Origin of the sequence: Eubacterium sp. ER2, from assembly GCF_000765215.1 — a bacterium.
Taxonomy (GTDB): domain Bacteria; phylum Bacillota; class Clostridia; order Lachnospirales; family Lachnospiraceae; genus Claveliimonas; species Claveliimonas intestinigallinarum.
Map to the genome: position 1 here is coordinate 57,672 of NZ_JPJE01000005.1, position 57,671 is coordinate 115,342.

At 53.7% G+C, this 57,671-nt stretch carries 52 protein-coding genes and 1 riboswitch (2 of these 53 cut by a window edge); of the genes, 47 read left to right on the forward strand and 5 right to left on the reverse strand.

All coding sequences use genetic code 11. The annotated features are described in order from the left end of the window. The 8 genes from NI21_RS0101715 to NI21_RS0101750 all read left to right on the forward strand — a co-directional run. Window positions 1-410, forward strand: the end of a protein-coding gene (locus NI21_RS0101715) for an ATP-binding cassette domain-containing protein (RefSeq protein ID WP_205148479.1). The gene continues 1,009 nt to the left of window position 1, outside the view; the window shows 410 of its 1,419 coding nt (coding positions 1,010-1,419); its start codon lies beyond the left edge, outside the window; it ends in the stop codon at window positions 408-410. A gap of 111 nt (window positions 411-521) precedes the next feature. Then, window positions 522-1,523 (forward strand): substrate-binding domain-containing protein, encoded by a 1,002-nt coding sequence (locus NI21_RS0101720; protein WP_033124515.1) that lies wholly within the window; start codon window positions 522-524, stop codon window positions 1,521-1,523. A gap of 100 nt (window positions 1,524-1,623) precedes the next feature. Next, on the forward strand, window positions 1,624-3,105 hold the full coding sequence (locus NI21_RS0101725) for a sugar ABC transporter ATP-binding protein (RefSeq protein WP_033124516.1): 1,482 nt from the start codon (window positions 1,624-1,626) through the stop codon (window positions 3,103-3,105). Between the two features lie 17 nt (window positions 3,106-3,122). Further along, entirely contained in the window at window positions 3,123-4,130 is a 1,008-nt protein-coding gene (locus NI21_RS0101730) for an ABC transporter permease (protein WP_033124517.1), read from the forward strand. A gap of 39 nt (window positions 4,131-4,169) precedes the next feature. Continuing rightward, window positions 4,170-5,057, forward strand: coding sequence for a sugar phosphate isomerase/epimerase (locus NI21_RS0101735; RefSeq protein WP_033124518.1), 888 nt, complete (start codon window positions 4,170-4,172; stop codon window positions 5,055-5,057). Between the two features lie 16 nt (window positions 5,058-5,073). Continuing rightward, a complete protein-coding gene (locus tag NI21_RS0101740; RefSeq protein ID WP_033124519.1) occupies window positions 5,074-5,637 on the forward strand; it encodes an SIS domain-containing protein in 564 nt (187 codons plus the stop codon). 13 nt (window positions 5,638-5,650) lie between these two features. Next, window positions 5,651-7,405, forward strand: a complete 1,755-nt coding sequence (gene dhaL, locus NI21_RS0101745; RefSeq protein ID WP_033124520.1) for a dihydroxyacetone kinase subunit DhaL — start codon at window positions 5,651-5,653, stop codon at window positions 7,403-7,405. A gap of 13 nt (window positions 7,406-7,418) precedes the next feature. Continuing rightward, a complete protein-coding gene (locus tag NI21_RS0101750) occupies window positions 7,419-8,420 on the forward strand; it encodes a Gfo/Idh/MocA family protein (RefSeq protein WP_033124521.1) in 1,002 nt (333 codons plus the stop codon). A gap of 77 nt (window positions 8,421-8,497) precedes the next feature. Here the strand turns inward: NI21_RS0101750 and NI21_RS0101755 are convergent, their stop codons facing one another. Further along, window positions 8,498-9,598, reverse strand: coding sequence for a histidinol-phosphate transaminase (locus NI21_RS0101755; RefSeq protein WP_033124522.1), 1,101 nt, complete (start codon window positions 9,596-9,598; stop codon window positions 8,498-8,500). A gap of 140 nt (window positions 9,599-9,738) precedes the next feature. Here NI21_RS0101755 and NI21_RS0101760 point away from each other — a divergent pair, with 140 nt between their 5' ends. The 21 genes from NI21_RS0101760 to NI21_RS0101870 all read left to right on the forward strand — a co-directional run bounded on the left by NI21_RS0101760 (window position 9,739) and on the right by NI21_RS0101870 (window position 34,952). Continuing rightward, window positions 9,739-13,041, forward strand: coding sequence for a DUF5717 family protein (locus NI21_RS0101760; RefSeq protein ID WP_369792754.1), 3,303 nt, complete (start codon window positions 9,739-9,741; stop codon window positions 13,039-13,041). Between the two features lie 14 nt (window positions 13,042-13,055). Continuing rightward, on the forward strand, window positions 13,056-14,339 hold the full coding sequence (locus tag NI21_RS0101765; RefSeq protein WP_033124524.1) for a DUF5716 family protein: 1,284 nt from the start codon (window positions 13,056-13,058) through the stop codon (window positions 14,337-14,339). After that, a complete protein-coding gene (locus NI21_RS0101770; protein ID WP_033124525.1) occupies window positions 14,314-15,081 on the forward strand; it encodes a hypothetical protein in 768 nt (255 codons plus the stop codon). The genes NI21_RS0101765 and NI21_RS0101770 overlap by 26 nt, the downstream gene beginning before the upstream one ends. Window positions 15,082-15,228: 147 nt before the next feature. Further along, the gene (locus NI21_RS0101775) at window positions 15,229-16,071 is read left to right on the forward strand and encodes an amino acid ABC transporter substrate-binding protein (RefSeq protein WP_033124526.1); all 843 of its coding nucleotides are present in this window, start codon (window positions 15,229-15,231) and stop codon (window positions 16,069-16,071) included. A gap of 76 nt (window positions 16,072-16,147) precedes the next feature. Then, window positions 16,148-16,798 carry an amino acid ABC transporter permease gene (locus NI21_RS0101780; RefSeq protein ID WP_033124527.1) on the forward strand — a complete coding sequence of 217 codons (651 nt, stop codon included), beginning with the start codon at window positions 16,148-16,150 and terminating at the stop codon, window positions 16,796-16,798. Between the two features lie 16 nt (window positions 16,799-16,814). Then, a complete protein-coding gene (locus NI21_RS0101785) occupies window positions 16,815-17,504 on the forward strand; it encodes an amino acid ABC transporter ATP-binding protein (RefSeq protein WP_033124528.1) in 690 nt (229 codons plus the stop codon). Between the two features lie 218 nt (window positions 17,505-17,722). Continuing rightward, window positions 17,723-19,150 carry an amidophosphoribosyltransferase gene (gene purF / locus NI21_RS0101790; RefSeq protein ID WP_033124529.1) on the forward strand — a complete coding sequence of 476 codons (1,428 nt, stop codon included), beginning with the start codon at window positions 17,723-17,725 and terminating at the stop codon, window positions 19,148-19,150. Window positions 19,151-19,216: 66 nt separating this feature from the next. Next, on the forward strand, window positions 19,217-20,650 hold the full coding sequence (purB, locus tag NI21_RS0101795) for an adenylosuccinate lyase (RefSeq protein ID WP_033124530.1): 1,434 nt from the start codon (window positions 19,217-19,219) through the stop codon (window positions 20,648-20,650). A 285-nt stretch (window positions 20,651-20,935) separates the two neighbouring features. Continuing rightward, window positions 20,936-21,047, forward strand: a riboswitch (glycine riboswitch). Between the two features lie 154 nt (window positions 21,048-21,201). Continuing rightward, complete coding sequence (locus tag NI21_RS0101800; RefSeq protein WP_033124633.1) at window positions 21,202-21,582, forward strand: GrdX family protein; 381 nt, start codon at window positions 21,202-21,204, stop codon at window positions 21,580-21,582. Between the two features lie 82 nt (window positions 21,583-21,664). Beyond that, window positions 21,665-22,945, forward strand: a complete 1,281-nt coding sequence (locus tag NI21_RS0101805; protein ID WP_242842794.1) for a glycine/sarcosine/betaine reductase component B subunit — start codon at window positions 21,665-21,667, stop codon at window positions 22,943-22,945. A 19-nt stretch (window positions 22,946-22,964) separates the two neighbouring features. Next, window positions 22,965-24,275, forward strand: a complete 1,311-nt coding sequence (gene grdB, locus NI21_RS0101810; RefSeq protein ID WP_081957933.1) for a glycine reductase complex selenoprotein B — start codon at window positions 22,965-22,967, stop codon at window positions 24,273-24,275. A gap of 32 nt (window positions 24,276-24,307) precedes the next feature. Beyond that, the gene (gene trxB, locus NI21_RS0101820; protein WP_033124534.1) at window positions 24,308-25,252 is read left to right on the forward strand and encodes a thioredoxin-disulfide reductase; all 945 of its coding nucleotides are present in this window, start codon (window positions 24,308-24,310) and stop codon (window positions 25,250-25,252) included. Between the two features lie 43 nt (window positions 25,253-25,295). Further along, complete coding sequence (locus NI21_RS0101825; RefSeq protein WP_033124535.1) at window positions 25,296-25,613, forward strand: co-chaperone YbbN; 318 nt, start codon at window positions 25,296-25,298, stop codon at window positions 25,611-25,613. A 54-nt stretch (window positions 25,614-25,667) separates the two neighbouring features. Continuing rightward, entirely contained in the window at window positions 25,668-26,138 is a 471-nt protein-coding gene (grdA, locus tag NI21_RS0101835; RefSeq protein WP_081957934.1) for a glycine/sarcosine/betaine reductase complex selenoprotein A, read from the forward strand. 68 nt (window positions 26,139-26,206) lie between these two features. After that, window positions 26,207-27,745 (forward strand): glycine/sarcosine/betaine reductase complex component C subunit beta, encoded by a 1,539-nt coding sequence (gene grdC, locus NI21_RS0101840; protein ID WP_033124538.1) that lies wholly within the window; start codon window positions 26,207-26,209, stop codon window positions 27,743-27,745. Between the two features lie 13 nt (window positions 27,746-27,758). Continuing rightward, window positions 27,759-28,910, forward strand: a complete 1,152-nt coding sequence (gene grdD, locus NI21_RS0101845) for a glycine/sarcosine/betaine reductase complex component C subunit alpha (protein ID WP_033124539.1) — start codon at window positions 27,759-27,761, stop codon at window positions 28,908-28,910. A 165-nt stretch (window positions 28,911-29,075) separates the two neighbouring features. Next, a complete protein-coding gene (locus NI21_RS0101850) occupies window positions 29,076-30,308 on the forward strand; it encodes a GNAT family N-acetyltransferase (protein ID WP_033124540.1) in 1,233 nt (410 codons plus the stop codon). Next, entirely contained in the window at window positions 30,305-30,790 is a 486-nt protein-coding gene (locus NI21_RS0101855; protein WP_242842795.1) for a threonine/serine exporter family protein, read from the forward strand. Before NI21_RS0101850 ends, NI21_RS0101855 begins: the two co-directional genes overlap by 4 nt. An 87-nt stretch (window positions 30,791-30,877) precedes the next feature. Further along, the gene (locus tag NI21_RS0101860; RefSeq protein WP_033124541.1) at window positions 30,878-31,633 is read left to right on the forward strand and encodes a Sir2 family NAD-dependent protein deacetylase; all 756 of its coding nucleotides are present in this window, start codon (window positions 30,878-30,880) and stop codon (window positions 31,631-31,633) included. Beyond that, window positions 31,626-33,086, forward strand: a complete 1,461-nt coding sequence (gene gltX / locus NI21_RS0101865) for a glutamate--tRNA ligase (protein ID WP_033124542.1) — start codon at window positions 31,626-31,628, stop codon at window positions 33,084-33,086. Before NI21_RS0101860 ends, gltX begins: the two co-directional genes overlap by 8 nt. Before the next feature lie 3 nt (window positions 33,087-33,089). Then, on the forward strand, window positions 33,090-34,952 hold the full coding sequence (locus tag NI21_RS0101870) for an ATP-dependent helicase (RefSeq protein WP_033124543.1): 1,863 nt from the start codon (window positions 33,090-33,092) through the stop codon (window positions 34,950-34,952). On the opposite strand, the gene NI21_RS0101875 is transcribed toward NI21_RS0101870, so the two are convergent. Then, the gene (locus NI21_RS0101875) at window positions 34,949-35,248 is read right to left on the reverse strand and encodes a DUF1292 domain-containing protein (protein ID WP_226394164.1); all 300 of its coding nucleotides are present in this window, start codon (window positions 35,246-35,248) and stop codon (window positions 34,949-34,951) included. The genes NI21_RS0101870 and NI21_RS0101875 overlap by 4 nt on opposite strands. Window positions 35,249-35,440: 192 nt before the next feature. On the opposite strand from NI21_RS0101875, the gene NI21_RS0101880 reads away from it, so the two are divergent. The 4 genes from NI21_RS0101880 (at window position 35,441) to NI21_RS0101895 (ending at window position 39,574) form a co-directional block, all read left to right on the forward strand. Next, window positions 35,441-36,460: a sugar ABC transporter substrate-binding protein gene (locus NI21_RS0101880; RefSeq protein ID WP_033124545.1), complete on the forward strand. Its 1,020-nt coding sequence runs from the start codon at window positions 35,441-35,443 to the stop codon at window positions 36,458-36,460. 21 nt (window positions 36,461-36,481) lie between these two features. Next, on the forward strand, window positions 36,482-38,185 hold the full coding sequence (locus NI21_RS0101885) for an alpha-amylase family glycosyl hydrolase (RefSeq protein ID WP_033124546.1): 1,704 nt from the start codon (window positions 36,482-36,484) through the stop codon (window positions 38,183-38,185). 3 nt (window positions 38,186-38,188) lie between these two features. Further along, window positions 38,189-38,878 (forward strand): TraX family protein, encoded by a 690-nt coding sequence (locus NI21_RS0101890; RefSeq protein ID WP_081957935.1) that lies wholly within the window; start codon window positions 38,189-38,191, stop codon window positions 38,876-38,878. Between the two features lie 72 nt (window positions 38,879-38,950). Continuing rightward, a complete protein-coding gene (locus tag NI21_RS0101895; protein ID WP_242842796.1) occupies window positions 38,951-39,574 on the forward strand; it encodes a DUF5662 family protein in 624 nt (207 codons plus the stop codon). Window positions 39,575-39,665: 91 nt separating this feature from the next. Here NI21_RS0101895 and NI21_RS0101900 read toward each other — a convergent pair whose 3' ends face one another. Further along, complete coding sequence (locus NI21_RS0101900; RefSeq protein WP_033124547.1) at window positions 39,666-40,145, reverse strand: S-ribosylhomocysteine lyase; 480 nt, start codon at window positions 40,143-40,145, stop codon at window positions 39,666-39,668. Window positions 40,146-40,601: 456 nt separating this feature from the next. Between NI21_RS0101900 and NI21_RS0101905 the strand changes: the two genes are divergently transcribed. From NI21_RS0101905 to NI21_RS0101915, 3 genes are read left to right on the forward strand one after another with little or no spacing between them, the layout of a single operon-like run. Continuing rightward, a complete protein-coding gene (locus NI21_RS0101905) occupies window positions 40,602-41,237 on the forward strand; it encodes a histidine phosphatase family protein (RefSeq protein ID WP_033124548.1) in 636 nt (211 codons plus the stop codon). 40 nt (window positions 41,238-41,277) lie between these two features. Beyond that, on the forward strand, window positions 41,278-42,282 hold the full coding sequence (gene trpS / locus NI21_RS0101910; RefSeq protein WP_033124549.1) for a tryptophan--tRNA ligase: 1,005 nt from the start codon (window positions 41,278-41,280) through the stop codon (window positions 42,280-42,282). 47 nt (window positions 42,283-42,329) lie between these two features. Further along, window positions 42,330-42,854, forward strand: a complete 525-nt coding sequence (locus tag NI21_RS0101915; RefSeq protein WP_033124550.1) for a hypothetical protein — start codon at window positions 42,330-42,332, stop codon at window positions 42,852-42,854. A gap of 79 nt (window positions 42,855-42,933) precedes the next feature. On the opposite strand, the gene NI21_RS0101920 is transcribed toward NI21_RS0101915, so the two are convergent. Then, window positions 42,934-44,121, reverse strand: coding sequence for a ribose-phosphate pyrophosphokinase (locus NI21_RS0101920; protein ID WP_033124551.1), 1,188 nt, complete (start codon window positions 44,119-44,121; stop codon window positions 42,934-42,936). A 122-nt stretch (window positions 44,122-44,243) separates the two neighbouring features. Between NI21_RS0101920 and NI21_RS0101925 the strand changes: the two genes are divergently transcribed. From NI21_RS0101925 to NI21_RS0101940, 4 genes are read left to right on the forward strand one after another with little or no spacing between them, the layout of a single operon-like run. Further along, complete coding sequence (locus NI21_RS0101925; protein WP_033124552.1) at window positions 44,244-45,557, forward strand: radical SAM protein; 1,314 nt, start codon at window positions 44,244-44,246, stop codon at window positions 45,555-45,557. A gap of 60 nt (window positions 45,558-45,617) precedes the next feature. Then, a complete protein-coding gene (der, locus tag NI21_RS0101930) occupies window positions 45,618-46,946 on the forward strand; it encodes a ribosome biogenesis GTPase Der (protein ID WP_033124553.1) in 1,329 nt (442 codons plus the stop codon). 2 nt (window positions 46,947-46,948) lie between these two features. Beyond that, complete coding sequence (gene plsY / locus NI21_RS0101935; RefSeq protein WP_369792755.1) at window positions 46,949-47,599, forward strand: glycerol-3-phosphate 1-O-acyltransferase PlsY; 651 nt, start codon at window positions 46,949-46,951, stop codon at window positions 47,597-47,599. A gap of 53 nt (window positions 47,600-47,652) precedes the next feature. Beyond that, window positions 47,653-48,708: an NAD(P)H-dependent glycerol-3-phosphate dehydrogenase gene (locus NI21_RS0101940; protein WP_255349843.1), complete on the forward strand. Its 1,056-nt coding sequence runs from the start codon at window positions 47,653-47,655 to the stop codon at window positions 48,706-48,708. Window positions 48,709-49,009: 301 nt separating this feature from the next. Here NI21_RS0101940 and NI21_RS0101945 read toward each other — a convergent pair whose 3' ends face one another. Continuing rightward, window positions 49,010-49,897 carry a LysR family transcriptional regulator gene (locus NI21_RS0101945; RefSeq protein WP_033124555.1) on the reverse strand — a complete coding sequence of 296 codons (888 nt, stop codon included), beginning with the start codon at window positions 49,895-49,897 and terminating at the stop codon, window positions 49,010-49,012. Between the two features lie 197 nt (window positions 49,898-50,094). On the opposite strand from NI21_RS0101945, the gene NI21_RS0101950 reads away from it, so the two are divergent. From NI21_RS0101950 to NI21_RS0101980, 7 genes are all read left to right on the forward strand, one after another. Continuing rightward, a complete protein-coding gene (locus NI21_RS0101950; protein ID WP_033124556.1) occupies window positions 50,095-50,934 on the forward strand; it encodes a sugar phosphate isomerase/epimerase in 840 nt (279 codons plus the stop codon). A 197-nt stretch (window positions 50,935-51,131) separates the two neighbouring features. Next, window positions 51,132-53,057, forward strand: a complete 1,926-nt coding sequence (locus tag NI21_RS0101955) for an FAD-dependent oxidoreductase (RefSeq protein ID WP_033124557.1) — start codon at window positions 51,132-51,134, stop codon at window positions 53,055-53,057. 52 nt (window positions 53,058-53,109) lie between these two features. Then, window positions 53,110-53,985 carry a shikimate dehydrogenase gene (locus NI21_RS0101960; RefSeq protein WP_033124638.1) on the forward strand — a complete coding sequence of 292 codons (876 nt, stop codon included), beginning with the start codon at window positions 53,110-53,112 and terminating at the stop codon, window positions 53,983-53,985. Between the two features lie 31 nt (window positions 53,986-54,016). Beyond that, a complete protein-coding gene (locus tag NI21_RS0101965; RefSeq protein ID WP_033124558.1) occupies window positions 54,017-55,294 on the forward strand; it encodes an MFS transporter in 1,278 nt (425 codons plus the stop codon). A gap of 201 nt (window positions 55,295-55,495) precedes the next feature. Next, window positions 55,496-56,170, forward strand: coding sequence for a response regulator transcription factor (locus NI21_RS0101970; protein ID WP_033124559.1), 675 nt, complete (start codon window positions 55,496-55,498; stop codon window positions 56,168-56,170). Beyond that, on the forward strand, window positions 56,167-57,519 hold the full coding sequence (locus NI21_RS0101975; protein ID WP_369792756.1) for a sensor histidine kinase: 1,353 nt from the start codon (window positions 56,167-56,169) through the stop codon (window positions 57,517-57,519). The genes NI21_RS0101970 and NI21_RS0101975 overlap by 4 nt, the downstream gene beginning before the upstream one ends. A 108-nt stretch (window positions 57,520-57,627) precedes the next feature. Next, window positions 57,628-57,671: the 5' portion of a hypothetical protein gene (locus NI21_RS0101980; RefSeq protein WP_033124561.1), read on the forward strand. Its footprint extends 328 nt past the window's final position; the window shows 44 of its 372 coding nt (coding positions 1-44); its start codon is at window positions 57,628-57,630; the stop codon falls past the right edge of the window.

A 57,671-nucleotide genomic window follows, 5' to 3' on the forward strand; every position in this document is an offset into this window, starting at 1 on the left:
CTGTTAAATCCATGGGCGGACAGGATGAGATTTTCACAAAGATGTCTGTGGAGGAAAACCTGCTGCTTCCGTCCCTTTACAAGATTTCCTCTCTGGAATATATTTCTTACGCCGGTGGTATGGCAAGGATGGCAGGAGAGAACATGGAAAAAGAAGAGACAGACCAGACAGCAATGGCCGGGAGTCTGGAAATCAACGATGTGATCAGCATGACTTTGGAACGATGGTATATTTACAACCCCAAGGTCCTCATCCTTTTTGAACCTTTTATTCTGTGCGATGCATATGGGGTGTCGATCGTGAAATCATATATAAAGAAATTTGCGGCCAGAGGTACATCTGTTGTGATCATAAAATCCAGGGAAGAGTATGTGGAGGATATCTCGGATGAGATTATTAACCTGCGATAATGTCTAAAATTAGTCTCACTTATTCTAAATTTTGTCTCGTTGGAAAAGAAAAAAACGTGATATATAATAAAACCATCAAAAAGAGAGAAAATTCAGAAAAGGAGGAGTAAAATGAAAAAGAAAGTTTTAGCGGTATTGCTGACAGCAGCTATGACTGCCACACTGGCAGCCGGGTGTTCAGGAGGATCATCTGACGGAGGAGGATCCAGCGAAGGCGGCGGTGGAGCGGCAGAGGACATGACCTTTGTTGTTGTACCCAAAACCGTGCATGCATGGTTCGATGAGGTAAACAAGGGAGCTCAGAAAGAGGCTGATCTTCTCTCCGAGCAGCTTGGAGTGGAAGTGAAGATTGATTACAGAGCTCCGGAGTCAGCAGAGGTTTCTGAACAGAACTCGGTACTGGAGCAGGCAGCAGCCACAGAACCGACAGCGATCCTGATCGACCCTGTAGATTATGACGGAAGCGCGGATATTATTTCTGAGATCCAGGACAGAGGTATTCCGGTAATCCTGTTTGACGCGCCCTCACCTGAAGGTAGCGGGCTGACATCCGTAGGTAATGATTTCGCGGAGCAGGCAGAGATTGCTGTGGATATGCTGATCGAGAACATGGGCACATCCGGAAAAGTGGCAGTTATGCAGGGCGCGCCTACCGCTCCCAACCATGCAGAGAGATATCAGGCTCATCTTGATGCTCTGGCACAGTATCCGGATATTGAAGTGATTGACGGCGGTATCGACAATGACAACGTTGAGACGGCTCAGTCCCAGGCAGCGGCGGTTCTGGCGGCTAACCCGGATCTGACCGGATACCTGAACTGTGACGCTTGTGGCGCTGGCGTAGCAGCAGCCATTGAGGAAAAAGGCATGCAGGATCAGGTGACATTCGTTGCCATGGATAATCTGATCGAGATCCTTGATTACGTGAAGTCAGGAACGATCACAGCCACATCCTCCACACTTCCCCAGGAGCAGGGAATGTACGCGGTTCTTATGGCATACCAGGCAGCCCAGGGGATGGATCTTCCGGCAATGGTTGACACGGGAATCGGACAGATCACACAGGACAATGTAGATGAGTGGATTGAGATTGTTAGCGCTCAGTCAGAGTAGGAGCGATCAGTAAATAGTTTTTTTAACGACTAGTAAGCGGGGGCTTGTAACTCGATTTAATCAAGTTGCTCGCCCCCGCTTTAGTGTGAGGAGCATGTCTATGAAAATATTAGAGGCGAAAAATATTACAAAGATGTTTCCGGGCGTTGTCGCCCTGGATTCTGTAGATGTGGCCTTTGAACCGGGAGAGATACATGCGATTATCGGAGAGAACGGTGCGGGTAAAAGTACATTGATCAAATGTCTCACCGGCGTCTATGAGCCGGAGGAAGGAGAGGTGCTGATCGGCGGGGAAAACGCAGTGAAGAATAAGGCGCTTTTCGGAAAAATCGCGTATGTGCCCCAGGAAATCGACCTGTTCGGATATATGTCCGTTGCGGAAAATCTGTTCATGCCGTATGAGAAATCCGGTATCAAAGGTACAGTTAATCAAAAAGAGCTGGAAAAAAGGGCGGTCCCTATTTTGGAGAAGTTTTCCATTCCCATTAAACCAAGTGATCTGGTAAAGGATATTTCCGTATCATCTCAGCAGCTTCTTCAGATCGCACGTGCAACAGTACATGAGGATTACGATGTTCTGATGCTGGATGAGCCCACTACCAGTTTGACAAGCAGGGATACAGAAATCCTGTTTGATGTGGTGAGAAAGATAAAAGAAGAAAACAAAGCGATTATCTTTATATCGCATAAATTGGAGGAAATATTCCTGCTGTCGGACGTGATTACTGTTTTCAGGAATGGGAAAAAGGTGGCTTTTTCCAAAACAGAAGATGTTGACACCGACTGGGTCATCAGGCAGATGACGGGACATGAAGTGGATCAGAATGAACGCTTTTACTCCACGAAAGTATCTGATGAGATTTTGATGGAGGTGAACCACCTCACAGGAGAGAAATTTACAGATATTAGCTTTAAACTGCGAAAAGGAGAAATCCTTGGTTTTTCCGGCCTTGTTGGCGCGGGACGGAGTGAACTCATGCAGGCAGTGTTCGGCTACCTTCCCGTTTACGCCGGATCGGTGAAGATTGACGGGAAAGAATGGAAACTGGGAGACACGAATTATTCTGTAAGGAACGGACTCATTTATCTGCCGGAGGAAAGAAAGAAGCAGGGTATACTCCCGGTGCTGTCTATCAGGGAAAATATTTCCATCTCTGTACTTGATAATCTGAGAAGCGGATTAAATATATCCAGAAAGAAGGAAGAAGAACTGGCTCAGGATGTGATAGATACATACGATGTGAAGACACCTGGATCAGATAAGGAAATCCAGTTCTTATCCGGAGGAAATCAGCAGAAAGTTATCATTGGTCGGGCAATGGCCAGCAAACCAAAGCTTTTGATTTTTGATGAGCCCACCAAAGGTATCGATGTAGGAACAAAAACGGAGATATACCGCCTTATGAAAAAGCTTGCGGAGGACGAAGGTATCGGTATTGTGATGATATCATCTGAGATGGAGGAAGTGAAAAAATGCTCCAACAGGATCATTGCAATGTACGAGGGAAGGATAGCAGGCGAATTTGATGAATATGCCGGGCAGCAGGATATTCTAGGGGCGATCATCGGAGTGAATTCTTAGGTAAAGAGGAGTTTGTTATGAATAAAGAAAACACAAAACAGAAAACAGGAAATGCATTTGTCAATGCATTGAAAAAAAGTAATATGACTGCAATGGCGGCCATCCTGGTTGTCATGATCATCATTGCGAGTGTTGTATCCCCTTACTTTCTGAATATTTATAATCTGCAGTCAGTGCTGAGGGATCTCGCGTTCATTGGAATGATCGGTATTGCACAGTCGTTGCTCCTTCTTGTAGGAGAACTGGATCTGTCAGTAGGAAAGATCGCATGTCTGTGCGGTATCCTTTCCGGTATGCTGATGGTAAATGCGGGAATTAACCCGTGGCTGGCATTGGTAGTAGGGCTGATACTTGGTGTTATATTTGGTTTTGTCAACGGGATCATCATCACTCGTCTTCGGCTGAATTCCATGGTCGCCACGATCGGTATGCAGGGCGTGTATGGAGGAGTAAACCTCGTTATTACAAAAGGAAAAGCCGTAACGGGTATCCCGGCTGATGTACAGTTCCTTGGGAAAAATTCCATAGGTCTCGTTCCTATTCCGTTTATCATCTGCATTATTGTCCTTATCATTATTTTATTTTTGGTAAAGAAAACAAAGACCGGGCGCTATATTTATGCCATTGGTAACAGCAAGGAAGCCGCAAAGATCCTGGGTATCAAAGTGGACCGCATCCGCGTGATGATCTACTCCATCGTCGGCCTGATCTCCTCCCTGGCAGGGCTTTTGTATGTTTGTCGTCTGGGATCAGCCCAGACAGCCATAGGTGAAGACTGGCCCATGAACTCCATCGCCGCATCTGTTATCGGAGGCCTCTCCCTGACAGGAGGAGTTGGAAATCCGGCAGGAGCACTGATCGGAGCAGCGGTTATCACCATTATCCAGAACATTATCGTACTGTTCGGTGTTAACTCTTACTGGCAGTCGGCAGTCAGCGGCATCGTCGTTGTACTTGCTATTTCCTTCAGTTCTATTTCTGACATCGTACGTGAGAAACGGCAGAGAAGGATCAAACTTAACTAAATAGACGCAACAGGATCTTATACACAGGAGGTTTAATCTATGAAACTTGGTTTAAATTTGTCTTTTGCTGTAAAGCGCTGGCTGGATCCGGTTCAGCTGGCCAGGATGATCAAACAGGATTTTGGCACGGACCATGTCCAGTTCACCTGGGATCTGATCGATCCCTGGTGGCCGGAGGAATACAGAGATGTCATGGTGGATCAGTATAAAAAAGCATTTGCGGACGAGGGTGTGGAGATTGACGGAACATTCGGTGGCCTTGCTTCCTATTCTTATGCGCATCTGCTGGCACCGGCCAGGGAACAGCGGGAGGCGGCGCTTGTCTTCTTTAAAAGAGCGATCGATCTGACAGTGAGAATGGGATGTCCTGTCATGGGAACGCCTGTAGGCGGCATGACCTATGATGACGCTAGAGATCCGAAGAAGAGGGAAGAGTTATACCAGGATATGCTGGAGTCCCTCAGAAAGCTGGCGGCTTACGGCAAAGAAAAAGGCTTGAAGGAGATCCATATTGAAGCGACTCCTCTGATCACGGAATTTCCTCACAGCCCGGAGGTGTCCGTCAAGATGATGCAGGATCTTGAGGGAAGCAAGATCCCGATTAAGTTGCTTGTAGACTGGGGACACGCCCTGTTCAAACCTCTCCTTAAAGAAGAGGCGGACATTGAGCTGTGGTTTAATAAATGTGCTCCATACATCGGTTCCATCCATCTCCAGCAGACGGATGGACTGTGGGACAGGCACTGGGATTTCACTCATGAAGGAGGAATTGTCACACCGGAGCTGATCAGGCGGGCGACGGAAAATGCGCATCTGGATGATATTCCTCAGTATCTGGAAGTGGTCACTATATTTGAGGATGATGACGACCATGTATACGAGGGGATGAAAAAAACGATGGATTACCTGCACAGAGAGCTCGGTTAAAGGAGGGGGAGATGGTATGGATTACAGGGAAATGTATGAGAAAATACTGGATGAGCACAGGCAGGTATATGAGAAGACTGATCAGGCGGGACTGAGAGACTTTATAGAGGAAGTAAAAAAACATGACCGTATTTTCCTTATAGGCGTTGGAAGGGAAGGCATGGCGACAAGAGCTTTTGCCATGAGGCTGATGCATATGGGGAAGGAGATCCACTGGATCTGGGACGATACCACTCCCGCGATCGGGGAAGGCGACATGCTGATCGCGACTCTGGGAGACGGGCGTATCGGGCATATTAATTATGTATGTGAACGGGCGAAAGAGGCCGGGGCCATGATCTATGTGGTGACCGGTTCGCCGAGTGGAGATACGGCTAAAAATCTGGCAGACAAAGTCTTTTTTGTCCCGGCAGCAGTGTACAGAGGGACTGATGAGGTGGTTCCCTCCTTCCAGCCTATGGGAAACCTGTTCGAGCAGTGCCTGTTCATTCTGTTTGATATGATCGTTATGATGATAGTGGATGAGACGGAGGGACTGTCGTTCGAAAAAATGGCTAAACGCCACAGAAATATAGAGTAAGGAGGCGCCTTGGATGAGTACTAAAAAAATCCTGAACAAGGATGTATCAAACGTAGTGGAGGAGAGTCTTACAGGTTATTTGATGGCCTATAAGAAATATTATAAAAAAATCGGTGAGTACAATGCATTTCAATATAGAGGGCACAGAAAAGACAAGGTCGCTCTGGTCATCGGCGGCGGGAGTGGACACGAGCCCCTGTTTACAGGGTACTGCGGCGCCGGACTTGCAGATGCCGTGGCATGCGGAAATATCTGTGCTTCCCCCAACCCGGAGCTGATCACGATGGCTGCGAAAGCAGTGGATCAGGGGAAAGGTGTACTCTTTGTATATGGAAACTACGCGGGAGACAATCTGAACTTTGATATGGCGGAGGAGATGTGCAGGGCGGAAGGTATGAAGACAGCACACGTCCGCGAGTGGGATGATTTCGCATCGGCTCCCAAAGAGAGGATAACGGACCGTCGTGGCATCGCGGGAGATGTTTATACTATTAAGATTGCGGGAGCGGCCTGCGATGCGGGCCTGGATCTGGATGAGGTTGTGCGGATCACGGAGAAGGCCAGAGATAATACCAATACGATCGGGCTTGCCACTTCCCCCGGAACTCTGCCGGGCAATGATAAACCTACTTTTGAGATCGCGGATGACGAGATGGAGTTCGGTATGGGGCTTCACGGAGAGCCGGGGATCGAGAGGACAAAGATGATGCCCTGCTGTGATATGGTGGAGAGAATGTACAATGAGCTTATGGCTGAAATGGGACTGAAATCGGGAGACGAGATCGCTGTCCTTGTCAACGGGCTTGGCTCCACCCCTCTGCTGGAACTGAATCTTGTCTATTATGAGCTGTATAAGCGCATGCACAGAGACGGGCTGAAGGTGTACGACGCAGAGGTCAAGACATACTGCACCTGCATGGAGATGGGAGGATTTTCCATCACTTTCCTGAAGCTTGACGATGAACTGAAAAAGTATTACGATGCGCCCTGCTATTCTCCCTATTACGCCAAAGGATCATTTTCAGGAGTGGTGGAGGACGCCTCTTCAGACGCGGACGAGGAAGAGCCGGAATTCGACGAGACCGATGTGGAGCCGGCTGTGATCACCAGGAGCAAAGACGGTGTCCTGGAGGAGCTCAATGCTGAAGATACGAGGAATATGCTTCTCTACATAGCGGATAAGATCATAGCTAACAAGCCCTACCTGACAGAGGTGGACAGTGCGATCGGTGACGGAGATCACGGCATAGGAATGGCCGGCGGCATGCAGAAAGCCAAGAAGAAACTTCTGAAAATGCAGGGAGAAGAAAATGCCTACCATCTCTTTGAAACCGCGGGACAGGCGATGCTCATGTCCATGGGCGGCGCGTCAGGAGTTATTTTCGGAAGTCTCTATCTGGCCGGCGCGAAAGGGATGGATCCCAAGGGGACTATCACAGCAGAAGATCTTGCCAGGATGGAGAAGAAGAGCCTTGACGCCATTCAGGAGAGAGGCGGTGCCCAGGTAGGGGACAAGACAATGGTAGATGCGCTGGCACCCGCTGTCGACGCCCTTGAGGCCAACTCTGGAAAAGGTCTTCTTGAAATGCTCAAAGCGGCAGAAGAGGCAGCCAGATGCGGTATGGAAGACACAAAGAAATATGTAGCGAAATTCGGACGCGCGAAATCTCTCCTTGAGAGGGCTATCGGACATCAGGATGCGGGCGCTACGTCTGTGTACCTGATCTTCCAGGGAATGCGTGAGTTTGTAGAAGGTGCGATAGATTAGGAGATAAGGTGTTATGAGCAGAAAAGTAAAATGGGGGATCCTTGGGTGTGCCTCCATCGCAAAAGTGCGCACCATCCCGGGACTTCTCCAGGCCGACAATGCGCAGCTTTACGCAGTGGCCAGCAGAGGAGGAAAAAAGGCGGAGGAATTCAGGGAGCTGTTCTGTGCAAAGAAGGCGTACGATACGTATGAGGCTCTTCTGGCGGATGAGGATGTGGAAGCCGTTTATATTCCTCTCCCGAATTCCCTGCACTGCGAATGGGTGAAAAAAGCCGCAAAGGCAAAGAAGCATATCCTGTGTGAGAAGCCGCTGGCTTTGAATGAGGAGCAGGCGAAGGCGATGTTTGACGTCTGCGAAGAGGAGGGCGTTCTCCTTATGGAGGCATTTGCCTATCGACATGCGCCTCTGATCCGGAAGGTGAAGGAACTGATTGATCAGGGGGCTGTCGGGGAAGTGAAATATCTGGAGTCCCATCTCACAGATGTGCTGACAGATATGTCCAACATCCGGATGAACCGGAATCTTGGAGGAGGATCTTTCTACGATATGGCCTGCTACAATATCAGCGCTATCAGCTATCTGCTGGGCTTTAAGGAGCCGGTCCGGGTCAAGGCTCTGGCAGAGATGTCTCAGGAATACGGAGTGGATGTCAGCAATATAGCACTTCTGATGTACGAGGATGGCGTCCAGGCGGCCAGCTACTCTTCCCTGAATTCATACCCGAGAGGGTATTATGCGGTGGTAGGGGAGAAGGGAAGGATAGAAGTCCCCTGCAATTTTAACTGCCGGTATATCCAGAAGTTCACGGTCACTTCCGGAGGCAATGTGGATAATGTGGAGATCCTGGATGAGGAGAAGACAGAGCACACTGTCATGTGTCCGGACAATTACATGCTCGAGATCGAGCAGTTCGGAAGATGTATCCTGGAGGGCGAAAAGCCGCTCGTGTCCAAAGAAGAGACTCTTTTGAACGCGAGGATACTTGACCGGATTTTTGAGGATGCGAATAGATAGGAAAATGTTGAAAAGTTTTGAGAGGCCGGACAGAAGTAAAAGCTGTCCGGCCTCGTATCAGATTGGCTTTCTGAGTGTCATGCCAGCAAATCCTTCAGACACGCCATCAGCCGGTCATTGTCCTCCGGCATCATGACACAGAAGCGGATGTACTCCCCCTCCAGGCTCTCGAAGGAGGAGCAGTCGCGGATCATCAGGCCCTGGCGGATGGCCGCCTCGAAGACCTGGAAGGAGGAGAGATCCTCCTTTAGGATGCGCACCAGGATGAAGTTGGCGTAAGGTGTGTAGACCCGGGCGTGGCGGAAGCCGGAGAGGATCCCTGTGAGTCGGTCCCTCTCGGAGCCGATGAGCCGGCGGGTCTTCTCGATGTAGGGGGCGTCCTTTAGCATCAGCTCCCCCGCCAGTGCGGCGATGCTGCTGACGCTCCAGGGGTTCTGGTGGATCGCCAGGGACGAAAGGAAATCCCGGTTTCCCGTGATCCCGTAGCCAAGGCGCAGACCCGGGGCGGCGAAGAATTTGGACACGCCGCGGATGACCATCAGGTTGTCGAAGTCCCGTGTGAGGGGAACGGCAGTGATGTGTCCCGGATCGGGGGCGAACTCCACATAGGTCTCGTCCACCATGACAAAGATGTCCCGCTCCCGGCAGGCGTCTATCAGGGCTTTAAGGCTGTCCTGGCTGACGGCGGAGGAGGTGGGGTTGTTGGGGTTGCACAGGATGAGCAGATCTGTGTCCTTGGGGAGAAATCCAAGGAGATCCGGGATGTCCAGCCTGAAGCGGTTCTCCTCCTTCAGGTCGTAGGCAGTGATCCTGCCGCCGGTCAGCTCAAGCTCCCGCTGGTACTCCGAGTAGGTTGGGCCGATGACCACCGCGTGGCGGGCTTTTCGCTGGCTGATGAGAAGACAGATGAGCTCTGTGGAGCCGTTTCCCACAGCCACGAAGGAGGCGGGGATGTGGCAGTAGTCTGAGATGGCGGCCTTCAGGGACGCGTAGTCCCGGTCGGGATAGCGGCTGATGACGTCCAGGTTTTCTGCCAGGGCTTCCTTCACAGAGGAGGACAGGCCCAGGGGATTGACATTTGCCCCGAAGCCTGTGATCTCCTCCTTTTTGATGTGATAATACTTTTCGATCTGTTCCAGGTCGCTGCCGTGGAAGGCAGGGCGTTTTGCGCTTTTCATGTGTATTCCTCCATGTTTCTCTTAAATTTTTCTTTATTCTCTTATATTCTTCCAGATTTTCAGATTACGGCATTGCCATTCTGATTGCAGTAATGATATAATCTATTATAGTATGTCTAATAAAGGCGATGCAAGAAGAGGTGGAAGGCTTGAAGAATAAAATTAAGAAATTTTCAAAAGGTGACTTTCAGACGGCGGGCCCGGAGATCGTGTTCGACGAGACCTGTCTGATCCTTACCATCGGTGAGGGGGAAGTGTACCGTGGAAGTTTTACGATCAGAAGCCAGACAGACGGGGCGATCCGGGGGATCGTGTATCCGTCTTCTTTTCGTATGCGCTGCGTGGAACAGGGATTTGAGGGAAATCCCGTCACAGTGAGGTTTGAGTACGACGGGAGAAATCTGCGCCCCGGCCATGTGGAGCAGGGGAAGTTCTCGGTTGTCTGCAACGGGGGAGAGTACGAGGTGGCCTTCACTGCCATCATCGAGAAGCCCTATGTCATGACCGCCTACGGAAAGGTCCAGAGCACGGATGATTTCAAGCGTCTGGCCATCAAGGATTTCTCGGAGGCCCAGAGACTGTTCCGCTCCCGGGAGTTCTACGAGGTGCTCAAGTACGAAAATCCCAGAACCTTCCATCTCTATGACAATATGCGCAAATGGGCCCTGGACGAGCAGGCTATGGAGGAGTTCCTGGTCGGGATCAAGCAGAAGGAGTGCATCTTCCTCACCCTCCAGGGGGAGGGAATGCTCTTTGAGGATCTGAAGGAGGCCACTAAGGGGAGCTTCACTGTCATCAAGAACACGTGGGGATTTATGCCTGTACACATCAAGACAGAGGGGGGGTTTATCACTGTGCCCCGGCCGGAGATCACCACCGACGACTTTGTGGGCAATGTGTATGAGCTGGAGTTTGTGGTGAACACAGATCACCTCCACGCGGGACGGAACTTTGGCAAGATCTACCTTGTCACCCCATACGAGACTCTCACATACGATGTGGAGGTCCTGCAGAACGGGGAGTACGACGAGAACCGCCGGGAGATCGAGTTTCTGGCAGCTCAGATCCTGAAGGAATACATTGCCTGCGAGGCGGGCAGGATCGACCTGAATACCTGGACGAACAGCGCGGTGGAGAAGTCCAAGAAAATGCGCCAGTATGCGCCCCTGGATGACGGGCTGCAGCTCTTCCAGGCCCATATCTATATAAAGGGGGAGCGGATCGAGGAGGCCAAGTGGATCCTGGAAAACTATAATTACAATCGGTTTGCCATCGGCAAGGATCCGATTACAAACGCCTACTATCTGTATCTGACCGCTCTCATCCGGAAGAACGGAAGCCATGTGGAGAGGGTGCTGGATGAGATCGGGAAGACCTACCTGCGGCACCAGGACTCCTGGGAGCTGCTCCTCATGCTGCTGACCCTGGACCCCCAGTACCGGGATCCCTACCGCAGGCTCCGGGTGCTGGAGCAGCAGTTCTACGGGTACGAGACCAACCAGGTGCTTTTCTACCAGATTGCCTACCAGTGCTTTATGGAGAGGACGAACCTCTTGAAGAAGCTGGGAAAATTTGAGCTGCATGTGCTGAATTTTGCCGTGAAATACAGGCTGCTGACAAAGGAGCTGGCCCTCTACGCGGCCAACCTGGCCAGCCAGCAGAAGAGCTATGACGACCTTCTGTTCCATATACTGGAGCAGATCTACGACATGTACAAGGAGCCCATGATCCTGAACACCATCTGCACCCTCCTCATCAAGGGAAATAAGATGCAGCAGCGGTATTTTGTCTGGTATCAGCGGGCAGTGGACGCTGAGCTGAAGATCGCCCAGCTCTACGAGTACTATATGGAGACCATCGAGGAGGATAAAGTGCGGGAGGCCCTGCCCAGATCCATTTTCCTGTACTTCATGCACGGGAACAGTCTGGACTACAAGAAGGCGGCTCTCCTCTACGCCAACCTGATCACCTATGAGCAGTACGCCAGCGATCTGTACATCAGCTACCGGGAGCAGATGGTGGAGTTCGCCTGGGACCAGCTCGTGAAGAGGCACATCAACGAGTCCCTGAAAATTATCTACAAGCGGTTCTGCACCGAGGAGGAGATGACCGGGGAGAGGCTGGAGGCCATGCGGGATATCTGCTACGCCTACGAGGTGACTACAAAGGTGAAAGGCCTCAAGTGCGTCCTCGTCATCGAGAAGGACGGCTCTATCAAGCAGAGGGTACCCTACCGGGAGGAGGGAGCTATCGTCTACCTCTACGACAAAGAGGCCAGGATCATCTGGGAGGGCATGGACGGCCGCCACTACACGGACTCCATTGCCTTTGAGACAAGGCGGATGTTCTATGAGCCCAGATACCTGGAGATGTGCAAGAAATATATGTCCCACATGAACAGCTGGGGCGGGGATGGCGGCAAGGAAGAGGTCACCTTTGAAAATCTTCATATAAAGGATATAGATGAGTTTGACGAGAAGGAAGTGTTCCAGCTGTGCAGCAGGAGAATCCGTGAGGACAACTACGAGGAGGATGATTTCCTCCTGTACCTGTGCTTTGAGATGTTCAGGCGGCAGCAGTACGACAAGGTGACGCTGACCTATCTGTCTAATTTCTACTGCGGAGCTACAAAAGACATGAAGCAGCTCTGGAAGACAGCCAGAGATTACGGCGTCCAGACCGGGAAGCTGGGGGAGAGGATCATCACCCAGATGCTCTTCTCGGAGGACATGTTCGATGAGGAGGAGATCTTCATTGAATATTATCTGGGTGGAAACGCCTACTTCCGGCTGAAGCAGGCCTACCTGGCCTACGTGTCCAGAGAGTACATGGTGCGGGGCCGCAGTACCGGGAACACCATCTTTGAGATCATTGTCAATGAGAGGCGTCAGGAGGAGGAGCTGGCAGATATATGCAAGATCGCCCTGCTGCGCTACTACTCTGAAAGGGAGTACGGGCACGAGGTGGAGGGAGTGCTCCACAGCGTGCTGGGAGAGCTCTGCGAGAAGCAGATCATTTTTCCCTTCTACCTGAAATACCCGGAGAGCTGGCTGCGGGAGGCCCAGCTCTATGACAGGACCATGGTGGAGTACCGGGCCTCCAAGGGAGGAAAGGTGCGCATTGTCTATAAAATGCGACAGGACGGCGTGGACGATCTGGGATACCAGAGCGAGAGCCTGACCCCCATGTATGAAAATATTTACGTGAAGGATTTCATCCTCTACAAGGGAGACCTGGTGCGCTATTATTTCCAGGAGTCCCAGGGAAAGAAGACCTCCAGCCAGGAGGAGCACACCCTGGAGCAGACAAGGGATGTGCCGCCCATCGGCCGCTATGGAAGGCTGAACGCCATGTCGTCCATGGGGCCCGAGGAGAGGAAGGCGGCCATGGAGGAGTATCAGCAGGAGATCTATCTGGCTGAGCAGATCTTTGAGGAGTATTAAGGAGGAATTTTGCTGTGAGAGGCGGAAGCATATTAGGAATCGAACTGAATGACCAGTACTGCCAGATCAGCTTTTACGATGAGGAGAAGAATGAGCCGGAGACGCTGGAGACGGCGGTGGACAACTACCAGATCCCGCTGATCCTGGGCTACTACCGGGAGCAGTGGGTGTACGGAAGAGAGGCGAAGCGCCTTGCCACGGTGAACGAGGGCTGCACGGTGATAGACCTGTTTGAGCGGGCCAAGCGCCAGGAGAAGGTGCGGGTGGGGGCCAAGAACCATGACGCGGTGTGGCTGCTGGCCAAATTTTTCCAGCTGGCCCTGGCCCAGTTCCGGCATATCGAGTACCTGACCTTTTCAGTCCCCTACACGGATATTGACATCAGCAAGATGCTCAAGGGAGTGGGACAGTTTGTGGGCGTGCCCAAGGAGTCCGTCTACGTGCAGGACTACAAGGAGAGCTTCTGCCACTACATGTTCTACCAGCCAAAGGAGCTGTGGCAGTACGAGGCGGCCCTCTTCTACTGCGACAGAAATGAGATCAGGGCCTACATGCTGCGGCGGCTGCGGAAGCTGAGGGGCCGCGGGGACGAGCTCTTTGTGGCGGTGGACGAGGTGGCCAACGCCCATATGAAGGAGCTGGCGGCGGTCTATCCGGTGCTGAACGTGGACAAGGCAAAAGATGCGGACGAGAGGTTCAAGTCCTTCATCCAGAGCGTGTTTGACAAGAAGGTTGTCTCCTCCGTCTACCTGACAGGGGAGGGCTTTGAGAACAACTGGTACCCGGCCTCCCTGAAGGTGCTCTGTAATGGCAGACGGGCTTTCCTAGGCAACAATCTGTACAGCCGGGGGGCCTGCTACACAGCCTACAGAAAGTGCAGGGATTACGAGGACAGCCCCATCTATCTGGACAACACAAAGATGACGGACCAGATCTGCCTGCGCATGCGGGTGAACGGCAAGGAGGGCTGGTATCCCATCGTCCAGTGGGGCTCCCACTGGTACGAGGCGGACGGGCAGTGGGATGTGCTCCTGGAGGACACCTCTGACATTGAGATACACATTGAGTCCCTGGGGAGCGGGGAGCTCCAGGCGGAGACGGTCTCCCTGGCCGGGCTTCCGGAGCGGATGGACTATGCCCTGCGGCTCACCATAGAGGTCATGTTCCTGGACGAGTACACCTGCAGGATCAGCTTCAGGGACGCAGGCTTCGGAGAGTTTTTCCCGGCTACGGATTTCCATGTAGAAAAGACGATTCACTTAGGAGGAAGCAATGGGCAGTTTAATTCTCTGTCATAAGAAGAAGGCAAAACATCCATATGAGATATCCAGGATCCACATGCGGATCTACACCATAGAGGAACTGTGCTATTATTTCTGCAACAACCTGTACCTGGTGGACTACACCATCATCAACAGGCAGCTCTGCGACTGGCTGGAGGAGGAGCTGGAGCTCTACGACCTGGCGGAAGAGCTCAGGGGCATCCTGGACCAGAACGGGCCGGTGGAGCAGTTCCTTCTGGCAGTGCTGAGCCACGCTTCCATCTACTCCTCCTCGGAGATCACCCGGATCCACAATGTGCTGGAGCACTTGAAGAACCAGAATGAGGTGGAGAGGGAGAAGTATAAGGCGGACAATCTCCTGAAGGCGGGGGAGGTGGCCTCGGCCATCCTTGTGTATCAGTCTATTGTGGGTAAAGAGTGGGACGACTCTGTGGGCAAGGAGTTTTACGGCCAGGTCTACGGCTGTCTGGGGTCGGCCTACGGCAGGCTCCTTCTCTATGAGGAGGCGGCCGCCATGTACGAGAAGGGCTTTAATGTGTGTCAGGACACGAAGATGCTGAAGGCCTATCTCTACTGCTGCTACAGATATCTGCCCCAGGAGCAGTACGTGAAGATGCTCTCCAACGAGCCGGTCTACTTAAGCATCGGCTCAGTGCTGAAAGAAGAGATCCGGAAGGCGGCTGAGAGCGTGCAGGTGGAGGCGACGGACGAGCAGCTTAAAAAGTGGAAAAAGGAATACCAGAGAGGCAACATCTGAGCGGAGGCTCTTTGCTTGAAGAGACACTTATCCATAGTTGACAGGCCGTGGATAAGTGTGTTATTATAACTAGGTGATTTAGCGTGGTAGAGTAATCAATTGATAAATTGCTACTACAATAAAGCTGAATACGGGAGGAAACGAGAGATGAAAAAGAGACTGGCACTTGTGATGGCACTGACGATGACCACAGCGACCCTGCTGGCGGGCTGCGGCGGCAGCTCCGATAAGGGCGGGGACGACAGCTCGGACAGAAAGAGCGCATCAAAGACAGAGTTTACAGAAAAGAAAGAGGGAGACAAATTCACAGTCGGCTTTGACCAGGACTTCCCACCTATGGGATTTGTGGGAGAGGACGGAGAGTACACAGGCTTTGACCTGGAGCTGGCACAGGCTGTCTGCGACAAGATGGGATGGGAGTTCGTCCCGGAGCCCATCGCCTGGGATGCCAAGGACGCCATGCTTGAGTCCGGGGCTATTGACTGTATCTGGAACGGATTTACCATGAATGGCAGAGAGGACGACTACACATGGTCCGAGCCCTACCTGGACAACAGCCAGGTGTTTGTCGTGAGGGCTGACTCCGGCATCCAGTCCGCCGCGGACCTGGCCGGAAAGACGGTGGACGTGCAGACAGACTCCTCCGCCCAGGCGGCTCTGGAGGACAACCAGGAGCTGTCCAGCACCTTCGGCAATCTCCAGGTGATCGCGGACTACAACACGGGATTTATGGAGCTTGAGTCCGGTGTGGTGGACGCTGTGGCCATGGATATCGTGGTGGCCAGCTACCAGATCGAGTCCAGAGACGCGGACTTTGTGATCCTGGACGATGTGATCTCCACAGAGGAGTACGGCGTGGGCTTTGCCAAGGGCAACGAGGCAGTGAGAGACCAGGTGCAGACAGCCCTTGATGAGCTGGCTGCGGACGGAACCGTGGCTGAGATCTCCACAAAGTGGTTTGGCGAGGACATCACCACCATCGGAAAGTAAAAGGTAAGAACATATACAAAAAGGGCTGTCCTTTTGGGCAGCCCGTTTTGCCGGACTGGCAGAGAGGAGTTTTGTGATGGAATTTTCGGTTATGCTGGATCTCCTGATCAAGGGAACCGTGATGACGGCGGAGATCTTTTTCGTGACGCTGGTGCTGTCGCTCCCTTTGGGCCTGCTTGTGTGCTTTGGGAGAATGTCGAAAAATATTATTGTCCGCTCGTTTTTTAAATTTTACATATCAGTCATGCGGGGAACGCCCCTGATGCTGCAGCTCATGGTGTTCTATTTCGGGCCCTACTATCTGTTCCACATACAGATCACGGACACCTGGAAGCAGCTGGCCTGGATACTGGGATTTTCCCTGAACTATGCGGCCTATTTTGCGGAGATCTACAGGGGAGGCATCGAGTCCATGCCCCGGGGACAGTACGAGGCGGCCAAGATCCTTGGATACAGCAGGTCCCAGACCTTTATGCGGATCATCCTTCCCCAGGTGATCAAGCGGGTGATGCCCTCCATCACAAATGAGGCCATCACTCTTGTGAAGGATACATCCCTCGCCTTCACCCTGTCCATTATGGAGCTGTTCAACCAGGCCAAGGCCCTGGCGGCCCGGGAGACCAACATGATCCCCTACGCCATCGCGGCCCTGATCTACTATGTGTTCTGTCTGCTCGTGGCCTTTGTCATGGAGCGGGTGGAGAAAAAGATGAGCTATTACCGGTAGTGAGGAGGAGGCAGTCATGAGTCTGTTGGAAATTCGAGGTTTAAAAAAGAGCTTTGACGGCCTGGAGGTGCTGAAGGATATCTCGCTCCAGGTCAGACAGGGGGAGGTGCTGGGCATCATCGGCCCCTCCGGGTCCGGAAAGTCCACCCTTCTTCGGTGCGCCACCGGTCTGGAGACGCCGGACGGAGGCGAGATACGCTACGAGGGGACCTTTGGGCTGGTCTTCCAGAACTTTAATCTTTTCCCCCACTACTCTGTCATGAAAAATATCACGGACGCGCCTATCAAGGTACAGAAACGCAGCAGGGAGGAGGTCTTTGCGGAGGCCCGCGCCCTGCTGGCCAAGATGGGGCTCTCCGACAAGGAGGATGCCTATCCCTACCAGCTCTCCGGCGGACAGCAGCAGAGGATATCCATCGCACGGGCTCTGGCCATGAACCCGGACATTCTCTTCTTCGACGAGCCCACGTCGGCTCTGGACCCGGAGCTGACCGGGGAGATCCTGAAGGTTATCCGTGATCTGGCCGCGGAGCACATGACTATGGTCATTGTCACCCACGAGATGAATTTTGCCAGGAACGTGGCGGACCAGATCATTTTCATGGACAAGGGCGTTATCGCTCAGCAGGGCACGCCGGAGGAGGTTTTTGGATCTTCTAACGAAAGAATGAAGGAATTTCTTGGGAAATTAGGAGAAAACTTATAAATCATCCAATGTTATTAAGAAATACTAATAAATAGACCGGAAAATAAATAATGAGTGCCAATCTTTGGCTGGCGGGGAGGAATATTGCTTTTCTCCCCGCCTTGTATTATACTTTTATGGGAAATTCAGCTGAATTTCCCGGAAACCAGACAATATGAAGCAACAGGCAGCGGCTCTTACGGGGGCGCTGCGTGGAATAAGGAGCGAAGGAAGCATACATGGAGAACTTTGAAAAAGTGACAACAGGTCTTGGAGAGGAATGTGGTGTTTTTGGAGCTTATGATATGGATGGGGGCGATGTGGCCCCCACTGTCTATTATGGGCTTTTTGCACTGCAGCACAGAGGGCAGGAGAGCTGTGGGATCGCGGTGACGGACACGTACGGGGAGAGAAAGGTGCGCTCAAAGAAGGGGCTGGGCCTCGTCAACGAGGTGTTTGACGAGGAGTCCCTCCACTCCCTTCACGGCAATCTGGGAGTGGGACATGTCCGCTACTCCACAGCCGGGGGCTCCAGGGCGGAGAATGCCATGCCCCTGGTCATTAACTACGTGAAAGGGGTGCTGGCCATCGCCCACAATGGGAACCTGACCAATGCGGTGGAGCTGCGGCATGAGCTGGAGCATACAGGGGCCATCTTCCAGACCACCATCGACTCGGAGGTGATCGCCTACCACATTGCCAGAGAGAGGCTGAAGGCGCCCAATGTGGAGGGAGCTGTGAAGAACGCCATGAAGAAGATCAAGGGGGCCTACGCCCTTGTGGTCATCTCTCCCAGAAAGATGATCGGAGCGAGAGATCCCTTCGGCCTGAAGCCCCTGTGCATCGGGAAGAGGGACAACACCTATGTCCTGGCCTCCGAGAGCTGCGCTCTGGCGGCCATCGACGCGGAGTTTGTGCGGGACGTGGAGCCCGGCGAGATCGTGTCCATCACAAAGGACGGAATCTCCTCGGATATGAGTATGGCCATCGACCCGGCAAAGCAGGCCAGATGCATTTTTGAATATATCTACTTTGCGAGGATGGACAGCACCCTGGACGGGGTGAATGTGTACCATGCCAGGATGACAGCCGGCCGGGCCCTGGCAGAGTCCTACCCGGTGGACGCGGACCTGGTGGTGGGTGTCCCCGACTCAGGCCTTGTGGCCGCCAGAGGCTACTCAGAGCAGTCCGGCATCCCAAACGGTATGGCCTTCCACAAGAACAGCTACGTGGGAAGGACGTTCATCAAACCGAGGCAGAGCGAACGGGAGTCCAGCGTGCGCATCAAGCTGAACGTGATCCCGGAGGTGGTCCGGGGCAAGAGGATCGTCATGGTAGACGATTCCATCGTCCGGGGTACTACCTGTGCCAACATCATCCGCATGCTGAAGAAGGCGGGGGCCACGGAGGTGCACGTGCGGATCAGCTCTCCACCCTTCCTGTACCCATGCTATTTCGGGACGGACGTGCCCTCCAACGAGCAGCTTATCGCCCACTCCCACACCACGGAGCAGATCCGGGAGATGATCGGGGCGGACTCTCTTGGCTACATGGAGATCGACAAGCTGAGGGACATGGTGGGAGACCTGTCCTACTGTGACGCCTGCTTCACAGGGAATTACCCCATGGAGGTGCCCGGGAAGGATGTCTCCCTGGCTTTTGAGTAGAAGCTGTGCTAGAATGAGAGAAAGAGAAGAGAAACCATTTTTGAGCAGAGAAAGGAAAGAAAATCTATGAGTCACGACAGATATGTAAGCCCGCTCTCCGAGCGGTATGCCAGCAGGGAAATGCAGTACATTTTCTCACCTGATATGAAGTTCCGCACATGGAGGCGCCTGTGGATCGCTCTGGCGGAGACGGAGAAGGAGCTGGGACTTCCCATCACCGATGAGCAGATCGAGGAGCTGAAAAGCCACGCGGACGACATCAACTACGATGTGGCGAAGGAGAGGGAGAAGCTGGTGCGCCACGATGTCATGTCCCACGTCTACGCCTACGGCCAGCAGTGCCCCAAGGCAAAGGGGATCATTCACCTGGGCGCGACATCCTGCTATGTGGGGGACAACACGGACATCATCATCATGTCCGAGGCGCTGAAGCTGGTTCGCAGGAAGATCGTGAATGTGATATCCGAGCTGGCGGATTTTGCCGACAGGTACAAGGATCTTCCCACTCTGGCTTTCACACACTTCCAGCCGGCACAGCCCACCACGGTGGGAAAACGCGCCACTCTCTGGCTCCAGGAGTTCATGATGGATCTGGAGGATCTGGAGTATGTGCTGGGGAGCCTGAAGCTCCTTGGCTCCAAGGGAACAACGGGCACCCAGGCCAGCTTTCTGGAGCTCTTTGACGGGGATCAGGAGACCATCGACAAGATCGATCCCATGATCGCCAGGAAGATGGGCTTTGATGCCTGCTATCCGGTGTCCGGCCAGACCTACTCGAGAAAGGTGGACACAAGAGTGCTGAACGTGCTGGCGGGCATCGCTGCCAGCGCACACAAGATGTCCAACGACATCCGTCTTCTGCAGCATCTGAAGGAGGTGGAGGAGCCCTTCGAGAAGAACCAGATCGGCTCCTCAGCCATGGCATACAAGAGGAACCCCATGCGCAGCGAGAGGATTGCGTCCCTCTCCAGATACGTCATGGTGGACGCCCTGAACCCGGCCATCACATCCGCCACCCAGTGGTTTGAGAGAACCCTGGACGATTCCGCCAACAAGCGTCTCAGCGTGCCCGAGGGCTTCCTGGCCATCGACGGCATCCTGGACCTGTGCCTGAACGTGGTGGACGGCCTTGTGGTCTACCCGAAGGTGATCGAGAAGCATCTCATGGCAGAGCTTCCCTTCATGGCTACCGAGAATATTATGATGGATGCCGTGAAGGCAGGAGGAGACCGGCAGGAGCTCCATGAGCGCATTCGTGAGCTGTCCATGGAGGCGGGAAAGAACGTGAAGGAGAAGGGCCAGGAGAACAACCTCCTGGAGCTCATCGCGGCTGACCCGGCCTTTGGACTTAGCCTGGACGAGCTGAAGAGGACTATGGACCCGGCGAAGTACACGGGCCGCGCCTCCGTCCAGGTAGACAGATACCTGACGGACATCGTCCGCCCCATGTTGGAGGAGAACAAAGAGCTCCTGGGTGTGAAAGCGGAGATCAATGTGTAAGAAGAATTGTAAGAAGAATAAACAGAGGAGCCAGTCCGGCTCCATACAGGGCGGGCAGGAAGCAGAATGTTTCCTGCCCGCCCTTTGTCTGTCAAAAAAAGGTGTGATAAAAAACTAACAAAATTTCAAGTCTGAATTTGTGCAGAACACACAAAAATAATCTTCTTGACAATGCGGGTATTGCAAAAAAGTTACAATTAGGGTAGTATGAACTTGTCATTGAACAGACCTATAAATCATAAAGATTTATAGATGAGACAAATGAGACATACAATTGGATACGGACGATCTCTTTCACGAGAGAGCTGACAAAGAGCAGCCGCCGAAGAGGCAAGCCGGAGGACGAAAAAGCTGGTTCACCGGTGAAACTTTCAGGCAAAAGGATTGGAAGAGGGACGAATTCTGAATATAATGCAAAGATGGGCATGGGGCGGATGCCCATGCGCAGGCAGAAGTAGACAGAGCGGGGCGGCAGACACGTAGAAGTGTTTGTGACGCCTCTTTTTTATTCCAGAGAAAAGACCTCCGGACAGGTAGAAGGAGAGAAGAGGATGGACAGCTACATGATTTTGACTAACAATCCGCTTGCGGCCCGGAAGCTGGAAGGGCGCAGGAGGGTATGTTATATATCCGTTCCCTATGAGGAACTTCTAAGAGAGGCGGAGAAAAAGATCTGCCAGGGCTACAGGCTTCTGTCGCACCCCCTGTCGGGGAGTGTGAAGCCGAAGGAGACACCATACAAATCGGTCATGCTGAGCGGGAAGAAGGAGGAGGTGGACCCGCAGTCCGTCAGGCTGATCGAGGCGGCCATACAGACCTGTGAGAAATTCACAGACCGACAGAAGAGCTACGGGCAGGAGGTGTACGAAGACTTTCAGCTCATTGACTGGACTCTGCTGGAGAGTGCAATGGAGTCGGCGGACGTATGGTAGACCCGTCATTGAGAGGCAGCGAAAAGCTGCGGGAAATCATGGCAAGCAATCATAGCGTAGAAGAGCAAGGAGGTAAAGAAACGTGAGATTAGAAATGGGCCACATTTACATCAGGGATATCCAGTTTGCGGACGAGAGCAGAATTCAGGACGGTGTCCTTTATGTGTCAAAGGAGGAGCTGGAAAAGACAGCTCTGGAGGATGAGAAGATCAAGGCAGTGTCCTTTGATATTGCCCGCCCGGGCGAGTCTGTCCGCATCACACCTGTGAAGGACGTGATCGAGCCCAGAGTAAAAGTGGAAGGAAGAGGAGGCGTATTCCCGGGAGTGATCTCCAAGGTAGACACAGTGGGAAGCGGAAAGACATACGCACTCAAGGGCATGGCTGTAGTGACAGCGGGACGCATTGTCGGCTTCCAGGAAGGCATTATCGACATGACAGGGCCGGGAGCACAGTACACACCCTTCTCCCAGACACTCAACCTGGTGATGGTGTGCGAGCCGGTTGATGATATCAAACAGCATGACTATGAGAAGGCAGTCAGATTTGCCGGATTCAGAGTGGCGGCCTACATTGGGGAACTTGCCCGCAGCCTGACACCGGATGAGACAAAAGTATATGAGACATGCACCATCAAGGAGGGACTGGAGAAATATCCGGAGCTCCCCAGAGTTGCCTATGTGCAGATGCTGCAGAGCCAGGGGCTTCTCCACGACACCTATGTGTACGGAGTGGACGCAAAGAAGATCGTTCCCACGATCTTAAGCCCTACAGAGATCATGGACGGCGCTATCGTGTCTGGAAACTGTGTGTCCGCATGCGACAAGAATCCTACCTATGTACATCAGAACAACCCGGTTGTGCACGACCTGTTTGAAGAGCACGGAAAGACTCTGAACTTTGTGTGCCAGATCATCACCAACGAGAACGTGTACCTGGCAGACAAGCAGCGTTCCTCCGACTGGACGGCTAAGCTGTGCAAGATGCTGGATCTGGACGGCGTCATCGTATCCCAGGAAGGATTCGGAAACCCGGATACAGACCTGATCATGAACTGTAAGAAGATCGAGGCAGAGGGCGTGAAGACAGTCATCATCACAGACGAGTACGCCGGACGGGATGGAAAGTCACAGTCTCTGGCAGATGCGGACGCGGCTGCAGACGCCGTTGTCACAGGCGGAAACGCAAACGAAGTGATCATTCTGCCTAAACTTGACAAGGTGATCGGCACACTGGACTATGTGACAAAGATCGCAGGTGCCAGCGAGGAGACGCTCCGGGAGGACGGATCTTTGGAGGTGGAGCTCCAGGTTATCACAGGAGCTACCAACGAGACAGGATTTAACAAGCTGAGCGCAAGATAGAAGGGAGGACATACAGGAAATGAGTAAGATCAAAGTTGTACATTATATCAATCAGTTCTTCGCTAATATCGGCGGAGAGGAGAAAGCGGACTACCCGGCAGAGATCCGCGTGGGTGAGGTCGTAGGACCCGGACTTGCGTTCAATATGAACTTTAAGGACGAGGCGGAGATCATTGCAACGATAGTGTGCGGTGACTCCTATTTCAATGAGAACCTGGAGAAGGCAAAGGCAGACATCCTGGCCATGGTAAAGGAGCAGGCTCCGGACGTATTCATCGCAGGACCGGCTTTCAATGCAGGACGCTACGGCGTGGCCTGCGGCACCATCGCGGCAGCTGTCCAGGAAGAGCTGGGCATCCCTGCAGTGACAGGAATGTACGTGGAGAACCCGGGCGCGGATATGTTTAAGGATCAGGTCTACATGATCTCCACAAAGAACAGCGCAGCAGGCATGAGAGCGGCAGTGGGCAAGATGGCTCCCCTGGCCCTGAAGCTGGCAAGAGGTGAGAAGATCGGCGCTTCCTGCGAGGAAGGGTATATGCCGAACGGCGTCAGGGTAAACTTCTTCGAGAAGGAGAGAGGTTCAAAGCGCGCTGTGAACATGCTCCTTAAGAAGCTGGCGGACAAGCCTTTCGAGACAGAGTATCCCATGCCCAGCTTTGACAAGGTGGCTCCCAATCCGGCAGTGAAGGATCTGGCCCACGCAAAGATCGCCCTTGTCACATCCGGCGGTATTGTTCCCAAGGGAAATCCGGACCACATTGAGAGTTCCAGTGCTTCCCACTACGGTGAGTACGATATAGCAGGCGTCATGGATCTGACAGCCGAGACATACGAGACGGCTCACGGCGGATACGATCCGGTCTATGCCAATGAGGACGCAGACAGGGTGCTTCCTGTGGACGTGCTCAGAGACATGGAGAAGGAAGGAAAGATCGGCGAGCTTCATCATCTCTTCTATACAACAACAGGAAACGGTACAGCCGTTGCATCTGCCAAGGCTTTTGCGGACGAGTTTTCACAGAAACTGAAGGCGGACGGCGTGGACGCAGTTATCCTGACCTCCACATGAGGCACCTGTACTCGTTGCGGTGCAACGATGGTGAAAGAAATTGAGAGGGCTGGCATTCCGGTAGTACACATCTGTACAGTAACACCGATCTCCATGACCGTAGGAGCCAACAGGATCGTTCCGGCTATCGCGATCCCCCATCCCCTTGGTAATCCGGCCTTAAGCCACGAGGAGGAGAAAGAACTCCGCCGCCATATCGTGGAGAAAGCCCTGACAGCTCTCACAACAGAGGTGGACGGCCAGACCATTTTCGATTAAAATGAAAACAAAAAGAAAAGGAGATGTTACCGATGAGCAAAGTTTATGACGTGATCATCCTGGGCGCAGGCCCCGGTGGTCTGGCGGCAGGACTGTACGCAGGAAGAAGCCGCCTTTCCACACTGGTCATCGAGAAGGGCCAGGACGGAGGACAGATCGCCATCACGGATGACATTGAGAACTATCCCGGCCAGATGGTGGAAGGGGAGTCAGGACCTTCCCTGATCGCAAGAATGACACAGCAGGTGGAGAAGTTCGGCGCAGAGCGCGTTGCCGACACCATCAATGCAGTGGATTTCAGCGGCGAGATCAAGATCCTGAAGAGTGCGAAAAATGAGTACCAGGCAAAAAATGTGATCATTGCCACCGGCGCTTACGCACGCCCCATCGGATGCAAGGGCGAGGCTGAGTTCAGAGGAAAAGGCGTATCCTACTGCGCTACCTGCGATGCCAACTTCTTTGAGGATCTGGAAGTGTTTGTCGTAGGAGGAGGCGACTCCGCAGTGGAGGAGGCCATGTACCTGACAAAATTCGCCAGAAAAGTTACCATCATCCACAGAAGAGACGAGCTGCGCGCAGCCAAATCCATCCAGGAGAAGGCCTTCGCGAACCCGAAGATCGAGTTCTTCTGGGACAGCGTTGTGGAGGAGTTAGGAGGAGACGACATCCTCCAGTGGATGAAGGTGAAGAATGTCAAGACCGGCGAAGTGAGAACTGTGGAGGCGGACGAGGAAGACGGCATGTTCGGCGTGTTCGGCTTTATCGGAACCGTTCCCAACTCCAAGCTGTTTGAGGGCATCCTGGATATGGACGAGAGAGGCTATATCCGCACCGATGAGGACATGCACACAAATATTCCCAATGTCTACGCAGTGGGAGATGTCCGCATCAAGAGCCTCCGTCAGGTTGTGACGGCAGCTGCGGATGGAGCCATCGCCGCTGTACAGGTGGAGAGAAGCCTGTCCGATTATTTTTAGAGACCAGGAAAAACATCTGGAAAGAAAAGGAGAGCAGAGAACAATGATTGATGTAGATAAGACCACATTTGAAGAAGAAGTGCTGAAAGCTGACGGATATGTATTCGTTGATTTCTATGGAGACGGCTGTGTGCCCTGCCAGGCTCTTATGCCGAAGGTACATGAGTTTGCAGACACGTACGGGGACAAGATCAAATTCACATCCCTGAACACCACAAAGGCGCGCCGCCTTGCCATTTCCCAGAAAGTTCTGGGACTTCCGGTAATGGCCATCTACAAGGATGGAGAGAAAGTCGAGGAGCTTGTAAAAGACGACTGCACACCGGAGAGCATTGAAGCGATGATTAAGAAATATCTTTAATCATAAAAATTTTAAAGCAGCAAAAAACAACATAAGAAAGGAGAACGCATAATTATGGCTATTTTGGAAAACAAAAAAGTGATAGTTATCGGAGACCGTGACGGAATTCCGGGACCTGCCATTGCCGAGTGTGTAAAGACGGCTGGCGGGGAAGTGGTATTCGCGTCCACGGAATGCTTCGTCTGAACGAGCGCAGGCGCAATGGATCTGGAAAACCAGAAGAGAGTAAAGGAGTTTGCTGACGAGTACGGCCCGGAGAACCTTGTTGTAGTTCTCGGAGCTGCAGAGGGCGAGGCTGCAGGTCTTGCAGCTGAGACTGTTACAGCAGGAGATCCTACTTTCGCAGGTCCATTGACAGGAGTCCAGCTTGGACTTCAGGTTTATCACGTATGCGAGCCGGAGATGAAGGAAGAATTTGACGAGGCTGTCTATGATGAGCAGATCAGCATGATGGAGATGGTTCTCGATGTAGATGATATCATTTCCGAGATGACAGCTATCAGAGAGCAATATTGTAAATTCTAGGAGGGCGGGGCGGTGTCACCCCGCCGCTCTGCTTATTATGATAAAAAAAGAAGAAAGGGGAAAAACCCATGAACAGTGTGATCAAAGGGGCAAGCTATATTTTAGTACATACACCGGATATGGTTTTGTATAACGGAACAACACAGACGACAGAGCGCATCGTCAATCCTGAGTCGGAGTATCTGAAGGAAGTGCCGGAAAAACTCCGCTCATATGAGGAGGCGGTATCCTACTGGCCAAACCAGACCTATATCGGCAACGTCCATCCGGAGGAGCTGGCGGAAGTGGAATTCCCCTGGTACGACAAGAAGATGGAAGGGGCGGACCGCTACGGAAAATTTGGCGAGATCATGCCTGAGGAAGAGTTCCTCCTCCTTGTGCAGGCCAGCGACATGTTCGAGGTGGTAAGACTGGAGAAGGGATTTGTCGCAGCCCATAAGGAAGCGCTGGCAAAAGATCCGGTGATCACAGAAGAAATCCTGGAAAGAGTGCACGAGGGCGTGGAGCTTTCCGAGATCGAGCAGTTTGTAAATGAAGAGCATGCAGAAGGACTGTATTTCGATGGAAAACTGGTGGGCTGTGTGAAGGCCGCCCACGACATTGACCAGAATCTGTCCGCTCATGTCATGCATGAGAACCTGATGAGCAAGGCATCCAGCGTGCTGGCGCTCCTCTACGCGGTCCGCAACGCGGGCATCAAAAAGGAGGACGTGGAGTACGTCATCGACTGTGCGGAGGAGGCCTGCGGCGATATGAACCAGAGAGGCGGCGGCAACTTCGCAAAGGCGGCAGCAGAGGTGGCAGGACTTGTGAACGCCACAGGCTCTGACGCCAGAGGCTTCTGTGCGGCGCCTACCCATGCTGTCATTGAGGCGGCGGCTCTGGTGAAATCCGGCGCATACAAGACTGTTGTCGTGACCAGCGGCGGCTGCACGGCCAAGCTTGGTATGAACGGCAAGGACCATGTGAAGAAGGGCCTCCCCATCCTGGAGGACTGCCTGGGCGGATTTGCCGTTGTCATCACAGAGAACGACGGCGTAAGCCCGGAGATCGACCTTGGCATGCTGGGACGCCACACAGTGGGCACAGGTTCTGCTCCCCAGGCTGTCATCGGCAGTCTTGTAGCGGATCCTCTGGACAGAGCGGGCATGAAGATCCCGGATATCGACAAGTATTCACCGGAGATGCAGAACCCGGATATCACCAAACCGGCGGGAGCCGGAGATGTGCCTCTTGCCAACTACAAGATGATCGGCGCTCTGGCTGTGAAGAGAGGAGAGCTGGACCGCAAGGAGCTGGCAGACTTTACAAAGAAGCACGGACTGACCGGCTGGGCGCCCACCCAGGGACATATTCCCTCCGGTGTGCCTTACATCGGCGTTGCCAGGGAGGATATCCTGGAAGGAAAGATCAAGAATGCCATGATCATCGGAAAGGGAAGCCTCTTCCTTGGCCGTATGACCAATCTTTTTGACGGCGTGTCTTTCGTGATCCACGGAAACACGGCAGAGCAGGAGAAGAAAGAGAGCGGCGTCTCCGAAGAGGAAGTAAAAGGGCTGATCGCAAAAGCTATGAAAGAATTTGCAGCAGCGCTTCTGGCAGAGTAAAGGAGGGTGGAACATGGCTGATCACATTGAAAAAATAATCGCCTCCACCTTTATGGAAATGGCAGAGGGGCTGGAGAGCGGCCGGTTCGGGAAAAAGCCCAAGATCGCTCTCACCGGTATGGGAAGCGAACACGGTGAGGAGAACGCTATGGAGGCAGCTGTGGCCGCCGCAAAGGAGGGGATTGATGTCTTCTACATCGGCACTCTTGAGGCGGAAGGCGTGACCACTGTCAAAGTGGCTGACGAGGAGGAAGGACACAAAAAGATGGAGGAGCTCCTGAAGAACAAGGAAGTGGACGGGGCTGTCACCATGCATTTTCCTTTCCCTATCGGCGTCTCCACTGTGGGCCGGGCCGTCACCCCCGCGAAGGGAAGGGAGATGTTTGTGGCCACCACTACAGGCACCTCCAGCGCGGACCGCATTGAAGGGATGATCAAAAATGCTATTTACGGCATCATTGCAGCAAAAGCCTGCGGAAAGAAGCATCCCACAGTCGGGATTCTGAATGTGGACGGGGCGCGCCAGACGGAGATCGCCCTGAAACAGCTGAAAGAGAACGGATATGATATTACATTTGCCGAGTCGGCGAGGGCAGACGGCGGGTGCGTCATGAGGGGAAATGACGTACTCCAGGGATCTGCGGATATTATGGTATGTGACTCGCTGTCCGGAAATATCCTGATCAAGATGCTCTCCTCCTTCACAACAGGAGGAAGCTATGAGGCATCCGGATTTGGATATGGCCCTGGTATTGGGGAAAATTATGAGCAGCTGGTGCTGATCATTTCCAGGGCTTCCGGGGCGCCCCTCATCAAGGGTGCGTTGAATTATGCGGCTGATCTTTTGAGAGGAAAAGTCTTTGACATTGCGAAGGAAGAGTTTGCGGCAGCAGAAAAAGCGGGCCTGAAAGAGATACTGGCAGCGAGAAAAGCGTCTGCAAAGCCTGCGGAGCAGGAGGAAGTGAAGGCGCCGGCCAAGGAACCGGTGACATCACAGATCGCAGGGATCGAGATCATGGATCTGGAGGACGGCGTGCGGGCTCTCTGGAAGCTGGGGATTTATGCGGAGAGCGGCATGGGCTGTACAGGGCCTATCATCCTGGTGTCCGATGCCAACCTGGGCAGAGCTCAGGAGGAGCTGAAGAAGGCCGGATATATCAACTAAAAGTATAAAGAGAGGAGGCAGCGTCTGGTATGCCGGGACGCCGCCTCCTCTTTTGCTATTGTTTTTGTGTAAGAACAGTCCAAAATCCCTCTGTCATTTTTGAAAGGATGGTGTTATAATAGGCTGAACTTGTAAATGGAAAGATCAGATAGAGGGACGAAAAGCATGGAAATTCAACAGGTTACACTGCAGAAGACTGCATTTCTCGACTTACTGATGCTGGCAGATCCCCAGGAGGACATGATAGAGAAGTATCTGGACTCCGGGGATATGTTTGCGTTATACGATGACCAGGGGCAGGTGCAGTCTGTCTGTGTTGTCTGTCAGATTGGGAAAAGAAAATGTGAGCTGAAGAACCTGGCCACCAGGGAGGAGGCTCAGGGCAGGGGGTATGGCACGGCCCTTGTCCACTATGTGTGCGAGAAATACAGCTATCAGTGCGACACCATGTATGTGGGGACCGGGAACACGGAGAAGACAATCCGCTTTTACCAGCACTGCGGCTTTGTCCACTCCCACATTGTGCCCGGATTTTTTACAGCCAATTACAGGGAGCCCATCTGGGATGAGGGGGTGCTGCTGACGGACATGATCTACCTGAAAAAGGACCTGAAGACAGAGGCAGATCCCAAGAAGGTGCTGGATCTGGCCCTGGAGGCGGGGCGCATCCTTTTGAAAAACGGCGGTGAGATTTTCCGTGTGGAGGAGACGATCAAATACATATGCGGGCGCTTTCACGTGGATGATGTGGACACGTTTACACTCAGTCATGCCATTATTGTCAGCATCAAGATCGGCGACGGGGACACCTACACCCGGGTAAAGCATATCCCTTTGTCCTCCTCCCACCTTGGGATCGTGGCGGAGGTGAATGCTCTCTCTCGGGAGATCTCCGCCGGCCTTGTGGGGATAGATGAGGCCTTTGAGCGCCTGAAGGAGATTGAAGAGATCCCGCCCACGAAGGGCTATCTGCAGATCCTTGCGGCAGGCATGGGAAGCGGATGCTTCGGGTTCCTTCTGGGGGCGGGCGTGATGGACAGCCTGGCTGCCTTTCTCATAGGCTGCTTCCTGTATGTGTGGGTCCTGGCCTCCAAAAGGCTCCGTATATCCAAGATCATCGTCAACATCGTGGGAGGCGTGCTCATCACCTTCCTGGCCCTCCTGTTCCGGCATTTCTTCCCGTCTGTCCTTCACCTAGACGGCATGATCATCAGCGGCATCATGCCCCTGGTGCCGGGAATGGCTTTTACCAATGCCATCCGGGACATTGCGGACAGCGACTTCCTGTCCGGGACTGTGCGTATGATAGACGCGCTCCTGGTCTTTGTCTATATTGCTATCGGCGTCGGCTTTACGCTGGGAGCCTACACGAACATCATGGGAGGAGTGGGTATATGATGAGTGCTGTTCAGGATATACTGCTGAATTTTTTCTGCGCCTTTTTCGGGACCATAGGGTTCGCCGTCATGTTCAATGTGCCGAAGCGCTTCTATATCAGCTGCGGGACGACGGGAGCCATGGGCTGGATCGTCTACTGCCTGGCCGTGGAACACGCCTCGGCGGCGGTGTCCTCCTTCTTCGGGGCGCTGGTAGTGGTGCTCATCTCGCGGATGCTGACTGTGCGGCTGAAATGCCCTATCACGATCTTCATGATCTCGGGTATTTTCCCCCTCGTGCCCGGGGCGGGCGTGTATTACACGGCCTACTACCTGGTGACAGGTCAGCTTGGGGAGGCGGCCCAGAGAGGGATCGGCGCGGTGAAGGTTGCCTTTGCCATCGTGCTCGGCATCGTATTTATCGTCTCCATCCCGAGAGAGTTTTTCCAGCCCCGGTACTGGAAAAAGCGGTGGAATCTGCACAAGGCATCTAAAGAGGCTTGATTGTCATAAATTGCATGTGGTACAATAAAAAAATAACAAGATCCTTTTGGGTCGTGGATCACAGAAGGTGAGAAGGAGGCGGAGACTATGTCGGGTATTGCGGGAACCATTTACGAGATGCTCAAAGAGAGCAGATACACGGTCGTGCTGAGCGGGCGGGCCATGTTGGAGGAGAGCGGCTATCCGGTCGTCAGGGACGGGGGAGAGTCCTATGCCATTGAGGAAAAGTATGGGTACTCCGCCGAGGAGATCTTTTCCAGCTCCTTTTTTTCTACCCGGAAGCAGCAGTTTTATGATTTTTATCGGAATGAACTCCTCCAGGCGGTGGACATACCGCCGGGAAAGGGGTATTATGAAATGGCCAGGCTGGAGGAGTCAGGCATCTTTCAGACCATCATAACAAGGAGGCTGTTCCACCTTCCAAGCAGGGCGGGCTGCAGCAATGTCATTGAGCTGCACGGCAGCATTTTCAGAAATTACTGTCCTCATTGCGGCAGAGAGTATCCTGTAGAATACATAAGGAACACGGACAGAATTCCCCTGTGCGAGACATGCGGGCAGGCGGTGCGGCCGGATGTCATCCTTTTCGGGGAGATGGTGGACAACCAGGTGATCACCCGGGCCGCCACCGAGATGCAGAAGGCGGATGTGCTCCTCGTTCTGGGGACGAACCTGAAATCCTTCCTGTGCAGCCAGCTTACCGGCTACTATGAAGGGGATAAACTGATCGTCATAGACGAAGAAGACCACTTCTCCAATAAGGACGCGGACATCTTCTGGCAGAGCCGGGTGGATGACGCACTGGGGGAAATCATTATAGAAATGGAGAGAGACAATGAGTAAAGTAAGAACAAGATTTGCACCAAGCCCCACAGGCAGGATGCATGTGGGCAATCTGAGAACTGCGCTGTACGCGTATCTGATCGCGAAACATGAGGGAGGAGATTTCATCCTCCGCATTGAGGATACAGATCAGGAGCGGTTCATGGAAGGGGCGCTGGAGATCATATACAGAACACTGGAGAAGACAGGACTTGTCCACGACGAGGGACCGGACAAGGACGGGGGCGTGGGCCCTTATGTCCAGAGTGAGAGAAATGCGACCGGCGTCTATCTGAAGTACGCGAAACAGCTCATCGAGCAGGGGGACGCCTACTACTGCTTCTGTGACAAGGAGAGACTGGAGTCTCTGCGCAGCAAGGTGTCTGAGACGGGAACAGAGATCGTGGTCTATGACAAGCACTGCCTCCATCTGAGCAAAGAGGAGATCGAGGCAAATCTGGCGGCCGGGAAGCCCTACGTGATCCGAATCAACATGCCGACAGAGGGGACTACCACTTTCCACGATGAGATCTACGGGGATATCACCGTACCCAACGAGGAGCTGGACGACATGATCCTGATCAAGTCCGACGGATATCCCACCTACAACTTTGCCAACGTGGTGGACGACCACCTGATGGGGATCACCCATGTGGTCCGGGGAAATGAGTACCTGTCCTCCGCCCCCAAATACAACCGCATTTACGAGGCTTTCGGCTGGGATGTGCCGGTGTACGTGCACTGTCCTCTTATCACGGACGAGAATCACAAGAAGCTGAGCAAAAGGTGCGGTCACTCCTCTTACGAGGATCTGCTGGACCAGGGCTTTGTGTCAGAGGCCATCGTCAACTATGTGGCTCTTCTTGGCTGGTGCCCGGAGGGGACACAGGAGATCTTTTCCCTGGAGGAGCTGGTGGAGGCCTTTGACTACCGTCATATGAGCAAATCTCCGGCTGTATTCGACATTCAGAAGCTGAAATGGATGAACAGCGAGTACCTGAAGGCTATGGATTTTGACAGATTTTATGAGATGGCAGAGCCCTACATCAAAGAGGTCATCACAAAAGACATAGATCTTAAGAAGATTGCCGCTCTTGTGAAGACAAGGATCGAGATCTTCCCGGATATCAGGGAACACATTGATTTCTTTGAGGAGCTGCCGGAGTACGACACCTCCATGTACTGCCATAAGAAGATGAAGACCAATGAGGAGACATCTCTGGAAGTGCTGCGGGAGACGCTGCCGCTTCTTGAGAGACAGGAGGATTACAGCAACGACGCGCTCTACAATACGCTGAAGTCCTACGTGGATGAGAAGGGCGTCAAGATCGGCTATGTGATGTGGCCGCTGCGGACAGCCGTGTCCGGCAAGCAGAGCACTCCGGGAGGAGCCACAGAGATCATGGAGGTTCTGGGAAAAGAGGAGTCTCTGGCCCGTATCCGCAGAGGAATTGAAAAGCTGGAAGCGAGGTAGAAAATGCAGCTTAACAAGGCCCAGCAGGAGGCGGCCTGCCACAGGGAGGGACCCTGTATGGTCCTGGCGGGACCCGGCTCCGGCAAGACACTCACCATTGCGGCGAGGATTAAGTATTTAATAGAGAAATGCAGAGTAAGGCCAGAAGAAATTCTGGTCATTACTTTTACCAGATACGCGGCCCGGCAGATGAAGGAGCGGTTCGAGGGCCTTATGGCCGGCAGGAGGCTGCCCGTCACCTTCGGCACTTTTCACGGGATCTATTATGGCATCCTGAAGTGGGCCTACGGACTCACCTCAGCCAACATCCTGGCTGAGGAGGAGAAACGGGAGCTGCTGCGGCAGATCCTGACCCTGCCCCAGATGAGCCCGGACATGGAGATAGAGGACGAGAAGGACTATATGGAGAGGCTTCTCTCCGAGATGGGGAAGGTGAAGAACAGCGGGATCAGGCTTGCGGACTACGAGTCTCAGGTCAGCCCACGGCATTTCCAGGACATATGCAGGCTTTACGAGGCGAAGAAGAAGCAGATGAAAAAGATCGACTTTGACGACATGCTGCTCCTGTGCTGGAAGCTTTTTAAGACAAGGCCGGACATACTGGAGCGGTGGCAGAAGAAATTCCGCTACATCCTGGTGGATGAGTTCCAGGATGTGAACCGGGTTCAGTACGAGGTGCTCCGGATGCTGGCTCTGCCGGAGAACAATCTCTTTGTGGTGGGGGACGACGACCAGTCCATCTATCAGTTCCGGGGCGCCAGGCCGGGGATCATGCTGGGCTTTCCAAAGGATTATCCGGGGACAAGGAAAATCCTTCTGGATGTGAACTACCGGTGTACCTCCTACATCCTGAAGGGGGCGGTCCGGGTCATTGAGCACAACAAAAAGCGGTATCCAAAGAAGCTGTGCACAGTCAAGGAGAAGGGGGCGCCGGTCCATGTCCAGGAGGTGAGGGATCCCACGGAGGAGGCAAGGTACATTATCTTTGCCATACAGAAGAGGATGGAGGAGGGAGTGGCCATAAAAGACATGGCTGTTCTCTTCCGGACCAACATGGACGCCGGCATCCTGGCGGGACAGCTGATGGAGCGGCGGCTGCCCTTTTCCATGCGGGACTATGTGCGCAATGTGTTCGAGCACTTCATCGGGAGAAATATCCGCAGCTACATGGAGCTGGCCTGCGGGAAGCGGGACAGGAAATATTTCCTGGATATCGCCAACTGCCCCAAGCGCTATATCAGCCGGGAGAGCATGGAGAGGGGAGACGTCTCCTTTGAGGACCTGCGGAAGTTCTACTGTGATAAGGACTGGATGCAGGACCGCATCGACCAGTTTGAGTGGGATATCCGGATGATGGAGCGAAAGACTCCCTATGCGGCTGTCCAGTACATCCGCAAGAGGATCGGGTACGACGACTACCTCCGGGAGTGGGCGAAGGCCCGGCGCACAGGGGAGGAGGAGCTCTTCGAGATATTGGAGCAGATCCAGGAAAGCACAAAGGATTTCCAGACAATGGAGGAGTGGTTCCGCTATACCGACGAATACGGGAGAAATCTGCGGGAGCAGCAGAGGCAAAGGAGCGATGAGCGCCGCGAGGGCATTTCCCTCATGACCATGCACAGCGCCAAAGGGCTGGAGTTTGACACGGTTTTTATCCTGGGCGCCAACGAGGGCGTGACTCCCTACCGGAAGGCAAAGCTTGAGGAGGAGCTTGAGGAGGAGAGGCGGATGTTCTACGTGGCCATGACAAGGGCCAGGGAGAAGCTGGTCATCACCTACGTGAAGACAAAAAACGGAAAGGACGCGGATTCTTCCCGGTTCGTGGAGGAGCTTCTGCTTCGCCGAAAAAAGAAGAAGGACGCCTAGAAGGCGTCCAGATCTTCCTCGAATTCCTGCTCGTCCAGCCACTCGTCAAAGGCGTCGGCTGCGATTTCGTACTCCTCATCGTCCTCGATGTTCTCCAAATCCGGATTTTCCGGGTCTGTCTCAATGTAGCGGTAGATGTACACATCCCCCTCTTCTTCCCCGTTTTCATCCAGCGGAAGGAGAGCGATGTACTGACGTCCGCCTGCCTCGTAGATGGTGAGGACGGCACACTCAAGCACTTCGTCGTTGTCCAGTGTCAGTGTTACCGTGATCTCTTCATTCTGCTGTTCTCTCATGATCATTTTCTCCTTTTGCTTTTTCCTGTTTTCAGAGAGTTCCTCTGTCTTTACTCTACCAGAGAGCGGCTGCAAAAGCAAGACATATCACGAGACATATCCGTGCGATACGGGACTGGTCAAACGGTGTAAAATGTTGTAAAATACTAACTAAGTATGAAATCAAAGCGATGACATTAAGGAGGAGCATATATGAAAAACCGAAAGTTCATGGCTGTCCTTGCCATGATCCTTGTCTGTGTCCTGTCGGCGGCAGGCTGCAAGAAGAATGTGGGAAGTCCGGAGGACAACCCGGTGCAGGAGGAAGACGAAGACGGGGAGGAAGAGGACGGACAGGCTGAGGAGGAAGGATATACATTTGGCTTCAGCGCCATTGACATGGAAAATCCTTATTTTATCACTCTGGAGAATTCCATCCGGGAGGCCCTGACAGAGAGAGGAGATGAGCTGATCACCATGGATCCGGGAACCGACGCGGACACCCAGGCGTCCCAGATCCAGCAGATGATCGATGACGGAATAGACGCCATTTTCTTAAGCCCTGTGAACTGGGAGAGCATCACACCCTCCCTGCAGGCTCTTAAGGAGGCCGGGGTGAAGATCATCAATGTGGACACCCAGGTGAAGGAGATGGATTATGTGGACGCCTACGTGGGGTCAGACAATGTGGAGGCAGGCCGGATCTGCGGACAGGCCCTGCTGGAGCGCTGCCCGGAGGGCGGGAAGGTGCTGATCCTGGAATGCCCCACCCAGAACTCCATCAATGACAGGATCACCGGCTTTGAGGAGGTTATCTCCAATGCGGATCCGGGCTTTGAGGTTGTGGCCCGGGAGAACACGGACGGGAAATTTGAGAAATCCCTCGAGGTGGCGCAGTCTGCCCTGGAGGAGCACCCGGATGTGACCGCCATCATGTGCGGCAACGATCAGATCGCCGTTGGAGCCCAGACCGCAGTCAATCTGCTGGGGCTGGACAATGTGATCATCTACGGCGTGGACGGTTCCCCGGATATTAAAAAGGAGCTTTTGAAATCCGACACACAGATTGCCGGCACGGCCGCCCAGTCCCCCATCAATATGGGAAAGACAGCTGTGGAGGTGGCTCTGGCGATCCTGAACGGTGAGGACTATGAGAAGGAAAACTATGTGGAGATCATTGACATGATCACAAAGGACAACGTGGAAATGTATGGAGCAGACGGCTGGCAGTAGAGGCAGCAGGAAGGATGGACAATGACAAAAAAAGAGGGGAAACCTTTGCCGCTTGGGGCGGAGGTACGAGAGAACAAGGTTAATTTCGCGGTGGAGGCGCCGCCGGAGAAGACGTGTGAGCTCCTGCTCTACAAAAAGGGAGAAAAAGAGCCTGCACTGTGCTTTGACATGCCCCGAAGGGAGGAGACGGGGGCCGTGCGTTTTCTGGCTCTGGAGGATTTCCCGGCGCAGGAGTACGAGTACTGCTACCGGATCGGAGAGGAGATGATCGTGGATCCCTATGCCAGGAAGCTTTCCGGGACAGAGAAGTTTCACGAGACGCTGGATGACACCGCTCAGACGAGGCGACCGGTCCGGGGCGTCCTCTATGTGGACGACTACGACTGGGAGGGGGATAAGCGGCCCTGCATACCCATGCACAGAGTGGTGGCCTACAGTCTCCATGTGAGAGGGTTTACAAAACACGCGTCTTCCCGCGTAAAGCACAAGGGCACCTTTGCCGGCGTTGTGGAGAAGATCCCCTACATGCTGGAGCTGGGGATCAACCAGATCCACTGCATGCCGGTGTACGAGTTTATGCCCTCCCCCAAGTACGTAAACTACTGGGGCTATGGCCCTGGCTGCTATTTTGCGCCCAAGGCGGCCTACGCGGCGGGGGACCCGGTGACTGAGCTGAAGGACATGGTCAAGACCTGCCATAAGGCGGGAATCGAGGTGATCCTGGAGATGCCATTTGAGGGGAACACGCCCAGGATCCTTATGGAAGCCTGTCTGCGCCACTATATGCTGGAGTACCACGTGGACGGTTTCATCCTCAATCCTGACGTGACTCCTGTGGAAGGAGTGTACAGCGACCCCATGCTGCGGGGCCTGAAGCTCTTAAAGCACCAGACCGGATTTCAGAATGTGATGCGCCGTTTCCTGAAGGGGGACGAGGGGATGGTGGGCGATGTGATCTACTGGCTTCGCCGTCAGGCAGGCGCGGAAGGGTTCTACAATTATATCGCCAACCAGAACGGGTTTACCCTGAACGACCTTGTCTCCTACGACGCCAAGCACAATGAGGCCAACGGTGAGAACAACCAGGATGGACCGGACTACAATTACAGCTGGAACTGCGGGGCGGAGGGCCCAAGCAGGAAAAAGGCGGTCATGGCCCTCCGGGAGGGGCAGAGAAGGAACGCCTTCTTCCTCGTGCTGCTGGCTCAGGGAACTCCCTGCATTCTGGCCGGCGATGAGTTCGCCAACACCCAGAAGGGGAACAACAACGCCTACTGTCAGGACAATCCCACAGGCTGGCTGGACTGGAGCCGCCTGGAGCGTGAGAAAAAGCTCTTCTCCTTTGTGAAGGAGCTGATCGCCCTGCGCAAAGCCCACCCGGTGCTCTCCCAGGAGAAGGAGCTGCTGGGCATGGATCAGATCAGCTGCGGCGTGCCCGATGTTTCCTACCACGGCGCCTACGCATGGCAGACCCCGTCGGAGGTGTCCAGTCGCCAGCTGGGAGTCTATTACTGCGGCAAGATGGCCGGAGATGAGGACTGCTTTGTGGCCTACAATATGCACTGGCTGGAGCATGAGTTTGCCCTTCCGGCCCTCCCAAAAGGGAAGAAGTGGTATCTGGTCGCGGACACAAAGGAGGGCATCCTGGCGGAGGAGGAGCCGCTGGAAAACCAGAGGGAGGCGCTTCTCAAAGACAGGACCATCGCCGTCTTCACAGGGCGGTAGGAGATGGAGAGGACAAAGATCAAGGAGCTTCTCCGGGCGCTGCTTCAGAGAGCCTCTGTGTTTGACTCCTTTTCTCTGAAGTGTGTTGCCATCCTCTGCATGGCGGCGGATCATACGGGGAGGATACTTTTTCCCGGGGAGGAAAATCTGATCCGCATCGGAAGGCTGGCCTTTCCCATATTTGCCTTTCTTTTGGCGGAGGGATTTTTCCATACAAGGGATAGATACAGATATCTTGCAAGACTGGGGATCTTCGCACTTTTGTCGGAAATCCCCTTTGATCTGGCCTTTTTCCAGACAGTCTGGTATCCCCAGAGGCAGAATGTGTTTTTTACCCTCTTTATCAGCGTGGCTCTGATGGCGGTGCTGGAGCGCAGCAGAGAGTGGCCGGAGCGCATCCTGGAGATCTTTATCGCTATGTGGTTTGCGGAGGCTCTCAGAGCGGACTACGGCTTTCGGGGCGTCCTACTTGTGCTGATCTTCTATATAGGGAGGGCGAGGCCCTGGGCCGGCCTGGCCCTGGCCGGCGCCTGGAATTTCCTGTGGCAGTCGGCGGTGCAGCGCTTCGGGGCGCTGGCTGTGATCCCCATTGCTCTCTACAACGGGAAAAAGGGCCGTGGCATGAAATATTTTTTCTATATATTTTACCCGGCCCACCTGCTCCTGCTCTGCCTGATCAGGTATGTGCGGTGACAGGGGCGGAAGTATTGTGAAGACGGAAGTATTGTGAAGACGGAAGTATTTTGAGAAGGAAGTATGACAAAGATGAAGGCATGGAGACATTTTCGCACGATCACTCACCACAAGATCCTTGTCATGAAGGGATGCTTTAAGCTGGGGCTGTACAGGCAGGGACTGCTCCACGACATGTCCAAGTACTCGCCCACTGAGTTCCTGGTGGGATGCAGGTATTACCAGGGAACGAGGAGCCCCAACAACGCGGAGAGGGAGGCAAAGGGATACTCCTCCGCCTGGCTACACCACAAGGGGCGGAACAAGCATCACTATGAATACTGGATCGATTACGGAATGAAAAAAGAGGATGGGATCATCGGTATGAAGATGCCGGCCCGGTATGTGGCGGAGATGTTCGTGGATCGGATCTCGGCCTCCAAGACCTACCAGAGGGATAAATACGAGGACTGGCACCCGCTGCAGTACTACGAGCAGGGGGCAGCTATGCTGGGGAAGATGATCCACTCTGAGACAGCGGAGCTTCTCCACGATCTTCTGAAGCGGCTGGCCCGGGATGGGGAGGAGAAGACCTACGCTTACATCAGGAATGTGGTGCTGAAAAAGGACTTTCCCTACAACAGGAAGTGGAAGCCGGGGCAGGACAGCGGGAAAAGGGAGAATTCCCACAAAGGGGAGAAGAGCTGGAACTGGTAGAAAGAGTAACATACTCAGTGGTATAATAGAAAAAGAGAGGCTGTTTTCGGCCTCTCTTCGCTGTTTTTTATGGGAGTAATGGACAGGCGGCCTACTCCGGGTAGACCAGCCTCTCCTCTGTGATGCCTTCCAGCACTTCTTTTAAATACCTGCCCGCCAGGTATTTGGCCATGGGAAGGTTCATGTCCAGATAATTGCCGCAGTCCTTCGGGGATGCCCCGGGGACTTCTCCCTCGTAGCCTGCGATAAAGGCGAACATGCTCTTCATGAGGGGGATGATGTCCTTTGACTCGTAGTCGCCGGCTAGCAGCAGGTAGAAGCCGGTGCGGCAGCCCATGGGGCCAAAGTACAGCACCCTGTCTTTGTAGTCCGGGTCGTTCCGCAGGAAGGTGGCGCCCAGGTGTTCGATGGTGTGCACCTCCGCCGTGTTCATGACGGGCTCGTCGTTGGGGCTTGTCATGCGCAGGTCAAAGGTGGTTACCACGCAGTTCCCCGCCATGTCCTTTCTGGACACATACACGCCCGGAACCAGCTTTATGTGGTCAATGGTAAAACTCGTGATCTTTTCCATGTCGAAATCATCCTTTCCAAATCGTTTTGTCCTTGAGGGCCGGATACAGCAGGCGCCTTCTTATGCCATTGCCAGGCAGAAGAGCGCTCCAAAACAGCCCTACACTTCAGTCTACCACTTTTTTCACCGATTTTCTATGGAAAAACAGCAGAGGTGTGGTATAATAATCACATCGTGATTATTATACCTGCGCATAATGCGGTTTCTGCGGAACCGCAGAAATCCGCTGCGCATCCGCCGGAGGCCCATGGCCGCTGTGCGGGCATGGTATAATATGTCGGTAGGTACTGAGCCGTGCGAAAAGAAAAAACGGCAGGCCGGCTGCTTGCAGGCGAGGCTGCCGCTTTTTCTTTTCATAGGGCGAAGCCCGTGACACTGAGGGGAGCGAAGCTCACCGAAGTGTACGGCACGGCGTAGGGAGTGGCCGCGCGAAGCGAAGCTGAGGAGGCATGACAGATGAAACTATACATTGTCCGCCACGGAGAGACGGACTGGAATAAAGCGAGAAAGATACAGGGACAGTCGGATATTCCCCTCAATGAGTTTGGAAGGCACCTGGCCAGGGAGACGGCCAAGGGCCTGGCAGACATACACTTTGACCTGTGCTTTACAAGCCCTCTTTCCAGGGCCAAGGAGACGGCGCAGATCATCCTGGAGGGAAGAGACGTCCCGATTATAGAGGAGCCCCGGATCGAGGAGATGTCCTTTGGGGAGTATGAGGGGAAGTGCTGCTCCAGCGATGGATGGGAGCTGCCGGAGGAATTCCACCGCTTTTTTGACGGGCCGGATAAGTACAGGGCCCCGGCGGGCGGAGAGGATTTCGGACAGGTCAGAGACAGGACGGGGGAGTTCCTGGAGGATCTGGCGCGAAATCCCCAGTACGCGGACAAGCAGATCCTGGTCGCCACCCACGGCGCGGCCCTGGCGGGACTGCTCTGCTACATCAGAAAGGATCCCCTCTCCCGGTACTGGGGCACAGGGGTGCACAAAAACTGTGCGGTCACAGAGGTGGTCTGGGAGAATAGTGAATTTCATATTTTGTCCGAAAATGTGGTGTACTACAAAGACAAGGTAGAGCCCTGGGCGAAATAGCCGATCATAGAAATTGAAAAATACATTGGAGGATACAGACATGATCAATGACAAGAAAGTATTATTCAGCGGGATGCAGGCGACAGGAAACCTGACCCTTGGAAACTATCTGGGAGCACTGAAGAACTGGGTCACACTGAGTGACGAGTACGAGTGCTTCTACAGCGTGGTGGACATGCACTCTATCACTGTGCGCCAGGACCCGGCGACTCTGAGGAAGAGAGCCAGAGCGCTCCTCATCCTCTACATCGCGGCCGGTCTGGATCCGAAGAAGAACTGTATCTACTACCAGTCTCATGTGTCCGGACACGCGGAGCTGGCCTGGATCCTGAACTGCTTTACCTACATGGGCGAGCTGAACCGGATGACCCAGTTCAAGGACAAGGCGGCCAAGCATGCGGACAATATCAACGCCGGGCTTTTCACTTACCCGGTGCTGATGGCGGCGGACATCCTGCTCTATCAGGCAGACGTTGTGCCTGTGGGAGTAGATCAGAAGCAGCATCTTGAGCTGACGAGAGATATCGCGGAGAGATTTAACAATATTTACGGGGACGTATTCACCATTCCGGAGGCCTATATTGGAAAAGTGGGGGCCAAGATCATGAGCCTTCAGGATCCTGCAAAGAAGATGTCCAAGTCGGATGAGAACCCCAACGCCAGCATTTACCTGATGGATGATCCGGACACGATCATGCGCAAATGCAAGCGGGCCGTGACGGACTCCGAGGCTCAGATCCTCTACAGGGATGAGCAGCCGGGCGTCAAGAACCTGATCAACATCTACAGCGCCTGCACCGGAAAGACGCCGGAGGAGGTAGTGAAGGAATTTGACGGAAAGGGCTACGGCGATTTCAAGATGGCTGTGGGCGAGTCTGTTGTCTCTGTTCTGAAGCCTCTCCAGGAGGAGGCCGCAAGACTCACAAAGGACAAGGCATACATTGACGGTATTATCAAGGAAAATGCGGAGAAGGCCGGCTACTACGCCAATAAGACGCTGCGCAAGGTGCAGAAGAAAGTGGGATTTCCGGAGCGGATCCGCTAGACCGTACCCGCACTTCACAGAAGAACAAGGATACGGAGGCTTACAGGATGGCAATACAGACTGCGGGAGAGCAGAAGTATTATGATTTTATAGAGGAGAGGGCCAGGAGTCTGCGGACGGGGATGATCATCTGGATCAGTCTTCTGGCGGCAGCCCTTATCGCTGTCTTCAACAGCCCGGTCATCGGGGCGGTTCTGGCTGTGGCCGGAGTCCTGCTGGCCGTGCTGAACGTGAGAAACCAGCGGGCCCTTGGCGCAAAGCTGTCAGGGATTGAGGACAAGGCGGATTTTTTTAATCAGCTGATCGCGCCTGACGCGGTGGAAATACCTGCCTTTCGCCTGCTGGTGACGAGAGAGTTTGTCCTCTCTTTCCGGTCGGATGTCTTTATCTACCGCCTGAGTGACATGGATAAGGTGGAGGTGGGACTCGGAAGAGGCGGGGAGAAAGCCCTGTTCCTCACGGACAGAAGCGGGGAAAGACACGAGATTGCAAGGAGCACAGGAAAAGAGGACCCGGATTTTGACAGGGCCTACGAGGCTGTGCGTGAAAGGCTTGCGCCGGCACAGGAGTAAAAGTGAAAAAAGCGAATAAAAGCTCCCGGCTGTGAACAGGATCCGTTCGCAGCCGGGAGCTTTTTGCGGGCTGGCACATTTATTTTTTTTCAGCCAGCTTCTTTTTATGCTTTTCCATCAGCGCGTGGATCCTCTTTGTGGGATCCAGGACAGCTCCGATGGAGATGTCGTGGTTCATGGAATCGATGATCAGCGCGATGAATTTACTCATGTCCGCCACGACGAAATATGGCTTGTTCAGTGTCTCGGGCGGCAGATAGGTCAGGTTGGTGGTGATCAGGCGGTCGATGTAGCCCTTGTTGTAGTAGTCGTCGAAGATCTCCATACCGTTGGTGAAAAGGCCGAAGGTGGTGCAGACGAAGACTCTGGCAGCCCCTCTGTCCTTCAGCTGCTTTGCCACGTCCAGCATGCTCTCGCCGGAGGAGATCATGTCATCCACGACGATGAGATCCTTGCCCCTGACGTCGGAGCCAAGGAATTCGTGGGCCACAATGGGATTTTTGCCGTTCACGATGGTAGAGTAATCCCGCCGTTTGTAGAACATGCCCATCTCCACTCCGAGTACGTTGGAGAAGTAGACAGCCCTGTGCATGGCTCCCTCGTCCGGGCTGACGATCATCAGGTGCTCCTTGTCCACCTTCAGTTCTGGTTCTGCGCGGAGCAGCGCCTTCATGAACTGGTAGGGGGGATTGAAGTTGTCAAATCCGATGAGAGGGATGGCGTTCTGCACCCGGGGATCGTGGGCGTCAAAGGTCATGATGTTGGACACGCCCATGTCCACCAGCTCCCGCAGGGCCATGGCGCAGTCCAGGGACTCCCGCTTGGTGCGCTTGTGCTGGCGGCTTTCATATAAGAAGGGCATCAGCACATTGACCCTGTGTGCCTTCCCGTTGGCGGCTGAGATGATGCGCTTCAGATCCTGATAGTGGTCATCCGGTGACATGTGGTTCAGATGGCCGTTTACAGAGTAGGTCAGGCTGTAGTTGCACACATCCACCATTACAAAGAGATCCTTGCCCCGGACCGTCTCCCTGATGGTACCCTTTGCCTCTCCGCTCCCAAAACGGGGGCAGCGGCACTCGATGAGATAGTTGTCCATCTGATAGGAAGAAAAGACGGGAGAGCTGAGCGTCTCCTTTGAGGTGTCCTTCCGGAATTGGACGATATAGTCATTTACCTTTTGGCCCAGCTCCGTGCAGCTCTCGAGAGCCGCGATCTTTAAGGGAGCTACAGGCAAGGCATGCTCAAGTACTTTTAAATCTGACATAGGTTCCTCCAGTCATATATATTTTTCCTCTATTATTTATAGCACTTTTATGGTAAAATGGTCAACTAATCGGTCAAAATATGTTATACTTTATTAGATCAGAAATTGCAGAGGTATTGTATATGGCACACAGACATGTTATCAAGAGCATAGAGCCCGGCAGCATAGCAGATGAGCTGGGCATAGAGAAGGGGGACATCCTTGTGTCCATCAACGGTCAGGAGGTGGAGGATGTCTTTGACTATCACTTTTTCGTCAATGACGAGGAGCTTGTGCTCACCATAGAGAAGCCGGACGGCGAGGAGTGGGAGCTGGAGATCGAGAAGGACTATGAGGAGGATCTGGGCATCGAGTTCGAGCAGGGGCTCATGGATGAGTACCGCTCCTGCAGGAACAAATGTATTTTCTGCTTTATCGACCAGATGCCGGAGGGAATGAGAGATACCCTCTACTTCAAGGATGATGATTCCAGACTCTCCTTCCTGCAGGGAAACTATGTGACTCTGACCAATATGAGCGACCACGATATTGACAGGATCATCCGGTATCACCTGGAGCCCATCAACATTTCTTTCCACACGACCAATCCGGAGCTCCGCTGTCAGATGCTCCACAACCGGTTTGCCGGGGAGGCGCTGAAGAAGGTGGACAGGCTGTATGAGGCGGGTATCGAGATGAACGGCCAGATCGTCCTCTGCCGGGGCATCAACGACGGGGAGGAGCTGGAGAGGACCATCCGGGATCTGGCCGGCTACCTGCCCTATCTGCAGAGTGTGTCCGTGGTGCCGGTGGGCCTTACAAAGTACAGGGAGGGACTCTTTCCCTTAGAGCCCTTCACCCCCGAGGACGCCAGGCAGGTGCTGGCGGTGATCCGCCGCTGGCAGGATGAGCTGTACGAAAGGTGGGGGACACATTTTATCCATGCGGGAGATGAGTGGTACCTTTTGGCCGGAGAGGACATGCCCCCGGAGGAGCGGTATGACGGGTACCTGCAGCTGGAAAACGGCGTGGGGATGATGCGGCTTCTGGAAAACGAGTTTCAGGAGGCCTTTGAGAGGCTGCCAGGAGATGACCTTCCCAGGGAAGTGTCCGTGGCCACGGGCAAGCTGGCCTACCCTCTTATTTGCGGTATGGCACAGAAGCTCCAGAGCAGGTATCCCGGGACAGTGGTCCACACCTACCAGATCGAGAACCGGTTTTTCGGGGAGAGGATCACAGTGGCGGGGCTTATCACGGGGCAGGATCTGAAGGAGCAGCTGGCGGGGAAGAGACTGGGGAAGGCACTGCTTCTGCCCTGCAATATGTTCCGCAGCCAGGAGGAGGTTTTCCTGGATGACGTGACCCTTGAGGAGCTGAAAGATGCTTTACAATCCGAGATAGATATTGTAAAATCAAGCGGGCAGGATTTTATTGATGCCGTGCTGAGACAACGATAAGAAAACCGGCCGCCCGGCGGCCGGGGAGCAGATAAGAAATAGCAGGAAAAGGAGAGAAATATGAGCAAACCAGTGGTGGCCGTCGTGGGGCGGCCAAATGTGGGGAAATCCACTCTATTTAACGTGCTGGCCGGTGAGAAGATCTCCATCGTAAAGGACACGCCGGGCGTGACCCGGGACCGGATTTACGCGGATGTGTCATGGCTTGACCGGGAATTTACGCTGATCGACACAGGGGGAATTGAGCCGGAGAGCAAGGATATTATCCTCTCCCAGATGCGGGAGCAGGCGCAGATCGCCATAGACACGGCGGATGTCATCATCTTTCTCACGGATGTGCGGCAGGGGCTGCAGGACGCGGACGCCAAGGTGGCGGACATGCTGCGCAGATCCGGAAAGCCGATTGTGCTTGTGGTGAACAAAGTGGACAATTTTGACAAATTCATGCCTGATGTCTATGAGTTCTACAATCTTGGCATCGGGGATCCGGTTCCCATCTCCGCCTCCTCCAGGCTGGGGCTGGGAGATATGCTGGACGCCCTGATCGCCCATTTCCCGGAGCATGCAGGGGAAGAGGAGGAGGACGAGCGGCCCAGGGTGGCCATCGTCGGGAAGCCCAATGTGGGGAAATCTTCCATCATCAACAAGCTCCTTGGAGAGCAGAGAGTGATCGTGTCGGATATCGCCGGCACTACCAGGGACGCCATTGACACGGAGGTGGTCCACGACGGGAAGGAGTATGTGTTTATCGACACAGCGGGACTTCGCCGGAAGAACAAGATCAAGGAGGAGCTGGAGCGGTACAGTATCATCCGCACCGTGACAGCTGTGGAGCGGGCGGACGTGGTCCTGGTGGTCATCGACGCCACAGAGGGAGTCACGGAGCAGGATGCCAAGATCGCGGGCATTGCCCACGAGAGAGGCAAGGGTATCATCATTGTGGTGAACAAGTGGGATGCCATTGAGAAAAATGACAAGACTATGCGTGAGTATGAGAACAAGGTGCGCCAGGTTCTCTCCTTTATGCCCTACGCGGAGATCATGTACGTGTCAGCCAAGAGCGGGCAGAGGCTTCCGAAGCTGTTTGAGAAGATCGACATGGTGATCCAGAACCAGAACCTCCGGGTGGCCACGGGAGTCCTCAACGAGATCATGATGGAGGCTGTGGCCATGCAGCAGCCCCCCTCGGACAAGGGAAAGAGGCTGAAGCTCTTCTATATTACCCAGGTGGCGGTGAAGCCCCCCACCTTTGTTATCTTTGTCAATGACAAGGAGCTGATGCATTTTTCATACACCAGGTATCTGGAAAATAAAATCCGGGAGGCCTTTGGATTTAAGGGGACGTCTCTTAAATTCTTTATCCGCCAGCGGAAGGAGAAGGAGCAGTAATCATGATAGAACGAGTCATTTGTCTGGTCATTGGCTATGCCTTTGGGCTGATCCAGACCGGATATCTGTACGGAAAGACACAGCATATTGATATACGGACAAAGGGCAGCGGAAACGCGGGGACAACCAACGCCCTGCGGACTATGGGATGGAAGGCGGGAGTCATCACCCTCCTGGGGGACTGTCTCAAGTGCGTGTTCGCGGTTCTTGTGGTCCGACTGATCTTCGGGGGCACATACGGCGACATTATGCCGATGCTGTCCCAGTACGCGGGCCTTGGAGCCATCCTGGGACACAATTATCCTTTCTATATGAAGTTTAAAGGCGGTAAGGGCATTGCGGTCACGGCCGGCATTATCATCACCACCTGGAATATCTGGATCATGCTGATCTGCCTGGCTGTATTTCTTGCCAGCGTGGCAGCCACAAAGTATGTGTCTGTGGGTTCCCTTGTGGTTGTGGTTACATATTTTATCTGCGTGGTGGTGTACGGACAGATGGGCGGATTTCATGTGGATGGAAGCCATCTTGTGGAGATGTATGTGCTGGCTGCGCTTGTGGTTGTCTCTGCCTTTTACAAGCACAGGGCCAATATCGGCCGGCTGATGAACGGGACAGAGAACAAGCTGAGCGTGGGAAAGAGCAAATCATAAGGAGCGGATAGTAACGGTCCAGTGAGCCGTCATTATAAAGAGATCATACGGCTCTGTCCCCGCCGGGATGGGCGGGCAGGCCGGGAAGGAGGAAGATTATGGCAAAAGTTGGGATTATGGGAGCTGGAAGCTGGGGGACAGCCCTCTCGCTTCTCCTCCACAAGAACGGACATGAGGTGACTGTCTGGTCTATCAATGCGGAGGAGGTGGAGATGCTCTCCCGGGAGAGAGAGCACAAGAGCAAGCTCCCGGGCGTGAAGATCCCGGAGGATATGGAATTTACCACAGACATGGAGAAGACCGTGACGGACAAGGATTTCGTTGTCCTGGCAGTGCCCTCCACCTTTACGAGGAGTACGGCCAGGAACATGTGTCCCTTTATTAAGGAAGGACAACTTCTCGTAAATGTGGCAAAGGGCATTGAGGAGTCCACGCTCATGACCCTCTCCGAGCAGATCGAGGAGGAGATCCCCCAGGCCAACGTGGCGGTCCTCTCCGGACCCAGCCACGCGGAGGAGGTGGGACGGATGATCCCCACAAGCGTGGTAGTGGGCGCAAAGACGAAGGAGACAGCCGAGTACCTCCAGAAGATGTTCATGAACGAGGTGTTCCGTGTGTACACAAGCCCGGACATTTTGGGCATTGAGCTGGGCGGCTCCCTGAAAAATGTCATCGCTCTGGCGGCTGGAATGGCCGACGGCCTGGGCTACGGGGACAACACAAAGGCAGCCCTCATTACAAGAGGCATTCACGAGATCGCGCGGCTGGGCGTGAAGATGGGCGGAGCCCTGGAGAGCTTTATGGGGCTGACCGGCATCGGCGATCTGATCGTGACCTGTGCCAGTGTCCACAGCCGGAATCGGAAGGCGGGTTACCTGATGGGACAGGGCAAGACCATGCAGGAGGCCATGGACGAGGTGAAGATGGTGGTGGAGGGTGTCTACTCCACAAAAGCCGCTGTGGCTCTGGGAAAGAAGTACGGCGTGGATCTTCCTATCATCGAGCAGGTCAATGCCATTCTCTTCGAGGGAAAAAACGCGAAGGAGGCGGTCTACGACCTGATGATGCGCAAGGGTAAGGCAGAGCACAACGCGAAGCCGTGGAGCTAGCGACGTAATTGGAGACGTAATACTTTTCAAAAGTGTTACGTCTGGAATTAAACCAACTGGTGCGTAATTGTGTATCACAGATTGGACAGAATCTATACAGCACTTGACAGCTAAAACAGAAAAAGCGAGGGTTTTCCCGCATTTTGCGGAAGAGACCCTCGCTTTTTTTGACAGATTAATTTCGGTGTGTGAGAAGAAATATGCGACAATATAATTGCGAGTTAACACAATTATACACCAGTTAACTTAAAATGAGACGTAACACTTTTGAAAAGTATTACGTCCCCGTTTAATCGTTTCACTACACCACCGCGTGGCGCTTGACAAATGCCTTGAAGTCGTTGATGGCCGGCGCCTGGTACACGTCCTTCAGGCTGCACATGTAGAAAATCCGCTCCCAGGTGGGATTGGCGATGCGGATGATCTGGACAGGCATGTAGGAGAGGAGAGCCATGTGGGGCACCACGGCGATGCCGAAGCCGGCGGACACAAGGCCCGCCACGGCCTGATCCTCCTCCACTTCGTAGACATACTGCGGATGTCCCTTGCACTCCTTGAACAGCTTGTCAATGATGGGGCGCAGGCCGCTGCGCCTGGAAAAGCCGATGTGCGGGTAGGGCAGTGTGTCTGCCAGGTCGATCTCGTCCCGGGTGCACAGCGGATGGCCGTTGGGTACGATCAGCACCAGCTCCTGCCTGGCTACGGGGACGAATTCAATGGAGGGTTCGTTCTCCATCTTGGAGCAGAAAGCGATGTCGTATTTCCGGCTTTTCAGCCCCTCGATCATGTCCGGCGTAAGACCGGTGGAGTTGTGAAAGCGGAAATCAATGTTCTGCTTCGGGTGTTCCTTTATGTAGTTCCGCACAAGGCCGGGCACAAGCTGGGTGCTCAGCGTGCGCAGCACGGCTATGTCGATCTGCCCCTCGCCGCTGCCTGTCATCTGGAGCTTGTTCACGCTGGAGTCCAAAATACTTAAGGACTGCTCCACATCCTCCAGAAAGGCCCGGCCGCACTTGGTCAGGATCACATTGCGCCCCTCCTTTTCAAACAGCTTAACTCCCAGCTCGTTCTCCAGGGACGAGATGGCGTGGCTGAGGCTTGGCTGAGTGATGGACAGAAGCTCCGCCGCCTTTGTATAGTGCTCCAGATGAGCAAGTGTTACAAAATACCGCAAATGATATAGGTTCATCAGGGTTCCTCCTGTGTATGTACGTATTGGATATATTTTATCATAAACTATAAATGTTTTCTATGAATTCGTATTACATTATGAATTTGTTTTTATTTTAACAATAGAATATAATAAGGGCATAGTAAATATCACAAGATTGAACCTGGAAAAAGTAAGTGAAGTGTTCAATTTTAACAACGGAAGGAGAAAAAACTATGTCAAAGAAAAATCCAATCACAGTCAGCTCATGGACATTAGGTGACCAGTGCAAATTTGAAGACCGCGTTATCGCTTCAAAAGAGGCGGGATACGAGGGCATCGGCCTCCGCGCAGAGACATATGTGGACGCGCTCGCAGAAGGGCTGCATGATGAGGACATCCTGGCAATTCTTGACAAGCATGGAATGAAGGTAACTGAGGTCGAGTACATCACAATGTGGGCAGAGGACAACCGATCCTACGAGCAGAAGTACAAAGAGCAGATCTGCTTCCACATGTGCGATCTGTTCGGTGTGAACCACATCAACTGCGGACTGATGGAGACATATTCCGTAGAGCACACAGCACAGAAGTTAAAAGAGCTCTGCCAGAGAGCCGGCAAGAGAATCATCGGCGTTGAGCCAATGCCCTACAGCGGAATCCCGGATCTGAAGAAGGCATGGGATGTTGTGAAGGCTTCCGGCGCTGAGAACGCTTACATGATCCTGGATACATGGCACTGGGTAAGAGCAGACCAGCCGTACGACATCCTGACAGAGGAGATGGCAAAGAAAGTAATCTCCATCCAGATCAACGACGCTTACGACAGACCGTATGCAAAATCCATCTTAAGAGACGAGTCCATGCACGACCGTCTGGCTCCCGGAACAGGCGCAAAGGACACGGCAGGATTTGTGAAGATGATCAAGGATGCCGGAGTAGACCCGAAGGTGATCGGCGTGGAGGTTATCTCCGACGAGATCCTGTCAAGAGGGCTGAAGGAGGCCGCTGCCTATACATATGAGAACACAGAGAAGGTGTTAAAAGAGGCATGGCCGGAAATGGTTGAAGATTAATAGAGAGTAAATTTTCTAACGCGGACATTCGGACTTATCTTTTTGACTTGTGTGGTAAAATATCGAGGTTACGTGCAATCGGAAAGGTAAGTCCGATGTGCGCAGCCAAAAAGTGTTAAAAATAAGACAGGATTGACAAGAACCTGTCAGAAAACCGCAAAGTGAAAATATGAATAGCTGAGAGTGAGGAAAAAGATATGAAATTTAAGACAATGTTCTCCCCGATCCAGATCGGGCCTATGACAGTAAAAAACCGTTTCGTTGTTCCGCCCATGGGCAACAACTTCGCCAACACAGACGGAACCTGGAGTGACCAGTCCGTAGCTTACTACTCAGAGAGGGCAAAGGGACAGTTCGGCCTGATCACCATTGAGGCCACAGTTGTGCACAACAACGCAAAGGGCGGCCCGAGAAAGCCCTGTCTCTACGATGACAACAGCATCGAGAGCTTAAAGAAGATCACAGATGCCTGTCACGTTGAGGGGGCAAAGGTTTCCATCCAGCTGCAGAACGCAGGCCCGGAGGGAAATGCGGTAAACGCAGGCGCTCCCATCGAGGCAGCTTCCGCCATCCCCTCTGTATATGGAAAGGACACACCGGTAGAGGTGCCCACAGAGAAGGTGTATGAGCTTGTAAAGGGATACGGTGACGCAGCTGAGCGCGCCATGAAGGGCGGAGCTGACGCCGTTGAGATCCACATGGCTCACGGCTATCTGGTAAACTCCTTCATTTCACCGAGAACCAACAAGCGTACCGACGAGTTCGGCGGCAATTTCGAGAACAGAATGCGCTTCCCCCGCCTGATCGTAGAGGAAGTAAAGAAGAGAGTGGGCGGAAAGGTTGCCATTCTGGCGCGTATCAACAGCTCTGACGAGGTTGAGGGCGGAGATGACGTGCACGACAGCGCGGCAATCGCAGCATACCTTGAGGACTGCGGCGTGGAGGGACTTCACGTATCCCGTGCCGTTCACATCAAGGATGAGTATATGTGGGCGCCCACAGCTGTACACGCTGGATTTTCCGCTGACCTTGTAACAGAGATCAAGAAGGCCGTATCCATCCCGGTCATCACAGTAGGCCGCTACACAGAGCCATACTTTGCGGAGCTGATGGTGAGAGAGGGACGCGCGGATCTGGTGGCATTTGGCCGTCAGTCACTGGCAGATCCCCACATGCCGGAGAAGGCTATGAACGATGATCTGGAGGATATGTTCCCCTGTATCGCATGTCTCCAGGGATGTGTGGCAAACATGTACAAGGGCGAGCCGATCTGCTGTCTGGTGAACCCCTTCCTGGGACACGAGGCAGAGGGCCTGAAAAAGGCAGAAAAATCCAAGAAGGTCATGGTAATCGGAGGCGGTGTGGCCGGCATGTGCGCGGCATTTATCGCAGCCCAGAGAGGACACGATGTATCCCTCTATGAGAGCTCTGACAAGCTTGGCGGAAATATGAGACTGGCCGCTTACCCGCCGGGAAAAGGCGATATCACAAACATGATCCGCAGCTACATCGTAAGATGTGAGAAGACAGTCGTAAAGATCCACAAGAATACAACCGTTGACCTTGACTTTGTGAAGGCCGAGAAGCCGGACGCAGTGATCGTGGCAACAGGATCCCGCACACTGATCCTTCCCATCGAGGGAATCGACAACCCGGCTATCATCCACGGCTCCGACCTTCTGGACGGCAAGAGAGCTGCCGGCAAGAAAGTCCTCGTTGTGGGCGGCGGCATGGTAGGCTGCGAGACAGCTGCCTTCTTAGGCGAGCAGGAGCATGATGTGACAGTCATCGAATTCCGCGACACAGTGGGCGCTGACGTGATCCACGAGCACAGAGTATTCCTCATGGAGGACTTCAAGAACTACGGCATCAAGCAGATCACAAACGCGAAGGTGTGCAAGTTCTACGAGGACGGCGTGGCTTACGAGTCTCCGGACGGCACACAGCACGAGGTGAGAGGCTTTGACTCTGTTGTCCTTTCCATGGGCTTCAGAAACTACAATCCTTTTGCCGAGCAGCTTGAGGAGCTTGGACAGGAGGTCTATGTGATCGGTGACGCCACAAGGGCAAGGAGAGCTCTGGACGCCACAAGAGAGGCCTATGCGGCTGCAATTCAGATCTAAGCGCGACAAAAAACAGGCGCGCGGCGCGAAAATGATTGAGGAGGAAAAGATCATGGAAAAAAGAATTTCTGGACATACGGGGCTGATGGCATTATTCGGAAGCCCGGTGGGACATTCAGGATCCCCGGCAATGTACAACTTCAGCTTTCAGCACGACGGACTGGACTACGCTTACATGGCATTTGATGTGACAGTTGAGCAGATGCCCAAGGTGTTTGAGGCCATCCGCCTTTTCAAGATGCGTGGCGGAAACTTTACTATGCCATGCAAGAACATCGCGGCGGAGCTGGTGGACAAGCTGTCACCGGCCGCGGAGATCATCGGAGCCTGCAACACCTTTGTCAATGACGACGGCGTCATCACAGGACACATCACAGACGGCATCGGCTTTGTGAACAACCTGGCCCTTCACGGCTTTGACGTGAAAGGCAAAAAGGCTGTTGTTCTGGGAGCAGGCGGCGCTGCCACAGCCATCCAGGTACAGTTTGCGCTGGAGGGGGCAAAGGAAGTACATATCTTCAACATCAAGGACGACTTCTATGCGAGAGCTGAGAGCACAAAGGCCAAGCTGGCCGAGAAGTGCCCGGAATGCGTTGTCACAGTAGATGACCTGGACGACAAGGAGAAGCTGGCCGAGGCTGTCAAGGGCTGCGACATCGTGGTCAATGCCACCATCATGGGCATGAAGCCCCACGATGATGTGACACTCATCGACAAGTCCCTGTTCCGCAAGGATCTTGTGGTAGCTGACACTGTCTACAACCCGGAGAAGACAAAGATGATCCTGGAGGCAGAGGCGGCAGGCTGCAAGGCTGTCGGCGGCGTGGGCATGCTGCAGCAGCAGGGCGTTGTAAACTACGAGCTTTTTGTAGGAAAGAAGATGCCGCTGGACGAGTACAACAGGTTCCAGGCAGAGCAGGCAAAATAATATAGTTTCAACAAGAAAAGGAGTAAGAGAAGTGAAGGCGAAAAAGTATATCTTATCACTGGCAATGGTGTACATGGCTTACTTTACACATGGTATCCAGGCCATCATCCTGTCACAGAACCAGGTAAACTTCTACACCCAGTGGGGGTACACGGACGCGGTGGAAGGCGCGGCGGCCGTATCCCTTGCGATCACAGCTACCGGCTTTGGTAAAATGCTGACTGTATGGCTGGGCGGAGAGTTCTCCGACCGCATCGGACGTAAGAAAATGGCCGTTGCAGGCGGCGTACTTTACATCATCTGCTTTGCGGGACTTCTGTTCACAGCAAGCTTCCCCATCGCATGTGTTTGCGCGTTCCTGTCAGGAGCAGCCACATCCGGCTTCTGGGATGCATCCCTCTATCCGGCAGCACAGGAGTCTGTAAAACCGAGATACGCAGGAAGTGCTCTGATCGGTATCAAATTCTTCGTGTCTCTGTCCGGCATCATTTATCCGCTGCTGGCTGTGCAGTTCTCGGCAGCAGGAAACTGGCACATCAACATCTGGATCCCGCTTGTTATGTCCATCGTTGCGGTTGTGCTGGCAGTGATCGCACCCTTTGCCTATGACGACCAGATGAAAGAGACCGTACAGACAGCAGACGGCAAGACAGAGAATGCGGCACAGGCTGAGATCGAGGCTGCAAGGGCAAGGATGCTTGTAAAGCCAAGCGGGCTTGTAAACTTCTTCACTATGTTCTACGGCTTTGTCTGCATGTTCATCATGTACGGTGCGCAGCAGTACACAAAGGCCTTTGGAATGAGCAACTGCGGCCTGACAGAGGCCCAGGCGGCAGGTATGACATCCATCTACACAGTTGGTTCTGTCATCGCCGTTGTATTCTGGGCAGTCATGATGGGCAAGCTGCAGTGGAACCCGCTGAAGGTAGTCCTGATCGACTCCATCTTTACAGCAGTGGCTCTGGCCATCGTTCTTCTTGTGAGCAACGTGGCAGTGATCTACGTGGCCATCGCTCTTTTGGGCTTCTTCGCGGCAGGCGGAGCTCTCCAGACAGGTCTTGGCATCCGCCAGGAGATGTGCCCGGGACCGAAGGGAAGGAACACTGGTATCTACTACACATGGATGGGACTTGCAAGCTGTTTCCTGCCCTACATCGTGTCAGCCATGACAACCTCTATCGGAGAGGCAGCCGCTGTATACACAATGATGGGACTTCTTCTCGCGGCAGCAGTCATCGCGATCCTGATGATGCTCTACCTTGTTTCTCAGTATAAGAAGATCTTTGGAAAGAGCGCTCTGAGCAAATAGGACGAGAGGAATCATACATATTTAGAGTGATTTGATTGACGACCCGACGGTTTGGACATAAGACATCAGAAAAAAGAAGATAAAGGGAGAGGATCCGTCTGCTTGACGGATCCTCCTTTGTCATGTAAGGTTAAAAGAAGAGAGAGCAGGAGGGAAATAAAAAATAAAAGAAAAAACACAAGAGCGGATGGAGGGAAACGCATGCGCATTTTAATAGCAGAGGATGAGAAGAGTCTGAACAGGATACTGACCGCCCGGCTGAGGGCGGAGCACTACAGCGTGGACTCCTGCTTTGACGGGCAGGAGGCTCTGGACTATCTGGCGGGGGCGGAGTACGACGCGGTGGTGCTGGACATCATGATGCCGGTCATGGACGGGCTCACGGTGCTCCGGAGGATCCGGGCCAGGGACAAGGCTCTGCCGGTGCTCCTTCTGACTGCCAGGGACAGCATTGAGGACCGGGTGGCAGGACTGGACGCGGGGGCCAACGACTACCTGGTGAAGCCCTTTGCGGTGGAGGAGCTGCTGGCCAGGATACGGGTCATGCTGCGAAGGCCGGAGCAGTCCGGTGAGGGAAACTGCCTGACCGTGGGGGATCTGACCCTGTGCACGGACACCCACAGGGTGACCCGGGCAGGGAAGGAGATCACCCTCTCGGGAAAAGAGTACACGCTCCTGCGGTACATGATGCAGAACCAGGGGATCGTGCTCTCCCGGGACAAGCTGGAGCAGCACATATGGAACTATGATTACTCGGGAGGCTCCAATGTCATCGACGTGTATATCCGGTATCTGCGGAGGAAGATCGACGAGGGGCACGAGAGGAAGCTGATACACACAGTCCGGGGAGCCGGCTATGTACTGAGGGCGGAATGATGAAGAGATGGTCTGTCAAACTGAAGCTGACCTGCCTGTACGGGGGATTTATGATCCTCCTCATTGTGGCGGCTCTGGCTATCCTCTTTTCCCTCAGCACCCAGGAGGTTCTCTCCTCTGTGCAGTCAGATCTAAAAGAGCAGGTGCAGGGCAGCGTGGAGGAGCTGGAGGAGGAAGACGGAAAGCTGGAGGTGGACTCGGACTTCTACACTATGGAGAACGGGGTCTATCTGTCCGTGTACAGTGTGGACGGAGATTTTCTGTACGGCCGGATCCCCGCCGGCTTTGGCGGCCAGCCGGATTTTGAGCATGACATCCTGCGGACAGTCCGGGAGGGGCAGGAAACCTTCTATGTGTTTGACATGGAGCAGCGCATCCAGGGGTACGGCTCCGTCTACATCCGGGGGATTACCTCGGTCACCAGGGCGGAGAACAGCTTTACCGTGACGCTGCGGTTTGCCCTCATTCTCCTGCCTGGTCTGGCAGTGGTGATGATCCTTTTGTCCTACTTTTTTGTCAGGAGAGCTCTCTTGCCTGTCAGGAGGATCACGGATACGGTAAAGGAAATACGGGAGGAGGAGGATCTGTCCAGGCGGGTGGATCTGCCGGACGGAAAGGATGAGATCTACCATCTGGCGGACACCTTTGACCAGCTGCTGGCAGAGCTGCAGGAGGCCTTTGCCAGAGAGAGGCAGTTCACCTCGGACGTGTCCCACGAGCTTCGCACGCCGGCTGCGGTGATCCTGCTCCAGAGCGAGGAGCTGCTCGCAGATCCCTCCCTCTCTGAGGAGCAGAAGGAACAGCTGGAGGCGATCCGCAGAAAGGCCAGGGACATGTCCTCCATGATCTCCCAGCTCCTTCTTCTGTCCCGGGCAGACCAGGGGCGCCAGGCGCTGCAAAAGGAGTTACTGGACATCAGCGAGCTGACCCAGATGACAGCGGAGGAGCAGCAGCTTCTGGCGCAGGAGCGGCATATTTCCATAGAGACGGACATTGAGCCGGGGATCGTGATGGAGGCAGACGAGAGCTTTTTTATCCGGCTTCTCGTGAACCTGATCTCCAACTCCATCTCCTACGGGCGGGAGGGAGGCACTACAAAGGTGTCCCTGCGCCGGGAGGGGAAAATGGCGGTCCTTGCCGTGGCAGACAATGGCCAGGGAATTGAGGAGAAGGATCTCCCCCGCATCTGGGACCGGTTTTACCGGGCGGACGCCTCCCGCAGCGATGCCGGCCACTCCGGGCTTGGCCTTTCCATTGTAAAATGGATCGCCCTGGAGCACGGCGGAGAGGTGGCTGTGGAGAGTGAAAAGGGGAAGGGCAGCGTCTTTACCTGCAGATTTCCCCTGTAAATAAAAAAGAAAAATCCTTCGGACTTTTGAATGAAACAGAAGCGCTGGATCGTATTCATAGTGAAACAGTAAAAAACAATTTCATTTAAAAAGACGGAGGGATCAGATATGAAGAAAATTACAGCAGTGATCGGAGCAGTGGCGGCGGCAGC

Excerpts from the sequence above, each read along its gene's own strand:
- grdC (WP_033124538.1), top strand. The coding sequence starts at position 26,207 with ATGAACAGTGTGATCAAAGGGGCAAGCTATATTTTAGTACATACACCG.
- NI21_RS0101880 (WP_033124545.1), top strand. The coding sequence starts at position 35,441 with ATGAAAAACCGAAAGTTCATGGCTGTCCTTGCCATGATCCTTGTCTGT.
- der (WP_033124553.1), top strand. The coding sequence starts at position 45,618 with ATGAGCAAACCAGTGGTGGCCGTCGTGGGGCGGCCAAATGTGGGGAAA.
- NI21_RS0101885 (WP_033124546.1), top strand. The coding sequence starts at position 36,482 with ATGACAAAAAAAGAGGGGAAACCTTTGCCGCTTGGGGCGGAGGTACGA.
- NI21_RS0101960 (WP_033124638.1), top strand. The coding sequence starts at position 53,110 with ATGGAAAAAAGAATTTCTGGACATACGGGGCTGATGGCATTATTCGGA.
- NI21_RS0101905 (WP_033124548.1), top strand. The coding sequence starts at position 40,602 with ATGAAACTATACATTGTCCGCCACGGAGAGACGGACTGGAATAAAGCG.
- NI21_RS0101770 (WP_033124525.1), top strand. The coding sequence starts at position 14,314 with ATGGGCAGTTTAATTCTCTGTCATAAGAAGAAGGCAAAACATCCATAT.
- NI21_RS0101720 (WP_033124515.1), top strand. The coding sequence starts at position 522 with ATGAAAAAGAAAGTTTTAGCGGTATTGCTGACAGCAGCTATGACTGCC.
- purB (WP_033124530.1), top strand. The coding sequence starts at position 19,217 with ATGAGTCACGACAGATATGTAAGCCCGCTCTCCGAGCGGTATGCCAGC.
- plsY (WP_369792755.1), top strand. The coding sequence starts at position 46,949 with ATGATAGAACGAGTCATTTGTCTGGTCATTGGCTATGCCTTTGGGCTG.
- trxB (WP_033124534.1), top strand. The coding sequence starts at position 24,308 with ATGAGCAAAGTTTATGACGTGATCATCCTGGGCGCAGGCCCCGGTGGT.
- NI21_RS0101890 (WP_081957935.1), top strand. The coding sequence starts at position 38,189 with ATGGAGAGGACAAAGATCAAGGAGCTTCTCCGGGCGCTGCTTCAGAGA.
- NI21_RS0101800 (WP_033124633.1), top strand. The coding sequence starts at position 21,202 with ATGGACAGCTACATGATTTTGACTAACAATCCGCTTGCGGCCCGGAAG.
- NI21_RS0101735 (WP_033124518.1), top strand. The coding sequence starts at position 4,170 with ATGAAACTTGGTTTAAATTTGTCTTTTGCTGTAAAGCGCTGGCTGGAT.
- NI21_RS0101875 (WP_226394164.1), bottom strand. The coding sequence starts at position 35,248 with ATGAGAGAACAGCAGAATGAAGAGATCACGGTAACACTGACACTGGAC.
- gltX (WP_033124542.1), top strand. The coding sequence starts at position 31,626 with ATGAGTAAAGTAAGAACAAGATTTGCACCAAGCCCCACAGGCAGGATG.
- trpS (WP_033124549.1), top strand. The coding sequence starts at position 41,278 with ATGATCAATGACAAGAAAGTATTATTCAGCGGGATGCAGGCGACAGGA.
- NI21_RS0101825 (WP_033124535.1), top strand. The coding sequence starts at position 25,296 with ATGATTGATGTAGATAAGACCACATTTGAAGAAGAAGTGCTGAAAGCT.
- NI21_RS0101870 (WP_033124543.1), top strand. The coding sequence starts at position 33,090 with ATGCAGCTTAACAAGGCCCAGCAGGAGGCGGCCTGCCACAGGGAGGGA.
- NI21_RS0101730 (WP_033124517.1), top strand. The coding sequence starts at position 3,123 with ATGAATAAAGAAAACACAAAACAGAAAACAGGAAATGCATTTGTCAAT.
- NI21_RS0101955 (WP_033124557.1), top strand. The coding sequence starts at position 51,132 with ATGAAATTTAAGACAATGTTCTCCCCGATCCAGATCGGGCCTATGACA.
- purF (WP_033124529.1), top strand. The coding sequence starts at position 17,723 with ATGGAGAACTTTGAAAAAGTGACAACAGGTCTTGGAGAGGAATGTGGT.
- NI21_RS0101725 (WP_033124516.1), top strand. The coding sequence starts at position 1,624 with ATGAAAATATTAGAGGCGAAAAATATTACAAAGATGTTTCCGGGCGTT.
- NI21_RS0101740 (WP_033124519.1), top strand. The coding sequence starts at position 5,074 with ATGGATTACAGGGAAATGTATGAGAAAATACTGGATGAGCACAGGCAG.
- NI21_RS0101925 (WP_033124552.1), top strand. The coding sequence starts at position 44,244 with ATGGCACACAGACATGTTATCAAGAGCATAGAGCCCGGCAGCATAGCA.
- NI21_RS0101895 (WP_242842796.1), top strand. The coding sequence starts at position 38,951 with ATGAAGGCATGGAGACATTTTCGCACGATCACTCACCACAAGATCCTT.
- NI21_RS0101855 (WP_242842795.1), top strand. The coding sequence starts at position 30,305 with ATGATGAGTGCTGTTCAGGATATACTGCTGAATTTTTTCTGCGCCTTT.
- NI21_RS0101970 (WP_033124559.1), top strand. The coding sequence starts at position 55,496 with ATGCGCATTTTAATAGCAGAGGATGAGAAGAGTCTGAACAGGATACTG.
- NI21_RS0101945 (WP_033124555.1), bottom strand. The coding sequence starts at position 49,897 with ATGAACCTATATCATTTGCGGTATTTTGTAACACTTGCTCATCTGGAG.
- NI21_RS0101915 (WP_033124550.1), top strand. The coding sequence starts at position 42,330 with ATGGCAATACAGACTGCGGGAGAGCAGAAGTATTATGATTTTATAGAG.
- NI21_RS0101750 (WP_033124521.1), top strand. The coding sequence starts at position 7,419 with ATGAGCAGAAAAGTAAAATGGGGGATCCTTGGGTGTGCCTCCATCGCA.
- NI21_RS0101920 (WP_033124551.1), bottom strand. The coding sequence starts at position 44,121 with ATGTCAGATTTAAAAGTACTTGAGCATGCCTTGCCTGTAGCTCCCTTA.
- NI21_RS0101785 (WP_033124528.1), top strand. The coding sequence starts at position 16,815 with ATGAGTCTGTTGGAAATTCGAGGTTTAAAAAAGAGCTTTGACGGCCTG.
- dhaL (WP_033124520.1), top strand. The coding sequence starts at position 5,651 with ATGAGTACTAAAAAAATCCTGAACAAGGATGTATCAAACGTAGTGGAG.
- NI21_RS0101850 (WP_033124540.1), top strand. The coding sequence starts at position 29,076 with ATGGAAATTCAACAGGTTACACTGCAGAAGACTGCATTTCTCGACTTA.
- NI21_RS0101755 (WP_033124522.1), bottom strand. The coding sequence starts at position 9,598 with ATGAAAAGCGCAAAACGCCCTGCCTTCCACGGCAGCGACCTGGAACAG.
- NI21_RS0101950 (WP_033124556.1), top strand. The coding sequence starts at position 50,095 with ATGTCAAAGAAAAATCCAATCACAGTCAGCTCATGGACATTAGGTGAC.
- grdD (WP_033124539.1), top strand. The coding sequence starts at position 27,759 with ATGGCTGATCACATTGAAAAAATAATCGCCTCCACCTTTATGGAAATG.
- NI21_RS0101780 (WP_033124527.1), top strand. The coding sequence starts at position 16,148 with ATGGAATTTTCGGTTATGCTGGATCTCCTGATCAAGGGAACCGTGATG.
- NI21_RS0101775 (WP_033124526.1), top strand. The coding sequence starts at position 15,229 with ATGAAAAAGAGACTGGCACTTGTGATGGCACTGACGATGACCACAGCG.
- NI21_RS0101900 (WP_033124547.1), bottom strand. The coding sequence starts at position 40,145 with ATGGAAAAGATCACGAGTTTTACCATTGACCACATAAAGCTGGTTCCG.
- NI21_RS0101860 (WP_033124541.1), top strand. The coding sequence starts at position 30,878 with ATGTCGGGTATTGCGGGAACCATTTACGAGATGCTCAAAGAGAGCAGA.
- NI21_RS0101975 (WP_369792756.1), top strand. The coding sequence starts at position 56,167 with ATGATGAAGAGATGGTCTGTCAAACTGAAGCTGACCTGCCTGTACGGG.